Here is a 55,346-nt window from a genome sequence, read left to right on the forward strand (position 1 = left end):
GCTCTAATTCAAATTAATTAAGCGAATTGACTTCGCAAATGTTTTGCTTCAAATCATTATGATTGAAGACCCTACACATTTGATTCGTCGAAACTTTGTTCAGTTTTCAAAGGTCTACCTTAGTCAGTGGTAAGCGCTGACTAACAAATTTATTATATCAGATGCCGTCTTGAATGTCAACAACTATTTTTAACATTTTAATTAGCTGTTAATCTTTTTAACAAGCAGCTTTTATAATATATCATGTTGTCTCGTTTAAGTCAACAACTAATTTCAATCAATATTTGATAGAAATCATTGCCTCACAGACAACGTTAATTACTATACCTTGTTCTTAATACTATGTCAACAGAAATTCTAAAAAATGTTTTACTATCCCGTTTTAGTCATTATTAAGCTTTGGCAAAGCCTTTAAATTGCACTTCACAAAGTTAACGACGGTTGATAAACTTACTAGGTATTGTGAATTTTTAAAAGGAGCTAGTCAATGATTTCAACATTAATTGATTTTGTTTTACATATTGATACTCACCTTATTCAGATCGTAAATAATTTTGGTGATTCTACCTACCTGATTCTCTTTGCGATCATCTTTATTGAAACTGGTGCAGTGATTCTTCCATTTCTCCCTGGTGACTCACTACTATTTGCAGCAAGTGCTCTAGCAGCTAACGCACAATATCACCTTAATATTTGGATATTTGTTTTTGTTTTCCTTGTTGCTTGTCTTCTTGGTGATTCACTAAACTTCTACATTGGTCACCGAATTGGTAAAGGACTGTCTAACCATTCATTGTTTGGGAAGTTAATCGATAAAGATAGTCTTACGAAAGCTGAACAGTTCTTTGAAAAGCACGGAGCCCCGGCAATTATTCTTGCCCGCTACATGCCAATAATTAGAACATTTGCTCCATTTGCAGCAGCTGGTTCTGGATTCCCCTATCGGAAATTTATTCGTTACAGCATCATTGGCTGTCTTTCATGGGTAACTGTTTGCTGTGCAGCCGGTTACTTTTTTGGCAATCTTCCATTCGTTCAGGAACACTTCTCGGTAATTATTATTGCCATCATTGTTGTTACACTAATACCAGCAGTGGTCAGCTACCTAAAATCTAAATTTACCGCTAAATAATTTTTGCCGATTATAAAATCGCAAACAACTAAGAAGCACAATAGTAATTGCCAACCAAATGCCAAATAGTTTCAAAAAGAAAATCGGCGGCATCCCAATAATGATTGGGTCAGTCTCCGGATTAAAGATCCACTTATTATCACTAAATAATAAGTGATGGAACAAAATAAATGTTCTTTCAAAGTCAATTGCTGTTAACCCGCTAATTATTAACAATCCAAGACATAGATAATCAATAAGCGAAACCAACATTACCAGCTGGCTTCGCTTTTTTTCATGTTTGATTTTGCTAATAACTATTCCCCAACTAGCAAGGCATAGTCCTTCATTAACTATCAAGAAGCACCGTACCATTGAAAAATGCTCGATTGCATTATTACTAATTGGTAAATAACGAAAGGTTAATTGATTAACTATTGGGAACTGGAGGTAGGTTAACAGACGACGATAATCACTTATAATTTCTCCCCAGGTTATCCCGTTAACGGCAAACGGATGCAATAAACTAATCGAAATGTTTGTCGTAATAATTACCGCAATAGAAGCCGCTGCAAGAAAGTATACTAAAACCTCCAGGAGGCTCTTAAAGCCTATTTTCATCGCTCAACCTGCCAATCATCCAAACTATCAACCTGATGGGTCGGTTGAATGGCTTTCTTACTGACTTCTGATTTTGTAGATAAGCCTGAATATACTAACAAACTATCAATTCCAAAATTAATTGCCGCTTTAATATCCGTATTGTAGTTATCGCCAACCATCACAACCTGCTCTTTATTAAGGCCACTTTTTTTCAGTGCCATCGCCATTATAATTCTTTCCGGTTTACCAATCATGATTGGTTGCTTCTGGGTTGCATATTCTACTAATTTCACTAAGGAACCTGCTCCAGGAACCATCCCTCGCTGATTTGGCAAATTACTATCCGAGTTGGTTCCAACAAACGTTGCTCCTGCCCGAATTAGTAAAACGGCAGTTGCCAGCTTGTCATAGGTTACCTTTGAGTCTAATCCCACAACTACATAGTCTGGTGATACATCCGTAATGGTAAAGTGACGATTAATGAGTGCATTTCGTAGGCCACTTTCACCAACTACGTAAACCCGACGTTTCTCTCCTGCAATTTGATCTAAATAATCAGCAGTCGCGAGAGCAGTTGTATAAACGTTATCGCTGTTCACATGAATACCGTGGTTAGTAGTTAAGTTATCAGCGACGAATTCTGGTGACCTCGTACTGTTATTGGTTACAAATAGAATTTGCTTACCTGCCTCTTGAAGACGCTTAATAAATCTTGCCGCAGCCGGGATTCTCTTAGTCCCTTTATACATTGTCCCATCAAGATCGATAAAATATCCCTGATAATTATTTTTCATTTTGATTCCTCTTTACCCGTTGATGGATAATAAATTTTTGTTGGTGATTGCCCACTTTAACCCGTTTTGCTGATTGGTGACGACGCTTCCGTGGCTCTGGTTGATTAAGTTTCCGGCGTCGCTCCCTAATTGCCGGAGAATGTTCTCTTCGATGCCGCCGATTACGCCGTTTAGGCAGGCGAACATCACAGTTCCGAACGATAAAGTATGGACAGCCAAAATTACAATCTTCGTACAAGTAGTCTTCAATCGTCTCAACCCCCTGCTCAGGTCGAAATAACGGGTTATCTGGATCATAAAAGCCCTTCAAGCGTAACTGATCGTACCCCCAATCACCAACAATATAGTCATACTTATTTAGAATATTACTAAAACGATTAGCTAATTGCTCGCCATCAAATCCTTCACGATAATTTTTCAATAATTTATATTGATGACCATTGAGGAGAAAATCATTTTCAGATTGTTCCTCGTAATGATATAAATCGACCCGTTGCTCTTCACGTTGATCGATATACTCCTGAATTTTTGCGCGATTCATTTTTTCACCTCACTTCATTCTAAACTTAAAATTACTAATTATCATAATACCACGTTCTTAACGACGCTTGGCAAAGTCATCAGTCTTGCCATTAATCAGCTTTTCAATTTGACTAAAGCTAAGCGGTGCGCCAAATGGTACCTTTTCTGGCAATAAATAATCAAATTCTGGTGAATCAATCCCAACATTAATGTTTTCCTTCGCTGGAACTGCATAATGATGAATATGACCATGAAGATTAATAATTTGTGGTGCTATTCCCAACATCAATGGGTAATGGGTCAGATAGTATTGGCGATGATCGTATTTCAATAATACGCCAACATCATGAAAAGCGAACTTGGGCTTTCCGTTAAAAGAGTAGTTGTTTTTAGCCAGAAATTTAAATAACCCTCTGCTATCATGATTTCCTTTGATTAATACCAAATGACCATTTAACGAGTCAAGAATTTGAAAAACCTTTTCATATGCTTTGACCTGAGGCTTAGCAAAATAAACCGCAATATCGCCAAGATGATAAACAATATCGTTCTCGCCAACTCGTTCATTCCAGTTTTTAATAATCGATTGATCCATTTGATCAACCGTCAGAAAAGGTCGTGGTGCGAAATCATCAATTCCTAATAAATGCTCATCTAAGAAGTGAGTATCAGCCGTAACAAATTGCATTCTCTTCACCCCTTATTCAAATTTAAATAAAAATAAACCGATAGTCGGGGTTAAAGCTTCCCAAACTATCGGTTTTTATAATAAATTACTTGCTTTGCTTCTTCAAGCGTTCAATATCACGGACAATCATTAATTCTTCGTTAGTTGGAATTAGTAACGTCTTAATCTTAGCGTCCGGCGTCGAAAGATCCCGTTCAACACCATGACAATTATTCTTTTCTTGATCAATCTTGATTCCGAAGTATGCAAGCTTATCGGTAACCATCTTCCGAATTGGAACACTATTTTCACCAACACCGGCAGTGAAGACAATAGCATCTGCTCCACCCATTTCTGCAATGTAGGCACCGACATAACGAACAATCCGGTTTACATAAATATCAATGGTCAATTGAGCACGCTTATCACCCTTATCAGCTGCAGCAAGAATATCACGCATATCTGGAGAAATACCGGAAATTCCTTTAACCCCAGATTCATGGTTCAAAATATCAATCATTTCTGGTGCGGTCTTCCCCAACTTTTCTTGCATAAATTCAACCAAGGAAGGATCCACACCACCTGAACGGGTTGCCATTGTAATTCCCGCTAACGGTGAAAAGCCCATAGAAGTATCGTATGACTTGCCATCCTTAACAGCAGTAATTGAAGAACCTGCACCAATATGCATCGTAATCAACTTCAGATCCTCAAGTGGCTTGCCAAGCATTTCAGCAGCCCGTCCAGCAACGTAACGGTGACTAGTACCGTGAGCACCATACTTCCGTGCCCCATACTTTTCGTACCATTCATAAGGAACACTATAAAGAGTATTCTTCTTTGGCATATTTACGTGGAATGAAGTATCAAATACGGCAACTGCAAATGCATTTGGCAGTACCTTGCGAAATTCTTTAATTCCCACTAATTCAGCAGGATTATGTAATGGAGCATACTCAACTAAACTATCAATCTTGGCAATTACATCATCAGTGATTACTGCAGAATCTTTGAAGTATTCACCACCGGCAACAACCCGGTGACCAACAGCAGTAATCTCATCATAACTCTTAACAATCTTGAGACTGATCAATTGATCCAATAGATACTTGACAGCGGTACCGTGATCGGCAAAGGCTCGTTCTTCTTCATGCTTTTGACCATCACCATACTTAATTTTAGCATGTCCCATCTTTTCACCAATTCGTTCAATTGTTCCTTCAGAAACAACATTCTCACTTGGCATATCAAATAGCTTAAACTTTAGCGTTGAACTTCCGGCATTAACTGCAATTGTCTTTGACATATGATAACGCCCCTTTATTTTTTAATATTTGTTGCAACCCAATCATTAATTTCCTGCATAAAACGAGCAAAGTTTTTTTGATCCTTAAATGACGGAAATTCACCAAGGAGAACTTTAGCGGCTTGTTTACCGTTTCCTCCATGACGCTGCAATAGTAAAATCGCCTTTTGTGCAGCTGGGTTAGCAAATAATTCACCTGGCAAATTGACGAATCCTTGAAGATAGGCAACTGAATGAATCCACTTAACAAATCCCTCCGTTTCCTTCGTTTGAAATAAACTACTTGGAACAAGAAAAACGCCAAAACTACCTGGTTTTAAATAATTCATCGATTGTTCAATTAACAGGTGGTGGATATACGAATGCCCATCTTTTGCACGTGTTTGATAGTCCTTAGTATTATTATCAAGCGGGTAATAACCTATTGGCAAATCACTAACTGCTAAATCACACTGTGGAATATCCAAGGCACCAACAGAATCTTGATGGAATAAATCCACATTAGCATGCTGCAACGCAACATTCACACTAGCAACACTAAGCATCGAATCATCATTGTCAATCCCAAAGCCTTTAATGTTATCATGTTCGTCTTTATCAAGCTGGTTAATGACAGTCGTTAATAAATTAGCTGTCCCAACTGCGGGATCAAAAATTGTTTCAAGCCTTGTGTTTTGAGTTACCTTTTCAATCAAGAATGCCATCAAAAGGCCAATCGTGTCTGGCGTCATTTGGTGGTTTGCTTGGATTGCATCTTTTCGAATAACTTTCAAAAAGCTTAACTGAATTAATTGACGAATTGCCTCTGCTTTAACATTTTTAAGATCTAGTTGCTGGTAGATCTTTTTCAGTTTCTCTTGAGTCTCTTTATCAGGAACGCCATCCTCTACCCGAACAGTATTGTCATCAATAATATTCTCCGCATTCTCTAGCATTGCGTCTAAATAGGAACAATTTAATGCAGACTGTAAAAGCATCGTTCCTTGATCAAATAACTCAAATAATTTTTGAACTGATTGCTGTGACAGTGCAGGTCACCTCCATTACATTACAATCATCTTTAAGTTTAACGATTCTGTCTATTAAATTCAAGGTAACGCTTTACTAACGAACATTATTTAACTATTTAACCTAAAATAGGCCTATTTGTTCCTGAAATTGTGAACTTTTTCCTTTGTATAATCATCTGCTCTACTTAAGTTTTCTCTAATTTGATACTGTAGTTTTAACATTAATTCACGATTAACTGTTAATTGCTGTTTTTGATACTGAAATTCAAACACTACCACTCCAGTTGAAAACATCAATAAAATTAGACTAATTAATATTGCATAACCTGCCCTCATTTTGACGGTTTGTTTTTTCATAGAATTTCACTACTCCTAATATTGTTTGTCCATTTTTGCATTGTGCTTTTACTGCAACTCGTGAACCAGCTAACTCACTAAACATTACTGACCCCGGTTTTATATCATCGAAAAGGAGTAAATAGCCACCATGGTTTTCACGACTCAGGTATAACCGATCTGTTGCGTGTAATTCATAAGTTAATCCAGAATACCGGCTTGTTAACCATAATTTTTGTCGTTCAACTCGAGTAAGCATAAATTGATGATCAGCAGATTCCAACTCAGTTAAGCAAACATACCAGTCAAGAGGCTGAGCACTCGACTTAACAGTAGTCGATTTAATAACCCTTATCTGAAGTGAGACCAGGGTAGTAATCAGCGCCATAATAATCAATGCAATTAAGCATTCTAATAGAGTAAAGCCCTTTTCCCTTATCATTTTCTGACCTCTAGAATTGTTTGATCACCAAGAGATACTATTACCTTCTTTTCAGAAGCAACCGCACTAAGCTCATCACGTCTTATATAAGCCGGCCGGTGAGTTGTTATTAATTCATCAGTAGCCTCCTTCGCAATTCTATATGCTGCTAAATTAATGCATTGTTTTTTAGATTGGTACACCAGACACTGATGACAAATTAAGGTAAACGTGATCCCTAAGGAAACAATCATTAACGCAATTAAACTGTCTGCTAAGATAAATGCATGCTGCCTATTTTTCCTCAATCCGATACCCTCCCCAAGCCAACTGGATTCGCATTAAGTATGTCCGTCCATTAATTGATGATTGAAACTCCTGCGTTCGTGGCTTAGTATAGCCATTTTCGTGCATTTTAAAGTCAGCAAATTTTCTAACAAGGATGGTTTCCGGTATATCTAGCTTATCTTTAACCAGCTTTCGTTGTTCGCGCCAATCAAATTCTATTTGATAATTTACAGGGTCAAAAGTCACCATCGTTTCAGTATGTTTTGTTTTTGAGCGAACCTGGGCCGCTTGCCATGATTGACGAAAATCATTCCAAAATTCGTGTTCCGCTACAACTTGTCGACTACGCATTAAGTTAGGGAAAGAAAAGGTGATAATTACAACGGTTAATATCAAAACAATAATTGTTTCAAGCATGGTAAAAGCTTCTTTTTTCACCGCTTAATAACCTTTCCGTCCACAATTACAATGTGTTGCTCGTGAGCTTTCTTTACTTGGGCAGCTGTTAAGTATCTGGCATCTCTTAATTCTTCTAAACTGACATTCTCATTGCCCCCCCATCATTTGCGTACTCATCAACTTGGGTTTGCACAACTGAAACCATTGCATCGCGGTGAATCCTTTTTGCGCTTTTTCGCTGGGGCCGTTAAATTAGGTAAAACGATCAAAATTAACAAACTAATAATAAAAAGGACAATTGACATTTCAATAACGTTCTCTAAAACTATTCAAAAATAATTTTCTACATTAAATTAGGATTGTAAAATACAAAATAACCCGACACCTCAGAAGAAGTGCCGGGCTATTTGGTCCACTCAAACTTAACTTGTAATCAGTATAGCATATTATTGTCAGTACAATTTAACTTAAGTAAGGATGTTAACCTTTTGCCTTTTTGGGTAAAAAACGTAAAGTTTAGATTAACTCTTGATATATAGACATTCCTACATCAAAGTAACTAAACTACAATATTTCTTGCATCTTGCAACCAACGCAAAAAATCCCCAGCGACTATTGCAGATTTTGCAACAGTCGCTGGGGATTGACTAGTTTTATTCAAATTTTCCGTATGCTTCGTTTGTGTAGGCGTTCCGCACTGCTACATAACCATATTGACCATTGCCACGTGGTTGACGTACATAGACAAAGCCATTAGTCCGTGCCCAGGCGTCATACTTCACCACATCTCCAGCATGTAATACCGAGATTACTGAACTAGAAGGAGTAGCGCCCCAACGAAGGTGCAAGTCAGTATTAGCGGTAAACTTACCATTTTCAGCGTGCCAAGTTACCCCAAGAGAGTCTTGCCAAGTTGTCCCAGCGTATGATGGAACATTGGAAGTCTTTGTTTCGTTTTTCTGTGGTGCTGGTTGAGCGGTATGAGTAACAGATCCATCACCTTTAGCGATGGCTTGCCAGCCTTTGGCATCAACATAGAACAAGGAACGGTCTTCAGTGTTCCCCGTGAATTGCCAACCAGTAAGAGCTTTCCAAGGGGCAAAATTATAGCTAGATAAAAATGGTGGAACTGTCCAAGAATTGGTGTACCAAGGATAACCAGCACCCCATAATCCACATGTATCTGCACAATTAGCTACTTGCCATACCGCAGAAAATTGCACATAAATAATCGGCCAGACACCAGTTTGTCGGTGAACTTCATTAACGAATTGACGGCACCAATTAGTATTCATCCATGAAGCGTTTTGGCTAGATTCCCAATCCAAACCAAGAATAGCTTCGTGGATGTAGCCCTTAACATTCTTCAAGAAGTAATTAGCTTCTGAAATTGGGTCCCCACCGCTTGCATAGTGATATACACCTAGTAGCTTTCCAGCCTTTTTCGCTGCTTGATAGTCAATATCACAGAACGGGTTAACATAACCCGTCCCTTGCGTAGCCTTAATAATAACAGCGTCCGCATTATCATCCGTGGCGTACCAGCGAGGTGAACCTGAATAAACATCTACTACTTTTAATGGCATAAGATAACCTCCTTATTTTGCTTCAACAGGTTGGGTGTTATTTACGTTGTCTTGAACTTTTGGTTTGTCTTGCTTCGACTGTTCAAGATTTTTAAATACATACGGTTTCTCATTACTTGTAGGCGTTAATGGTGACTTTTCATAAGCTGATTGAACGGCTGATTCAATTGCTTTGACATCAACGTTAGTAAAGCCCTGCTTAGCAAGCGCATCTTGTACAATTGACGTTGCTTGGGCGAACTTAGCATCACCAGTAATGTTCTTACTTACTAAGGAGTTGACTGCCGTGATGGCAACCTGTTCAATGAAGCTCCACAGCTCTTTTGATTGAACGGTCTTAGCGTGAAGAACCTTTGTATGAATTAAGTTCTGGGTATACTTGAAGCCAAAATAAATAGCGGTCGAAACAACCGCTGTAATTACATATTCCGGAATTGCATTAATAATTTCATTCATCTTCGTTCCTCCAAACTAGTGATTCTTCGTTCATGATCTTTTAGTTCTTCATCATGTCGAATAAACTTCTTATCACCATTTTCCAATCGTGCTTCTGCCTTTGCCTGACGACGATTAAATTCAGTTAAATTGTCGTTAACGTCACTTAGTTTTCGTCTAATCGGGCCAAAAAGCTCAATATCAAGCTTCTTGATTACCCATCGAATAATCCCTACTATCACTATCAAAATTGCAGCTATCGATCCCCATTCGTCCCAACTTAAACTAAACAATGAATGAGGTGTAATCCAACCCATTTCATGCTCACCTCCAAATTTTAGGTACAAAAAAAGCGCCAACCGAAGTCAGCGCTAAAACTATTACTTGAACAGTTTATGAATTAGATGTTTAATGTGCTTGCTGGGCACAATCAATATTATCAGCCAAAAATGGCTCATGAGGTACACCCCCAATTGCACTTACAGTTTGAGATTGGTGGTCTCGAAGTGCTTAACTATTGTACCATAGAAAAACTATGTTATAATACTTATGTCAATATTATCAGCCGGAGTGCAAAACGACTTCAGTTGGTTACTTAAGTCGAACCGGTTGTGGGCGCTTAATAAGCGCCTTTTTTGTTTTAAACTTTTATCCAATTAATGGTACAATTAACTTGTCTTATTAAAGACACACCATTTATTGGCCCTTTGAGGTCGCATAGTTATCCTTCCCAAAGGTAACTACAACAAACATATAGAAAGTGCTAATTCTCCGATTCGGATTAGCGCTTTTTCTTTTTATAGCCGCCCATAATAAAAGCCCCGTTGTATTAACAGTGAGGCTTATTTATGTATTGTGTATTTCAAAGGCGACTATGTGTTAGCTAACTAGGCAACGTAATCAACGCCAGTCAGTTCCTTATACTGGGTTGCGCCAATCCCCATACCAACGTAAACCTTGTAATATTGTGGGTCATGGTTGCCCCAGTCGTTCCAAAACATCTTTACCATATCTAATGTACTCATCATAATTAATTATTCCCTTTCTTTAAGTCCGTAATAGTTGCTTGTTGCTTCATAATCATCTTTTGCATTTGCGTCAGGTTCGCCTGTTGTGCCATGACCGTCTTTTGCAACTGGGTAATATTGGCTTGTTGAACCATCAACAATTGTTGGCCCTCACTTGGTTTAATGTTAGCTTGTTGCTGGGCAATTGATGCCGCTACTTGTTGTTGGAATGTTGCATCATCCATTCCGCCAATCCACTCAGTACCATTGAACTTTTGATAGCTCTTAGTTGGATCTGGCGCTACCGTTGTTGTATATGGCGGTAAATTATTGGCATCAACGACTTCAATTTCAGCTAATAGATACCTGTAATGTTGATCATACATAAATGCTTTCATCCGATTTCACCTCCTATTGTTCAACTGTAAGGTTCAACAGTGTCCAGTTATCCCAACGACCACCTGCCCATGCTCGATAGCAAAGTACCGCACCAGCTCCAAAAATAAACTGGGCCTTTGTCTGATTTTTGCCCCCATATTGAACAATCCAGCCCCATTCAGCACCACCACGAATACGCTTAGGCCATGATGTTTCATTTGTTGAAATTGGTTTGTCTTGCCAGAAACCAAATGGATAGATTCCAGGCTCTAAGTTATCTATATTAGGATTATCGTTCCCAATAAAATTACCAATTTTCAGCGTCTTATTATTCAACGTGTCTAATTGATTGTCTTGACCAATATTCTCTTCAAGTAGTTTGTTAAAGTTTTCAGCAATCTTTTCTGCACCTAAGTCCATACCAGTAAAGATGCTTGCAATATCCTTTGCTGTTAATGCCATTAATTATCATTCCTCTCCTTTGTAATAAAGAGCCTTGTAGCCTTCAAAGACTCCAAAGCTCTTGTCTGGTAGTTGTTTCATTGTTAACCCGTCACTCATCAAGTTAAAGCTGTTAGTAATTTCAATCGTGCTTATCCCGTTAGCCGAGCTAACCACTTTTGCTGGGAGGATTTGCCGATTGCCACCACCGAACATGCCCTTCGGTTCTGTCCCAATTGGAACTAACCCTAATGCATATTCAAGGTAGACTAACGACACCGTTGTCCCAGCGGTTAAGCTAACTGGCACTTTAACTTGAATCCCCCCGAGTTTTAACCGCCAAGCTCGTCCTTGGACTTTCACGGAAGCCATTAAAGGACGTCACTGACAGATGAAGCGTAACGTTGGGCGTTAAGCCCGCCCAATGAAAGTGCTTCGTATTAGTAACCGTGCCAATTAATTGGTCGCCATTTCGGATTCGATACTGCATTCATCATCAGTCCCAACTTAAATCAAGCGAGTTTGGTGTTACGTTAGTTGCCGCTAAGTTGGTCACATTAACCAGCGCTTCGTAAACCGTTAAGCTAATCACATTAGAGACCTTTTCGCCAATTTTTGCGGTAATGGTTGCCGTACCAGGAGCAATTGCTTTGACGTTACCCGCACCATCAACCGTTGCCACTTGCGTATTTGATGAGGTCAATACTGCTGCCCCGTCGGTTTCATTAGCTGGGGTAATCGTAACGGTAACCTTAGCTGTTCCACCAACTTCAAGTGCTGTCTTATCAATTGCTAGAGTAATGCTTTGAACTGGAATAGCACTCGTCTTGACTGTGATCACGTTAGACTTAGCGCTTTCTCGCAAATTATTATAAGAACTAACAGCGAAGCGATAAGTTGTGTTAGCCGTTAACCCCGTAACGGTGTATTCTTTCTTGTTCTCAACTTCGGCAACCTTCTTCAGTTCACCGTCCGTTCCGACGCCTTGATAAATATAGTATTTCATTAACTAATCCCTCCATAGTAACCGTTGCGTGTGTTCATCAATGTAAACTGCTCGTAAGTCCGTTGGACTCGTTGGCTTTGAGAAGTAACCCGTATTCGGTGATAAGTACGAATTACCTTCTCCATCACCCGCTTGGGCCTTAGCGTCATCAATCGGCATTTCCAAGTCAACCTTGATCGTCCGGTTACCGTCAATAAGATACCAAGCACCGAACTTATAATGCGGTACGGCATCAAGATAGAAGTTCCGCGGAATCTTAACCTTGATTGTATTTGCATCCGGGTATTCCGCAATGCAATTAATCAGCTTAGTATTTGTCTGACCAAAGCCATGTGACGTTTTCCCTAAGCCATCCCGTTCGGTTCCGATGGCGTCTTCGTAGTACAGCACTGCCGGACGCAGTGGGTGTTCGCATTGATTATGCTTAATCTCAATTGTGTAGCCATACAGGAAATCTTCCAGACTATCCGCACTCAACAAGGATGAGTTCCGTTCCGCAACTAAGCCCATATCGGTATTAATGCTAATGACGTTCTGCTCATCCGGCGTTTCATCCTTATGCTTAACCCGAATATTCCAGTAAGCCCCGTGACCATCGTCGTAGTTGTCCCAACCATGCGTAATCGCAAGATCACCATCCATTAATGCTGTGTATTTCTGCATCGCATTAACGGTAGCAAAGTGGAATGGTCGGTCATGGAATTGGGCTTGTTTAAGAATCTCTTGAATCTGCTTCGCCATTGTTAGCAGCGAAGAATACTTCGCCATCAATCCCTCTTTAGGATCATCAACCGCATTAAGAGCATCTTGTAAGGATTGCTTATACTTAGCTAACCATTCCAAGAAGTCTTTCTTCGTACTATCGCCAAGTTCAGTTAACATCTTGTTAGTATCATCAACTAACTTTTTGATTTGTTGAGTATCAACATCCGCTTCTTTTTGAAGTTTCTTCAAAATATCGTTGAACTCATCAATAACCGACTTAGCATGTTTCCCCATGCGGGCGTAGAAGTTACTCCCCATGACTACTAATAGAATATTAACGGTTGATACAATTTTGCCGTCAGGACTAATAAAGCTAAAGTAAGCTTGTTCCCATTGACCGTCACATTGGAAAAGGTTCGCGTCAAAGTAAAGAGTAATCCGCCCGGTCTTAATCATATCAAGCTGTTGTGAATCGTCCATCTTCATATATGACCGAAAATCGTTGTGCTGAAAGTCGGTACCTTGAAACATAACCCGCCAACCAGTCATATCTTGCGGAAGTGAATTAGAATACACCCATAGCTTAATATAACTATCAACGTCACCAACACGTCCCTTGAACTTATCCCTAATATCAATCGTTTCATCTTGATCACGTAATAAGTCTACCGGAATATATTGATTTAATTTTGCTAATTGTGTTGCCACTATTTTTCACCTCCTCCTAGTTGGTTTAATGCTTCATCGCTCAATCCTAAAGTACCGGTCAGATTATTTTGTTTCTTATCTAAGCCGTCAATAGCATCACCGATAATTGTAAAGTTCTCAATTAACTGTTTACGCAATTCTTGACCGTCTAGCGACAAGTCATGAATGTGTAGTCTGTCCTTTATCGCCATCTGTATCTTCTCCTTCTTCCGTACTTAACTTTAATTTGCCATCGTCACCAGCAGTTAAGGTATAAACTTTCCCGTTAGGAGAGCGCAGTTGTAATCCATTAGTGGGTATGTCATCAGCCGTAACCGGCGGATTAATTTCGTGTGACTTACTACCACTATTACCATTACCACTATGAATAGCCGTTCTTGCAGCATCATTTCGGTTACTCCATTCATCGGGACCAAAAATCTTATTGCCAAATGTGATGGTATCGGTTTGAATGGTTGTCGGGTCCTTATATTGAGTAAAGCTCTGAATACGCACATTTACATCAATTCCAAAACGATCCCGCAACCAGCCATTGTTACCAATTGCAATTTCGTTATTAATTCCGCTCAGATTATTTTTGAAGCTTACCCAGTCCATTGTGTATTGAACATCTGGGTAATCGTGGAGTTGAGCCTTCATGGCATCTTTTAAGGCATTTTCATCTGTGATTGTGTCACTGGTAAACGGGTCCGCCCAGATTTTGCCCCACTTCTTGTCGTCTGCCATTGGACTATCATACTCGCCTTGACAGGTATATTGTGGTTGTTGGTCAGTCGTATCAGTTGTTGATGAATCATCAGAATCACCACTGCCTTGAACCTTAGCCGCCATTTGTGTATTTCTTACCCCAAAAGCAGGTGGCCACGCATTAATTGCCTGAATAACGGTCCCCCGTTCCGGGTTAGCTGCCATTTCAAGCGTGTTACTATCAAGAGCCAATGCAACATGGTAGGTTGAACCTCTCGCGCCCCAAAAGAGCATATCGCCCTCTTGATAAGGTGGACCAACTACTTGACCTTGATACTCTTCATAGGTGGTTGGCTGATGCATTGGAATACCGAAATGATTGTAGACATAAGCAACAAATCCCGAACAATCCCAGCCATTCGGCGAACTACCACCCCAAACGTAAGGTGTTCCGGCATACTGACGAGCAAATGAAGCTACTGCTCCACTACCACCACTAGAATCATCGCTACTAGTATCTTGCTCAATTTCTTTACCAGTACCTTTAATGGCTGTTTCAATCGTAGTGTAGTCTTCGTTAACCTGAATCTTTGAAGCGTTGACTTTATCAATGAAAACAAATGAATTATCTTTACCAATCTTGGTTGCTAAATGAATCGTGGTATTATCAAACCAGAACTCAATGCCAAAGGCTTCAGCAATTGAACTAAGCACATCATCACCATGTGCATTGCCTAAAGTGTCAGAACCAAAATCATGATCACTAACGTTACCGTCAATTGAATAACTGAACTTACTTCCTGATACTAAAAAATCACAGCAAACCTTTAATGATTGACTACCTGTGATTGTGTTATCTAAATATAAATCGTGTAAGTCGTGAGCAATATGAATGGTTGTCACGGCATACACTCGGTATTTATTCGTTGGTACGGGGTTAGAAGTAGCAATGCGGTATTGTTGACCTGTTGTCGGGTCAGTAATAATTGCCCGAGGAGCAATCATCTTTTCAGCTACTTCATTATCCTCGTTGGCAATAAAACTGAAGTTAAGTGTCGGATACGATTTTAACGTATCAGTAACGGCTACATCATAAGCATGTACTGCTGTTACATCCCCCGCTGGTGAGCGAATTGGTAAGCTAAGCACATCATCATCTCCCTAGTAATAAAACCGAGTATCAAACTTAATCGTGAAGTTACTAGCACCATCAAGGTGTAGTTTATTAACTCCCGTTGCAAAATCTAAGAAACCATGATTACCAGCATCATAATTTTGTGTACCGTTAACCGTTGGCATTACGCCCTCAATAGTTAACTTATCGTTAGCTGTGAGGGCGTTTTTATATTGAAATGATTGTCCCGTTGTCTGATTAGTCAGCGTAATACCATTTGAAGCGGTACCTTGAAACTCAATCTTAACTGGGTGCTCTTCTGCTGTGAGTTTGATAATCCCAGCATTAAGAAATTCAAAATCATTTTGGTTAGTAAAGGTATATTGCCATTCATTACGAAATAGCCCCATGCCTAAACCGATTCCTTTACCAGTACTCTTATCAAACTCTTGGGTGGTGTAAGAACTCTCAGCATATCCGGTCGGACAATCTAAGTTAATCTGCACGTTTGAAGCACGCCAGAATGAATTATCACGGCTAACACTAACTGGTTCAGCATAAACCTTCCAACGAATTTCTTTATTAGCCGTGTCATAGACATAGAACGATTCATGACTTTGGAGCATTCGATTAAGTTTCATTCGTTGCAGAAACAAGTCATTAGAATCAACTGCCAACACATTCAAAGTTAACGGGATAACTAGCTGTTGGGCTTGAACACTAGTCATTAAGGCTCCGTACTGCCCGACTTGTTGGTAGTTATAATTGTAGTTAGTCGTTGGTACATCAAATTTCTTCACCCGGAAACCAAGTTGATCCAGATCAAAGATAGTTCCATCGAGTTTTTGAAAAATTATTGTACTCACTAATAAACACCTCCCAGCGGTTGAGCACCTCCAACAGGAATAGCGCCACCCTTAGCTTGAATATTGACTTCATGGCTTCTGATTGCTCGCCAAGTTGCATAAGTAGCATGACCAATCGTCTTGCCATCAACATTCATGACCACGTTTAGATTACCGTCAATTTTTGCCGAACGGCTTGCAACAGAACTAGCAGTTCGCACTTGACTAGTTCCCTGATTGATAACCGGCACTAAATTATTAGCGCTATTCTTAGCTGATTCAATCAACTTGCTAAGCGTGCCAGCAAAGCCATTCGGGTTAATTTTTGCCCGTGCTTCGATAGCTTCGGCAATATGACCTTCTGAAGTGTCACGGGCTGGATTAACGGCTAATTCCGGTTCACCAGGAACTTCACCAAAAACGGAGAACTTATCAGCCCAACCACCGTTAGCATAGCCTTGTGGTGACCAACCACGACGTACGCCAATTGGCGCTAAGTCTGAACGCCATGTACTATCAGCTAAAACAGCCATGATTTGGTCAACTGCACTATGGATATTGCTGTGACCAGCCGGAAGATGACGTACTGCTGCACCCCAAGTTCCAAGCTTGAATTGGAATAATCCAATTGGTCGACCAGTACCATCATGATCATCAATTCCGCCACCTTGTGCTGGATTAACAGTTGATTCAACCATCGCTTGCCAATAAAGGCGTTCAATATCAGACGCTGAAAGTGACTGATGCATTAATGCAGCCGCAACTTGAGCAGCTTTAGCAAATGCCCCTTTCGACATCTTACCGCCACCACCTATGCTCTCCATGAACTTATCAGCCATTTTCTTAATATAATTGCTGATACCAGTCTTTATATACTCAAAAGAACCCCTGGTAGTACGTTTAACACCACCCATAGATGGTTGAGCATTAAGCATTTTATCAAGACCGGTCTTTTCTTTTAACCAATCCCAGATTTCACTAGCACCTTTACCGATAAGATCAAAAGCATCTTCAGCACTATCTTTTACATCATCAACAAAATCAGCAATCTTGGCACCGGTACCCTTAGCATATCCTGGTAGTTTCCCACCATTCATTGCCATTACAGCGGTTGATTGAGCGTGCGTAAGAATCGAAGTACCAGCAGATAGATACCGTAGTTCTGGGCCATCAGCACCAAGTATTTCATATCCTCGTGGAGTATGGGCAAGTTCAAAACCTTCTTCACCAACCAGTGCAAGTTGATTTTTCTTCAAGGCACCAGTACCAGTAGCGAACGCTGGAGCTGTTGGCACTCCCTTACTATTTTGTTGAAAGAACTTCAAGATGTTTTTAATAAATCCAAGAAACTTATTAAAAATGGCACTTACACCATTGAAGTTTGTCTTATATGTATTATTAACACCTTGCATTTCAGTCTCAGTTGCATTGATGTGACCAGTGGCTTCATCCATAGCAGACTTATTAACATCGTTTTTCTGCTCTTCAATTTCTTTGGAAACCTTTCTGTGCTGCTTTTCAGCCGCTTTCGTAACCTTGTCATATTGTTCATTGGCTGAGTTAATAGTGTCTGTCTTCTGCTTTCTAGCATCGGCTTCAATCCGTTTATAGGTTTTGCTGTTTTCACCATATTCTCTTTTAGCGGTTTTAGTAGTTTTGTTATACCTTTCTGTCGCTGCATTAATAATCGCATTCTTGGCTTTTTCGGCTGGACGAACAGCTGCTTTGTATTGCTTATCGGCGTCACGTTGAGTTTGCTTCAAATCTTGTTGACTTAACTTACCTTTTTTCTTGATTAAGTCATTATAGATTTTTTCTTGCTGACCAGCGTCCTTCTTTGCACTAGCACTAATTTTGCTATCAGCATTCATCTGATCTTGAACGAGTTGTTTTGAATAACGTTTGTTTTCCTTTTCTCGTTCACGAATTAGTGCGTCGTTATATTTCTTAGAATTAGTACCATATTTGCGGGCTATTTCTTGAAGCTTCTTAGTACCACCGTTTTCAATGTTTTCTAACTTTTTATAGTGATTGTTAGTATCCTTTTGCATGGCACTAAGTGTTTTTTGCTCTTGCTTTATGCGATCCTCATCAGCTTTTTTCTCAGCTTGTAGCTTCTTATTAGCCTGTTGTTGAGTAATAGCTCCTTCTTTAACCAGTTGTTCAAGATCCTTTTTAGAACGAGCTTCCTTGTCTGAATAATACTTTTTCAAAGACCGACTCATATCGCTATAAAGCTTGTCGGTCTTTTGCTTAGTATCAGCAATGCTCTTTGGGTCGACACTCATTTTAATAACAGTACGAGTAATCTTATTGAGATCCGGACGGATCGCCTTAGAGGTACCCTCTGTGTCAGCATCAACTTTAATCTTAGTATGAGCAACAATTGAGTGACCTTTTAGTGCTTTGTTAGCAGCATTCCCCGCTGTTTCTCCAATCTTTTTACCAAGCCATTCACCAGCCATTGCACCAACTGCTGTGCCGGCTGGTCCCATAAATGAACCGGCGAAAGCGCCCAGTGCTGTACCTGCTACTGAACCAGCAGAGCCACCAATTTTTTGACCGGTATTGTGATTTGACAGTAATTCAGTACCAACTCCAGCAGCAGCCGTTAGCAGAGGAACAGCTTTATTAGCTTTTAATACACCCAATGCACCACGAGCTGAGTTAAGGCGTGGCAACATCATTTTGCCAGCGTTTCGCTCAGCACTGGTTGGAGTTAGGTATTGTGGACCGGCAGAACCACCACCTAATGCATCAACCGCTTTTTGAGCAACACCAAACGACAAAACGGCATCCCTAGCCTTTGCCATCCACATGACAAATTCAGAGATCCGCTTTACGGCAAACCATGCCATCAATGCAACTGTAAAAGCTCTAACAGCTCCTTCGTGAGAAACTATTGCCTTAGTAAGGTTATCTAACAGGGTTAGAACATCTACCGTCTGTTTTCCATTTGTACCGACAAGGCCAAACATGGTACCAATAATTCGCAAGAAATCTCCGAATACTTGCCAAACCGTATCACCCATAATAGCAACTAATTTAATAAGATTACCCGTTAAATCAACGATAGTGTCCCTATGATTACCAATATAGGTTAATAGCTTAGCTGCACTGTCCATGACAGTACCGATTGCGTTACCTAGCAGTTTAGAGTAACGAGAAATCATTTCATTGGATAATAAGTCACGAATATCTTTTGACATCTGCTTGTTAGCCTTGAACGAGGTATTCATAACCTCACCCCAGAGAACAGACCAGCGTTGTTTGATATACATTTGCATACCAGTGAAAGAGGTCATCGCTTCTTCAGTTGAGTTCTTGTACTTATTACTTAAGTAGTCAAGAGCTTCTGTGAAGTCTTTAGCGGTTAATTTTCCTTGAGCAGACATCTCGTAAAGTTGTTTCATTGACTTACCGGTTGCCTTTTGCAAGGCTTCCCCAAACATCGGGAATCGGTTAATCATAACAGACATATCTTCAGCGTTAGCCTTACCACCAGCAACGATCTTGGCGAACTGTTCACCAGCTTCAGCTAACTGGTCATTGGTCATATGGAGCGTTGAACCTAAACGAATGAAGCCATTAGTCCAATCTTTAGTTTCCTTAACGCTTGAATGAACGTGATAGAACGATTGAGCCATTCGGTCAATGGTACTTGCTGCATAGATAGAGTGCTGGGCCATATCATTGATATAGTTAACCAGCACTTTACCATCTTTCGGTGCTTCGGTAGTTAATGCCGTCCAAACCGTCTTCATTCGGTCTTGTTCAACGTTGTATTCCATACCAGCACGGGCGGCTTCTTTTAATCCATTACCGATTGTATGGATACCGTTGATAGCCATACCACCAATAAAGGTGCCGGCAATCATATCTTTCAATCGACCAAAACTATTGGTAGTCTGCTTGGCTTCTTGTTGTAGCTGACGCATAGGGAGCGAAGCCCTGTCGTTTAACTTAGCTTCGGTAATAATCCTTGCTGGAACCTTTCTCAATAGTTCCTCGTAATTGATTACTTCACCACGTTGTGCCTGAGCAATCAATTCAGTACGTTGTCTTTTAGGAATTTTCCTTAAAAGCTGACCGAAATTCTCAATCCCTTGTTCTCGTGCTTCGGCTACTAACTTTGTCTTAACATCATGAGGAATAGTGCCAACCATTTTCTTGAAGCGTTCAATTTTACTATCAGCTTCGTTAGTGTCAGCAGTGATTTTTTGTTTTACCGGTTTAGTTGAATCTTCAATCTGTTCATGAGCATGTTTGGCCTGATTAACAGCCTTACCTAACGCATTACGCAGATTTTCTTCAGCTTTATCACCAGTATTTTTACCAACATTGTTCAGAGTATTGTCAATTTCTGATGCTTTTTGACCTAACTGTTCAGTATTCAGTTTCACATCAATATTGACTGTACCATCTGCTGCCATCTATATTCCTCCTTCCGTTAAGATTGCGCCCAAGCCTTAATAGTATTCATAAAGCCCGTGAATTGTTGTTCACGGGCTTCTTCAGTCTTATTCTCGTTAAGTTCGTAATATTGTTTTGCATTAAGTGCATCAGTTAGTTCTTGACCCTTTAATTCACCGGTATCTCGCATTCTAATTTGAATAATCCTACTCATATAGGTTTTATCATTCAAACCAGCAAATAATGCCTTGAACTCGTCCCAGTGCATTTTACCTTTCTCTTGAAGCAAGTTAATGCCATACTGTTCACGGAAACTAGCGTAAATGGCTTGTGCATCTTGAGTATACGAATAGTATTTTATGGCTGGTGTTGGGGTGCCTTGCATATCTGAGCTAGGTTCATCGTCATCATCGTTGCCATATGGTTGTTCTCGTAGATAATTACTAATCTGTTCAAAGGCAGAAACAGCGAAATCAGCGTCTTGTGGCTTAAAGCCAAAAAACATCTCAAAGGCAACTGACACCTTTTCCTCAGCGGTAAAATGTTCATCATCTAGTAACTGATAGAAACTGATCACCGTGTCAAAAGATAGGTCAAGTTTGTAAGCCTTGCCTTGATAATCAAACTCATTATTGAGACCAGTAGGATTACTTTTGCGATCCTCGCTTCTTGTTAGCGATAGCATGTTCACTCACCCGCTTCTTTTTGCCTGTGTATTGAGCAGTACGGGCTTCGTGCTTTTCACGTTGACGGGCTTCATTCGTTCCATCGAGCTTTTCTTTAGTCTCACGTAGAACTTTAATCGTCTTGAATAGTGCATACGATTGTTGATCGTAGTAATCATAGATAGACTTACCAGCACCCTTAATACCAAGTACATCATCTAGTGCTTCAAACACATTATTAAGTAATGCCATTTGCTGTTTTTCGAGGTAATCCTTTCGCTGGTCAATAGTCATTTCATCTTCAAACTTCTTTGAAGCATCTTGTTGCTTTTTGTAGAAATCTGAAATTTCTAGTTGCAAGTTGCGCAAAGCCCGATCCATTTCATCGTTAAATGTGACGTGATAAGTCTTGCCACCAATGATTACACTTCGTTTGAAATTAAACTTGAACTGCTTATCTAGATCCATATTGATTGCAGACATTTTATGTATCCTCCTATCGTCTCACTTTAACTCGTCTCTGTCATTACTTAATTACTACTTCTTAGCACTTGCTGGGACAAACTTAGGCTTACCGTTGAACACGGCTACAAAACTAAACGTTTGCTTAGCGCCTGGTTGACCACCAGCCGGGACAATATTAGTTAGAGTAACAATCCCGTAGACTTGTGAGCCATCTGCAAAGGTAACTCGCATTAAAGTCTTCAAGTTGTCACCGATTTCTAACATCTTAGAAGCAATGTAATCTTGTGCCTTATCACCATATACACGGTGACCTGCAACAGTGAATTGGTAACGCTTAGAGGTAACGTCTGAAGTACCGAAACCTTCACCGTCATAATATTCATCATTGGCGGTGGTGTCGTTTTCTGCTGGAGTTAAGTTGTTAATTCCGGCTGCTAAACGTGCCCAAGCTGCCTTAGTAATATCGTTAACGTTATCTAAACCATCGGTAGCAATTTCAATCTTATTTTGCCAGTTCAGTAAGAACTTACCGATATTAGTAGGTGCAGTGTCGTCACCTGCTAGAGAGTTGTTATTTGTTCCTGCTGGTTGTGGTTTAATACCAGTATTCGCACTTGCTGAACTTGCCAAGCTTGGTGTGCTTGTTGGAGTTGTATTTTCATCAGCCATAATTTATCCTTCTTTCTTATTTTTCAAAAGTATCAACCGTAATCTTAAAATCAAAAACATACATTACCGTCCCAGTGGTATCAGCCATTGTCGGGTGCGGAAATGAAGCAATCTCTAATGTTGAGAAAACAAAAGAGCGATCTTTTGAGATGACTCTAAAATCGTTATCGCCAAGTACGTTGGCAATCTGCCACAATACTTGATTAATTAATCCTTCATCACTACCTTGCATGATTACTTCCATGAGATATTGTTCAGTCTTATTGCCGGCATAATCACGCTCAATCACATTAGAACCCGGTAGCATTTGCAAACGAAGCTCTGGATCATGTTTACCGTCCAAATAGCCAAATAGACACTTGAGCGGTAAGCCTAGTGAATTGATTGAGTCTTTGACTCGCTCTTTTAAATCCATTAGTTTCCCTCCAATAAGCTCTTCTTAACCTTATTAGCCCAAACGTCACCATACAACGACTTAGCCCTTAAGTCCCAGCGCTTTGATGGAGAACGCCCCTCTGTTGGCGTATAGTTTTGGACTTGAGATACTTTACCAGTCTTACGGTTAGTAATTAACCCATAGAATTGAGCTTTAGCATACGGCACCGTGTAAAGAATTGACTTACCATCAAGGCTAATAGCTATTTGTTTTGCCAAATGCCCTTCCTTGTATGGAATAAATTGATCCATATCGGCTGCCACTTGATTTACAAGTATATATTGCGCTCGTTGTAATGACCGTCCGCTTAAAACATCAGCTAACTTCTTACCGTTGTAACTAACTCGTACACTCATCACAGCACCTCCAGTTCATACGAATACACCTTATTACTGTAAGGCTCTCGATTATCCACAATATTAGTAATCGTGTAATCTCGTCCCTCAAATTTAAGGTGAGTTCCGACCCAGTCCGGCGTAATCTTCGGTAGCGGATCAGAAATACCAGCAAACAAAAAGACAATCGCATTTGCTGTGATTGTCCGGCTGTTATTTGAACCTGAATAAATCGTCTGTGGTTGAACTAACACGTTATTAATTGCTTGCTCCACAGTCTTTTGCTTGCCGTAATCATCTTCTTCCCCCGTTGGTACTTGAAGCGCTATGGATTGATTGCATAATCGCTTACTTATTCTTGGCAGCATAATCATTCACCCCACGATAAAGCAATCCGTAACGGCCAAGCAATCGGTACGCTTCCTTACATACCCCGTTAATCGTTGTACTTACCGGATTAACTGACGGTGACAATGACAATCGACCAATTGAAACGCTCTTAAAATTATCGCCACCATCGTAGGAAGCGGTAATTCCGGTTTCAATAATGAAATCAATTTGTTCACAAATAGCAGCCTTATAGGCGTCTACCCTTTTCGCCCAATCGGTTTCAAAATCATGGTCATCATAGAAGTAATTAGTAACGGCATCAATTTGACGCTGTGCTTGCCTAACAAGTGAATTGAAATCATCATCGCCTTTGTCTTTGGCACTGATATACCCGAACTCAATATAATCACTTTTCTTTAAGCGTTGTTCTTGTGCCATTAGATCACCTTATTACTTGTTTGGTGTTGGACCAGGTGTAGGCGTTGCAGTGCTTGCCTTAGACAAGTTAGCAACAATACCGTCTTTCCGTGATTCACGGATAAATAAATCGTGGTACAAACGGTTTTGGTAAAGGTAGCCGTCCCCTTCAGTGTGTTCACCCGGTGCGAACAAGTAAACAGCGTTTTCCTTAACTACTTGAATGATTGAAGGCTTAGAAACAAACATAAAGTTAATGTTTTGAGCGTCTCCATTTGCCTTAAATCCATCTGAGAAGTCGTAATCAGACATGAAACGAGCACCGTCCCAGATTTCAATTAATTGGATTCCGTCAATTGAAGCAATCCGTGAATTAAGGGCAGTACCAGCCACGTTTTGGTTAGTAATTGTCCGGGTAAATTCAGTTGATTGTTCCAACTTGTTCATAGCGTCGCTAGACAAGAAACCAACAATGTTTTGTGGTCCGTACTTACGTAATGGCATAATAGCGTCCTTAATAGCGCCATATACATTGCTCTTAGTAAGCTTAGTAGTATCAACTTGACCAGCGTCTTGTGCGCCCTTAGCCATCTTAGCAAAACGGTAAGCGTCCAATTCTGGTTGTACGTGTTCGGTGATAAAGGTCTTTGAGATGTTAGCCATTGCCAATTCTTGGTTAGTTTCGTCAACATCTTGTTGGTCAATGAAGAACTCAATATCCCGGTCTTGACCCATTGTGTAGACCTTCTTGGAGTCTTCAATCGTTCCTTCATTGTAGCCCTTGCCACGTGTATGTGCCTTCAATCCTGAAGTGCTGATAGTCCGTAAGGTAAATGACTTACCACCAGCCACAAGGTTAACATCGGCGTTACCAATTGCCGTAGTCATTAATCCCTCAGTAATCTTTTGGTCCAGCATTGTGCCATCTTTTTCAACGTAATTAAATGTAGCCATTCAAAATCAATCCTTTCTTGCTACTTGTTCTTTAATCCTAGAGCTTGACGAACAGCGTCACGATCATCGCTACCACCGTCACCACCACTAGGATTGCCAGTAATCGTTGAATCACTAGTGTTTTTGGGCTGTTCTTCAAACAGGTAACTGTCGCTGTCTTTTAATCCTGTCAATTGATCATCCAAACCGGTAAGAGTACCATCGTCACCCATCTTGACCTTATCCATATCAATCAACGCTCGGACAGCCTTGCCGTTACGGGCATGAGAGCCAGCAATAGCAAGGTCAACAGCGCTATTCAATTTAAGGCTTGCAATTTTATCTTGTGACGCCTTTTGGGAATCATCGAACTCTTTACGTAAGTCTTTTAATTGACCTTGTAACTCTTCGTTATCCTTAGCGTCCTTTTGTAAGTCTTTTAGTTTCTGTGCATTGGTATTCAACTCATCTTTGTATTGATCACGTTCACCAGTAATCGTATTAATCTGGGAATGCAAATCATTAACTTCTGCTGAATGCATACCAAATACCTTAGTTACTTGTTCATCGGTTAAACCCATTTCTCGTAATTCATCACGTTTCATGCAACTTTCCTCCATTCGATATTTTTATACAGGGCAACGACCCTGATAAAAAGTGCATAACAAAAAAGCAGTTTTACGACATACTCAGGTCGAATGTTATTTTCTAATTTGTTATCTTTTCCAGCTTAATATCGCTAATTGCTTTTACTATCTCTGGTATAAGCTTCAAGTTTTCGGTAGTAGCCATTACCGGTAAATCAAAATCAACATGAAATTTCATTTTTCCAAAATTATTAGCGTCACCTTTGAACTCAACATTCCTAATTATTGGACTAATCAAATCCATCTTCTCTTCACCGTCATACGTTTCAAAGTGTTCTTCCATAAATATCACTCCGTTATTTTTTCTCTATTGTAATCACGGGTAAGAATTGGCACTTTATGATTTTCGTTCGTTTGCTTGATAAACTCTCGCATATTTGCCTGTCGTGCCCGTATCAGCGCTTTACACTTACTTACTTGCTCTTCATCGCCTAATTCTTTAGCAACTACTAGGCGGTGTTTAGCGTCTCTGATAGCCCGTTCACGTGCTCGTTGTTTCTGAACTATCTTCCCGTTCTTAATCGCCTGTTTGGGGTCATATTTTGGTTGATGGTTCACATTAACACCTGGAACAAACGGGAATAGTCGATGGTGACAGTTAATTCCCTGGGTTCCTGCTGGTGTTCCATAGCCGTGATTATAGATACTATCGTATTTATCGTTATAATCAGGGCTTTCAGGCGGAACGATATTAACCACGTGACCTTGAATCCAAGCGCAAGCCGGACGACTGTTAGGGTGGCTACTCATCAACGCTAAGTGCATATCAAAGTCCTTCATTCTGCTAAGCCGCAAATCATTGTAAGTCCGATTAACTGTCGTATTGATTACCATTCGAGAATAGCCCTCAATGCTCCAGTTATGACCAGCTTTATCAACAAGTCTTGTAGGCAATCCACGATCAACTGCACGATAGACCGCGCTTTCGACAGCTTTTTGGTGAGTCATTAGACCAGATACCGTTGCTAATGTTGATTCAGTCAATATCTGTCGATATACCCTTGTCGTTGCCGTAGCTCCGTAGTTACAGCTGATTAATGATTCGTTAATGTTATTGTTCAAATCAGTCCAAGTTTGGCTTACAACGGCTGTGAGGGCGTTTTGCGTATCACTAGATATTGGTTCTTTTCGTCCAGTGACATCCTGTAATTCGCCATCAACTTCATTGATTACTTGAATACCATGAAACTTAATCAAGTCCTTAATAGCGTCTTCACTTAAGCCATCAGCATGTGCCATTAGCTTCATAGTCTGATGATTAAGCTTCCCCATTTGAGCTAATTGCTTAGCTTGCCAAGTAACGACATCATCTTTACTAACGTGTTTGTAATCTCCAGCCTTTAACGTGTCAATAATTGTGTTAAATATCTGTGATTGCAGTTGTTCGTAAAGGTCGATGATTTTGTTACCGGCTTTTTGGAAATCATCATGTGCAGTCACAATTAATCAGCTCCTACATCATCATCGCCATCTGGTCCGCGTGTTTCTTCAGCAATGTTAGTCTGTTGGTCACGTTGTTCTTTGAGCGTTTCTTGATACCATTCTTCAGCTTCATCATCACTTAAGCCATAATTACGAATCAAGAACTGCTTTTTAGGCATTGCCATTGCAGCAGTCGCTTTTAAGTCTTCGTCAAGCTGCTTGTCCTTATCAACGAAAAGCCCATCATCAAAGTAGATACTAAATTCAGGGTCATTCTTAGCAACATCATACTTGAATAAGCCATTATAATCAGCCAATTCAAGAATGGAGGTACATAACTCCTTGATTGCCTTTTCAACCATTGTCAGGTAGCTTGAACGGGTCTGATAAGTCATTGAATTATCAGAAACAACTTCAGTAGCCGTTTTAAGACCGCTCTCATCGTAACTAAATGTACCTGCACTCAATCCAATTTGTACTTCAAACTTGCGCAAGGCGTAGTCCATCGCCGATTTAAGCTGTTCAATTCGCATGTCGCTAGTAACATCAGTAATCTTCAAGTCATCCCCATCAAATCCAATATAGGTAGGATCCTCGGGGTCAAAATACGGCTTGTGTACCTCGTCAATCTTAAGCATTTGTTCAGGTACAACAATCCGACGCTTACCATAACGAACCTCACGGCGCATGGCATCGTTAATCATGTTAATGTCCTTCAGTTCACCCCGTGCATTGTCAACAATACCAACGCCCAACGGGCTTTCTAAACTGATATTGTTAGCTCCCGGTGTATGAAAGTAAGCAAAAAGCGGACGGTACATCGGACCAAAACTAGTCTGGTCTTGTAAGTCCTCATATATCCGATTGAGTGGTACTCGGTAGCCAATTACCGACTTGTTATCTGAACGGTATAACTCGTTAGTGATTACGTAATTACCCTGTTCGTCCCATTGATGGAACTCTAACAGTGAATAGTAAATAACCGTATGATTTTCAATGCGCTGGGTCTTGGATACAATCGCACATTCAGGAATGTCATTAGTGTTGCTTCGTAGCGGGTAAAACTGATCAGCACGAATCCAAGCAATTTTTATCTTGCCGTTATCAACATACGGACGCATAGCAAAGCCACCGGCAACAATTCCTTTTTCAAGATTGGTTTCAAACTGATTGTAGAAGTCATTATCAGTAAAGACGCCATCAATATAATCATTAACGGATTCATCGCCAAAGCTGGCCTTAGCTTTTTCATTGAAAATAATTGAAGCTAATCGTCTAGCAGCCGTCTTGGTCATGTTAACTGTATGCGGTTTTCTTCGATGAATCGACTTACCAACGTGTTCAGTAATGCTGTCGTAGTCATTACGGTACATGCGAAAATCCTTAGCAATCCGCTTATACTCGCTAACGGGCATGTTAACCCGATTGTCGTCTGTCACGTCAATTAAACTGCCATTCATACCGATTTTTGCACCTGCCTTTCTAAATAGGTTTCGTATTCCTTCAAACACAACAACACCCCCTAGTATTTAAGTTCAAAGTCCCGCAAGTTATCTAAGACAAGATACTGAAACGCATCGCATGTGTGGTCATTTTCCTTGATTACACGTGGATTATCAGTCTGTAAAGTATCTTCGTCCCAACGATAATTGCGGGCTTGCTCAATAAAGATCTGATTTTCAGGAGTATTAAGATAATAAACCCGTCCAGTTGCCAACAAGTTCTGAACGTTGTCAATCATCTTTGTTTTCTCGGTCTTAGCTACATGGTGATAGTGTTGATTATATTGTTTGTACATTTCATGGTCTAAGGCAAAATCACTTGTAGCACTATCCGCTGATTGCTTGTAAAAGTGCCGTCCCCATTGTTCGATCCACTTGTTTTCTGCTTCGTGCAAGTCGTGAGCAATATCGGACGGTGCTTTTTTATGCGCTTTACCAGCCGGATCATAGTAATAAGTGTTTAACAAGATAATCCGCTTCTTACGGGTTAAAGCAACATTTAGCTCGGTCGTTGCCGATACCTGTTGCCCGCTATCTTGTCCGGTGTAAAGCTCCATAATATCGTCATCGTCCGGGAATGTTTCCAGTGGGTGGAATAAATCAGCGTTGTATACACTGTTACCCAATCCGATGACTTCGCCTAGGTACAACCAACGATAATAGTCGTAATCGTTTTTCTTATACCGCTCAATCAACTTCAACTGTTCTTTGTTGGTAAAGCCCCATTCATCATCAAGATAAGTTGACGTATCAACTAAGCAATCAGGATCCTGTCGTTCATCTTCCACCCATTCATTTACCCAGTCATACGGGCTTTTAAGTGGATTGTAAGAATAGTAAACAGTTACATGGTCAATGAACGGTGGCTTTTGCCGGATAAAGGTAGGGTTTGCTTGGTCAAAGACTTCACGCCCTTTGAAGTTAGCCGCTTCTTCATACCAAACAGCCATAACGTTACCAACGATGTTTGACTTAAGCTTCATCGGATCATCCCCACCGTAAAAGTAAAAGGTACTTCCCGTTCGCTTATGTACAATCCGCATTGGAGACTTGAAATATAGAAATTCATCAAACATATTAAGTTGAGTAAACGCCCATTCCATTTGCTTATAGACTGAATCGTGTAAGTAACTAGCATTTTCCCGAATCAATATGAAATTCACTTGATGATTAAGCTGAGTTTGCTTTTTTACCATCATGGCAAGCTTTAAGCTAATCACCGATGACTTAAACGAACCACGCCCACCATTGAGAATGATATAAGGCTTGTTAGTATTCCACATCTTGTAAAAATGCGGATTAATCATCTTTGACATCTTTATTTTCGGCATGTTCAATCGCTCCTATATCGTCAATAATGGTCGTTGATTCCTTTAATGCTCCGGCTTCACTGTTGCCTTCCAATGCCTTAGCTCGGGCATTGCTAATACGAGTATCGGCTTTAAGCTTTTCTACACGAGCAACAGCCAGTTTACGTTCTTCTGGTGATAGTTCACTGTCGTTATATTTATCTCGCCAATTATTTTTCAACCAGAAAATCATGGCGGTGGTATTACCATTTATAGCTTTTTGAAACAATTTCCGCTCAACAGCATAATTAGCCGAATCGTGACCTATTTTTAAAGCCTGTCTAATCTGTACAAATCGCTGTTTCCATTTATTCAGCGTGTTAACACTAATTCCCATATTTCCGGCTATTTGCTTATCAGTCAGACCGTTTCTTTTCCAGCCCTCAAGTAAAACCAGATTCTCACTCTCTAGCCACTTTTGGTATCTTCCCTTAGCCATTGCAAGTAATGCTCACCGCCTTTCACGCAAAAATAAAAAGACTAGCGGCTAACTAGTCCTCAATCAATTCAGCTTTCTTACCGGTGAAATCCTCCCACCGTTTAATAATGACATCAACATACTTCGGATCATATTCCATAACGCAAGCGTTACGTCCATCTTGCTCACAAGCCATGATAGTTGTGCCACTACCACCAAATAAATCTAGTACCACGTCACCCGACTTGGTACTGTTCTTAATCTGGTAGTCAAATAAGGCTACTGGCTTCATCGTTGGGTGTAAATCTGCACGTTGTGGTTTATCAAAATGCATAACAGTTGTTTGCTTCCGGTCAGAGTACCATGAATGACTACCGCCCTCGACCCATCCATATAAACAAGGTTCATGCTTCCATTGATAATCTTGACGACCCATAACCAAATTATTCTTTTCCCAGATTAGATTTTCACGAACACTTAATCCAGAATTATTAGCAGCATTAGTAAAATTAACCACTTCAGAGCTAGAGTACCAAATATAAAATGATGCTCCCTGCTTCAAATTATCCTCAGCAGCCTTGAACGCATCAAACAGGAACCTGTAAAACTTGTCGTCCTCCTGACGATCATTTTTAATTGTCATCTTAGATGATTGTTTTCCTTCATACCCAACGTTATATGGTGGATCCGTTAATAGCAGGTCACATTGCACCCCCCCCCACTAATTTTTTGACCATTTCGGGATTGGTACTATCGCCACACATTAAACGGTGTCGTCCTAGCTGGTAGATTTGACCTAATTTCGATTTAGGTTCTTCTGGAACTTCTTCATCAAAATCATCTTCTTGGACTTCTTCATCATCTTCGGGGATGTCTAAATCAAAGCCGAAGTCGCTCATATCAATGTCCGCAATATCTCCCAACTCATCGTCAAGCAGGCTCATATCCCAATCGGTTAATTCACCCGTCTTGTTATCAGCTAGTCGATAGGCTTTAACTTGTTCTGGAGAGAGGTTACTAGCAACTACAACCGGGATTTTATCCATCCCCAGCTTCTTGGCCGCTTTGTATCTGGTGTGACCCACAATGATTACATTATCTTTATCCACCACGATAGGTTGTTGCCAACCAAACTGCTTAATTGAGTTAGCCACTGCTTCAACCCCATCATCATTGTTACGTGGGTTATTAGGATAAGGTTTAACCTCATCAATCTTCATGCTTTGAACTTGCATTTTTCAGTCCCCTTTTCTTGATAAGAAATTGAAAGAATCCTGCTAACCAAAAGATAGCAATTACAATCCATGCTAATAGCAGAATTACTGCACCAGTTCCCCAATAAATAATTGCTGGACTAAACACTAACCACCATGACCAACTAATTGCTTTTGCTAGTTTTGCTCCGGTGAACATTGCTGTAAGAATTATCACTAGCCATTTCATTACGCTTTCTCGCCCTTTTCTTTTGCTTTCTATGCCGTTCAGTGTGGTTTAGCATGTACAACTCTGCACCACTGCTGACCGTGCCCCAATTCTTATAATGTTTCATTGCTAAGCTTCCCAGAAAATCCGTTCATTCAGGATATGCTTGTAAGTCTTCATGGCACTCTTTTGTGCCTTAAGCAGTTCTTGGTCATATTTATCCAAGTTATGAAAATCATCACTTTTCATGAATTTCTTTAATTTACTGATTTTCAATCCTAAATCATCACGTTCTTTAACTAATTTCAAATTATGCTCACTCATATTTTTCACTCCCAAATAAAGACGTCCTAAAATTCCATGATCAAAGAAATGCAGGCTATATGGTAAATACCATTTCTGCTTTGTAATATCGTAAAGAGCCTTTTTACATGCAATATCATAAGGATTACTTACAGGATTGCCTTTAATATCAAAGAACTGCATACTTGGAATATCCGCACCGCTGTATGTAAAAGTGTGATATGTTTTACCATTTTCAAGTTCGACGAAAAGAATTTCGCTGCCTGCCATATGTATTCCTCCAAACAAAAAAGCCAGCGCTAGGCTGACTCTGTTTAATAATTAATTTCTTTTGTGAAATCTACTAACGAATCGTAGTAGTTCTGATACTCTTGCTTATTTTTAGCATTCTGTATGCCATCAACGGCTTTCTTCAATGTTTCAAAATGGATAATCTTATTTCCACCCGAAAACTCGGCTATGTCATTTTCTTCTAACTGCAAATTTCTAAATTTTACAATGAATCCTCTAATTATTGAATTTTGAGCAATAGTTAGATCCTTTTCTAACTCTTCGTCATGTAAAGCCAATCTCTTCTTGGCTCTTAAAAGATTATGATAGACATCAATTTTTTGTACTGGTGTTAATCCTTGCCAAGAATTATCGTCATAACTTAGCGAAAGTAGCATAGCTTTTATTATATCCAAGCCTAGTTCTTTAACAGTAGCCGTATCTTCACTTAATTCTTTCATTTTCAATGAAACACCTCCACTGCCTATAAACAGTTCTCTAATATTTGAGTTGAATACAAATATTACTACAGCAATTGATAGCACACCAAAAATACCTTTAGTCTGCCAATTTTGTTTCCAAACATAATATTGTGGCACGAACAAGATAGCAATTATCAATAATTTTGCTAACCAGTTCAACCAGTTTTCTTTTATAAATTTCATATACATCACCGATAACATCATACAAAAAGCCCAGTCATTTGACTAGGCTTGGGTGATATATATGTGTGCCCGGCTTTCCACACCGGACACGCTCCAGCAAACGTTTTGCATTCACACCAATATATGATTATCAATATATTTTGTGTACTTGCTGAAGCTCGTAAGCAATTGAGTTGACGTGTCTAAAAATATAGTAGTTATTCTTAATGATTGCTTACTATGCCAAGAGCCGGAGTTGAACCGAGCTTCATGCATAATTGGAATAAAAATCACTATCATTAAGAACTCCCAATTAAGCTCTAACCGTAGAACGTTGGCTAGTTTTTGGTAAGTCGTTTCGGACTTACGACTAGGATTCCACACCTAATCGCCTCTGTTAAAATAACTCGCCCTGAATAGGGCAATGCTAGAGGATGGAGTCGAACCACCGCTGTGCGCAAGTAGGATGAATCGTAACTAAAAACTACCTGTGCCCTGCCGAGGACCATAGCACGAAGCACTGTTAAACATTAAAAGAGGAGGCTTAACATCTCCTTTAATTTATTGTGCTTCAACACGGGAACCAGGGCTTGAACCTGGATAAACGGCTTTGGGGGCCGCACGTCTAGCCAATTGACTTATCCCCGTAGGTAGTGCTTATAAGAAGGTCAAAGAACTTAGCACTACAAGACGAATAACGGGCGCCATTCCCACTAGGCATTACTGGACGCCATTCACATCATCTAAGTTGTTGCGTACTTTACTGAACTCGTGTAATGCTCCGAGTGTACGCTTCAATGCTGATGGACGGAATCGAACCGCCGTGTTACCAATTCAATGGAATACTTGCCAACCACTGGCCCACATCAGCGTAAACTTACGTAAGGAGTTGTCCCCCTTGCCGCAAGTATAATGTGCACTCGTTAAGCCGTTGAAGTTGAGTGCGAACTTCTTTCGTTGTAATTTCAACGTGGTTGCCGTGAGACTAGCAGAGCCGGCTATTCAGAACTGTAAATTTTTATTAAGGAGTAATAACCCAATTAGCACATAGATTCAAAGGGAATTCATCTCTAAAGCCAAACCGCTGTCATTATAGAATCGAGGTAAATTTGTAAAGTTGGTACATGCTAGTCTCAACGTGGATTATGGAACTTGCATCCATCTCCGGCTTGGTTACCGTTCCACACACTTAACAGAGAGAATCCTGAGTTGCTGGTAGTAACTCGTCTACTCCTCTGCCAGAGTCAATAAAGTCGTATTATTAAGCAGTTTAAGGACGTGAATGCTGAAGTCATTCGTGCTCGGGTCCAGGGTTTCATCGTGAACCTTTTTCAATTCTCGATGTTAATAGAATAACCCCGTTTTCCGTGTTGTGCCTGCACTCTTACTGCACAAAAACTGCACTCAAACTGCACTTTTACTGCACTTTTTCAAATACAAGCAACTCCTCAACTGGGTATATTTCGGCAAACTCAATAAAAGCAGTTGGCTTTAATTGCTTGTAATACCACCTTTCAGAATAAGGAATGTTATTAATGCAGTAAGTGTCATCTTCACCGTTAAGATACAGCCACCTAAGTATTTTCCGGCTCCACTTTGAACACTCATCAATTGTCTTGGGCGTGGCTGCCACCACTTGGCGACAATATACTCGATTAATTAATCGTTCTTCTGTTGCGTTTCCAACTGGTGTCCCTTTAGGCATCCCGCTAATTACTGGTGAACTCAATCCAGTTACATCACGGTGTGCTCTTCTTTTAGCTACCGGATAATCTACTTCAAAAAAATGCCTAACCTTCTTGATAGTTTTATCAACATTCAAGTCATTACCGAAAATTGTTAATTGCTCTAAATTATCCACGATGAACCCCCGTATCATTAGTGATATAATTAATTTGCTTTTATTTTTATACCAAACCGGGCGTTCCTATTCGGGGCGTCTTTTTATTTGCTTTCTTTTTCCTGCCTCTTTAATTTATGCTCTATCCGTTTCTTGTGTTTCCGACGTAAGCTCGATTTTTGTTTCTTTTTCTTTGATTTCATAAATCCTCCTAAAATCCGATTAAGTCGTGCACATCATAATCAATGCTCTTGTATACGTTGTAGTAGTCGTAGTAAGGTTCTCCATTCTTCCTTCGTCGAACATTACCGTGAATATCGTGTCGAGCATGAGCCTCTTGAATCCTCGGATTAGTAAAGCCAAATAATTTCATCTTGAAATCATGCTGACGAGGAACAACTACTTCAACTGGCAATCCAGTTCTTAGTGAGAACAGCTTAAAACGTAGCTTAGCGCTCGTATCAACTGCTCGTTGATTAATTCCCGTCTTCACATCGTAAACGTGCTCAACGGCTCCATCGTGGGAATATACAACGAAGTCCGGTGCGTACGTAATCCCACGCTGGTTATATCCACCAACCGGGAACTTATCGACTACCTTGTAGCTTGGGTGTACTTTGAACTTCTTTCCGCTGCTCTCGATAAACTGGATGAAGAAGTCACGTTCCTTAATCGAATCGAAGTCCCAGTCCTTGTAATGAACTTTCTTCCCAAAATGATTCACTTGCGTTTAATCCTTTCGTGCGTATCGTCAACCTTAATCGTAGTTACTACTCCCAGAACAAGCCACCAGCACCAACGATAACAATTGCTAGTAAGTCATATATGCTCATTCGCATCCCTCCAAATCTTGCACGGCATTGTCGTTTCACCGCCAAATCGCATTAATTCCAGATTTTCGATTGGATAGCAATATACATTCCACCAATCAGGGTTGTAACCCTGTCCTTTGAAATTTAAGATGGCGTTGTTCTCTTTCAAAACTCCCCTAAATTTTTTGACAGCTTCTTTCTTCGTGTTAGCAGCTACCATGTACTCTTCTACGCAATCATCAACGACATAATCCTTTGACTGAAACATATACAGGTACATTTTTACCATCCCTCTCTCATACGTCCTGCAATGAACGCCAGGACTATCGTTAATATCATCGGTATCAATACCCAGCCACCAACCAAGCTCATGGTTACCAGCACCGCAAGCGCTATGGTGAACCAGATGATGCCATACAACACACTATCCATTTTTCTTATCCTTTCTATTGGAATAATAGCTGTTAATTTCGTGAGCTAATGTTTTACCATCATCCAACAGTTTGTCTCTCATAACTCCTAGCAGCGTGGTAATTTTCCCTGAATCACGGTTTAATTGAAATACCGTCATAAGTCGTTCATGATCGGTAATTTCATCCCATCCCTTATTTCCCATAGGACTTACAATGTTTCTCAATAAATCATCAACTGTATTAGTTAATTCCTTTAATTCATATAAGTGTGCTCCGATGTTTTCAATGTTATTAATATTAAAGTTTTGTTTTTTCACTCGTCTATCCTCTACTCTCGAATGTCGTTAAGTTCTGAAAAATCAAGTCGATATGCCATGCTATGTGGCAACAGTCGACTAATAAGCTTCCCGTTGTATATAATCGTTAATTGATCTGGTGTATTATTGGTTGTGACGATTGTTGATTTTGCGACTCGGTTATTGTTGGTGTCATATCTTGCTGTTGCGACTTGCTCTAATGCTTGCTGAACATCTTTTTGAACAGGCTTGTCGCTATTGACACCACCCTCAGTACCCAGGTCATCTAAAACCAATACGTCAACACTTTGCATGGCGTCCAGAACCTTTTCTTTACGGTTCTGGGCGTCTTTGTATTTATAAGACTGCCAAAAAAGATGGATTAACTCCGTAGAAGACACAAACATGGTTGTCTTTCCATTAACACGTAAGTAATGCATCATTCCAAGTGCTAGCATTGTTTTACCTGTTCCCGGTGGTCCGTATAAAACTACTTTCTTCGGATGATTAACCATCGATTTAGCTAACTTAACTGCCGAATTTTTAAGGTTTTGTGCTAGTCTTGCATCTTGCTGCGTGGTTGGTTGCCATTTATCAAATGTAGTAGAAAGCTTCTTTTTGCCTTCCCAAAGGCATAAGCTATCAAACATGATGTACTTTGCACCGCCACCGGCAATTTGAATCTCTTTAGCTGTCCTAGTGCGATAGATTTCAGCCTGCATTTTACATAGTTCTGGATGATCGACGTCAACCCCATGTTCACGAAAAATATCAAGCATGTTAGGGCTTCGTAAAATATCACCAATTAATTGAAACGCCATTAGCTATCACCACTTTTCTTTCGGTCTTCTTCCTCTTCTTTTGCAAGCTCTTTAGCTAAAGCTTCTGCCTGAGTCATTCCTTCATCTTTAGTGGGAAGTTGATAAGCAGGAGTTGATTTAGTTTTCTGTTTTGAACCCTTATAACGTTGCTTTCCATATTTTTTTGATAGTACTTCGGCTTGTTCAATTGTTTTAACGTGATTATCTTCAAGTGATTTCAAAACTGTTTTGAGATAAGACCAATTAGGATGACTCGCTAACTCATTAGTTCGTTTGATGGCATAACAAACCAATTTGTTGCCGAGTCGATTAATGTAGTCAGTAAAGACGGGTAGATTTAATCCGCTGTTAACATTTATCCCGGCTAATTGTGCCAGACTAAATGCGTCTTCGACTGGTTGATCATCATCATTCTTATCTGGAGTAATATCTGTGTAGTATCTGGTATTGGCTTGCTCATTTTGAGCACTTCCATCTGTCCGTTTTGAACAGACCGTCTGCTCATTTTGAACAGATGCACTGCTCATTACTTGATCAAGTTTTCCAATATCAATCGAATACCATTTGGTATTATCAAAACCTGCCTTGTTAAAATTACCGGTAATGATCAATCCCTTCTTTATGCAACTATCAAGTGCTCTTCTTACTGTACTTTTGCTCCAAAAGGGAAAATTATCTTTTTGCCAGTTATCGTACGTGTTATAGATCCATAATCTGTCATTTATTTGTTTAGCACTTTTACCGTGAAGCCAGTAGTTAAGCTGCTGTAAGACAATAGATTCATTCAATCCAATAACAGAAGCTAATTTTTTATCGATTAAAATAGGGTGCTCATCATATAGCCATGCAGCTTTCATAGTAATCACCTCACTTAATCTTTTCTCGATCTAATCTTTTATTAAACAAATCAACATCAATACACCTTTTAGCTACGTATTGTTTTGAATTTTCCAAATAGTTGATTAATTCATTAGCCTCATTTATTGAAAATAATGTTCCGCCATTGCCAAATGCCATTTTATTTTCATGATCCATAATTATTAATCTCACATCGCCGTGATGGATCTTTTTTAATATTGCCATCTATCACACCTCAATTTCACTTGCGTGGGTAACAGCTACATAATTACTTTTATTTTCTTTCATTCTTACCAATTGATATACCTCTTACTTTCACAAGTGGTGCATGATATACTAACTATGTAATACTATTTGATATACTTATTTACTTTGAGCATTCGTTTTTGCGGAACGAGTGCTCTTTTTTTGTTGGGTGTGGCGTGATGGATTCTGCTAAGTCGTGAGCAATGAATGGTAGCCAGATCATAAACGTCCAACTCATCGCTACTTCCATCCCCTCGCGGTAGAAGATTGTCATTAGACAACCACAACCTGCATAGAAAAGTCCCTTAAGAAATTGCATTTATTTCACCTCTTATATTTAATTATTTACTTACAACACATTAGCTAATGACTAATGTAAAAGCGCTTAAAATAATTGCCAGTATTGATAAAAACGCACCAATCTCATTAGGTGAAAAAGACAGTGTCAACCCAACAATCCATATCAAAGCGGTAATTACAACTGCAACTATAAAATTAAGCAAACCAACATGTTGACTGGTCCAAAGCCACAACCTATCACGTAATTTCATATTCATCACATCACCCCCCCTCACGGTAATGGCTTATCCCAATCAATTACATCAATATGTTCTTCAATCCATTTCCTAGCAACTGGCAAATTAACTTTAATTGACCGCCCCCTTGCCAGGATGTGGATTGGTTGACCATTTCCTCGTTTTTGGGTAAGTGTCCAGGATGTACAACTGAATCCACGCTTTAGCTTTCTTCCCAGGTGTATATGGTCGTAGTTCTTCAATGTTTACCCAGTGTTCAACCACTGGTTTCTCTTTCTCAGTTATTAAATACGGCTTCAAGTATTCTGCAACTGCCTTTCTGTCCTCAGGCGGTGTCTCCTTAACGAGTTCAAGTAATGCACTCATCGGATTAGCTCCTTTCTTGGTTTATCGTTATCGCTTATTTACTTTTCTGATTTTTCAAAAAAAGCTTCAATTAGTCCTTCCCCATTTTGTCGCTGATGAAATTTCCCAATAATTTTCATTGCCTTTACAGCTGCAATCTCAACATTTGTGTTTAAGTATTCAAACATAAATTCGACACCATTAGGAATCTTATTATTTTGACCAATATTTTCACCAATCCAATCAACAACTGTGTAGTAATCTTTGAATCCCTCTTCTCGCCCTTTGAATTGCTTCTTTATTGGGAATATTTGCTCAAATTGTTGAGGCGTTAACTCCTCAATTAAATCCGCCAGAGTAAACAACCATCCTTTTTGCAATTTCCAACTTTGTTTATCGATAGTTGGTGACCAATATTTAATTAATTCATAGACTGCTTGCTGTGGTGTTTTAGTCATTGCCAACTCCTTTATTAAGCTCTTCAATATCCATCAGTAATTCCTGCTTAGGGTGCCATGTTTCAACAAACCTTAATCCATCATTGAAGCGCTTCGCAGGCAACTCGTTATATCGTGGAATATCAAAATAATGCTTAAATTCACTCCAAATAGCTGAGAACACTTTTCTTCCTAGTTGTTTATATGCTGGTGTATCTTTTCCGCCCAATGCCTTAATTACCGAAGTTTTACCCTTTTCATGAATCTTATATTCCTGCGTTCCATTAATTCGCATAGTATCTTCAAGACTGGTAACCCGCGTATCTAATTCATCAATTGACGTAACCATTTCGGCCATTAGTTGAGTTCTTTTCTTCTGTGCTACGTGACCCGTGCTCTTTCCTACAATCTCACTATTTCTAATCATTTTATAATCTCTCCTTCTAATGTATTTACAGTTCGACGACCCCCAGTAATTGACCGCTTATCATCAATCCATGACTGTAAATCATCTAATGCTTTATTCAGGCTTTCCAACGCTGCTTTACCAGAATCAAGAGCTGTTTCACGATCTTCCGATCCAATTTCATTAGTAATCAAAAAATTATGAATATTACTACGAAGTTTATAGACACTCACACGTCCTTGATTTTTCCAATGATTAGCTCTATGTTCTTGGTGTTCTGCATCCTCGTAATCTTTAAGTCTATTAGTGACCCTATCAAGTTCACCAGCTGCTTTACTGAATTTTTCTTCTAATTGCTTCTTTTCTTGCTTAAGTTGCTCATAGTCATCAGGTTCAACCTGCACCTCTTTAGTAACTGTCTTTGTAATTACTTTAGGAGCTGGTTGACTGTTTGAAGCTTTGCGGAGTTGATCGGTAAGTTCTACTTGTGTTTTGCGATTTTCTTCAAGTTCAGCCTGCTGGTCTGCTATTTGAGCATCTTTAGCAGACAATTCTTGCTCACGTTGCTTAAGCTTACGTTTAGTTTCACGAAGCTCCCGAACGGTCATGTCTTCAGGCTTCTTTGTTTTGCCGTTAGATAATTGCTGAGGCTTATCCCGCTCTTCTGGTGGCATGGTTGCGATAAGATAAAGAGCTTTTGCTCCCAAATGTGTGTACGTACCCACATTTGATTGAAGTTCTTCAACAATCTTGATGAAATGTGCTGCTTGAAAACGATCTATTTTTAAGGACTGGAGCCAATTAATAAATTGACCATGAGCTAAATCGTGTTCTTTAACCCATTTCAACCGACGTCCAATTTCAAAAATAGCTTGTCCACCAATTGACTGGTAAGTTTTGATTTCAGTAGTAATCTTGTCTAAATTATTGGATAACGGTTCTAATTCGTTCGTGATAATTGCTTCCTTTCATTTCCACTTCAAAATGCTTTGGTATAATTCTTCCTAGAAAGGAAGTAATAAAATTGAAATTAAAAACTGATAGTATTCGTATGGTTATGCTTGATTTAGAAAGCTGTTTAACATGGGATGGATCACAAACTAATATATGGTCTCCTAATGGTTTAGCAACTTTCGAAAGCTATAAATCCTTAGGACATGATGAATTCATTTACACAGTCTCCAAGCTTATTGAAGGAGGTTATATAAACGGGAATTTATGTCCCGCTAATAACACCATCGGAGATATATACGTTTACTCTATTACTTGGAAAGGTCACGAATTTCTGGATAACATTCGTGATCCAAAAGTTTGGAGTAAAACAAAAAGTATTACCGGTAAGTTTACTAGTGTATCTGTCAGTCTTGTTTCTAACATTGCTTCTCAAGTTATTGCAAAAATTGTTGAAGATACAATGGCACTTACAGTAGCTTCTTCAAGCTTCTTTTCCATAACCAGAACAACAAAATCATCAAAATCCATAGCAATGTTTGAGCACTCAAAAAGAACAGCGCTATTTTTGTTTTCCAGATTAAGAAAGCAATTACTGTAATTATTTCAAACACTTACTAAGTGTTAGCCAGATTAGTACAACCACACCCTCAGTTTTTTTCTTTGCCATCCTCATCACTTCCTTTTTGTTTTGTTATAATTAGGCCATCTTCTATGAAAAGAGGCAGATATTATGGATTCAGAACTATACGCAGACTTAGCTCCTACATATCAGCAACTATTGCTTGATGACATTGATGGAATCGTTGAAGGACTAACTACTGATAAAGCACATGCCAAACAGTTAGAGGTTCGTTTTAATCTGTTCAAAAAGAACTTTGATAGTTTCCAAAGTCTTTTTAGTGAAACCAGCACTGTTAGAGATCCTGGAAAATATAATGATTTCATCGCTGATATAAAAGCTTTTATTGCAATTGTAGAAACATTGAAAGCAAAGCAACGACTTACGGACGAAAACCGTCAACAGCTCGTTGAAGTAGCCCACGAATTCCAAGAGATGCGGTACTACTTGCGTTAACTTTCTTTGCAAAACACCCTTTAATAAACTCTCTGAATTCAATGGCAAGCATTGGCTGACCATTTCGGTCAAAATAATCTGAATATTCACGTGCTAATTTAATTACTTGTTGATAGGCGTTTGGCTTATGAGGATCTACTTTTGCAACCTCATGTGCTAAGAGCTTTTCTTCATTAGCGAATGCTTTCAGAAATTCTTCTGACGGTTTCATGACATCACTTCCTTTCATATTTAATTCCAAAGTCTTTAATCAACGTAATAATGAATTTATTAGCGGCTGGATTTTTCTTCCGACCAGCCAAGTAATCAGACACATCTTGCTTGTTCATGCCATACATAATTGCAAGCTGTGCACGAGAAATATCATGGTCAGCTAAGTAATTAATAATACGTTCACGTCCACTTAATGTTTCTGGCATCGCGTTGCCTCCTTTCTGATAAAATTAAAAACAGGTCAGTATAAAGGTGGTGAAAATATATGGATGTTGATATTTTTCAAAAGAATCGTCATGATCCATTAAGAGTTACTAAACTAGTTAAAATCGAGTTTTATTCTGTAGTAGAGGACGAAAAGCAAACAATTGAAAAAGACTTTTCATCATTCTCATTGAATGGCGTTGTATCAGAAGTAAGCTTTGTAGGTAAAACTGATACTGTTACTATTCGACCTGGAGTGATTGAATCCTTGCATTTCTTCCCACACGATGAATTTGATGATTTAGCGTAATTGACGTAATTCTTTTAGTAGCTGGCTTAAATCTTTAGGACTTAAGCTAGCTCTTTTTATTTTCATCAAATCCAAGATGTAATCGCGTAATGCTTTATAAAGTTCTAAGTCCATATAATTAACCTTCCTTTCTTATTCATTCCTCCGACCCACCCAGCGTAAGATGAAATGATAGAACTATTGACTACAATTAAACTTTATTGTAGACTTTAGACATAGTTAAATAAGCGTAATTTTAATGCAACTGTTATGTGATAATTCCTACATCAATGCAAATGCTGCATAATTTTACTACGTTATTTTTTCTATTAACTTAACTTACAGCAATAGTATATTAAACTTTATTATAGAAGTCAACATAATTCTACAATAAAGTTTAATGTGGATTGCTACATAATGGGAGAAATGCTTTCATGACTGTATTTGACAGAGTAAAAAAATTAGCTGAGAAACAAGGTATTTCAATTGTAGAATTAGAAGAAAAACTAAATTTTGGGAGAAATTCGTTATATTCTTGGAAGAAAAAAACACCTAATGGTGACCGTCTTGAAAAAGTAGCTGATTATTTTAATGTATCTACCGATTATCTCTTAGGTCGTACCGATACCCCTCAATTTACTCGTAAAGACGAACGAGATGTCCAAAAGATCCTTACTGATATGACTGAGGGGCTTAGCAATGATTCTTCTCTAGCTTATATGAAGAATGGCGGAGAAGAGATTGACGAAGAAGATGCCGAATTACTGCGTGCTTCTCTTGAAAATGTCATTCGTCAGTCAAAACTAATCGCAAAACAGAAATTTACACCAAAAAAGTATAGAAAGAATAATGATTAATGGGGTGACCGTTTATGCTAAGAGAACGCATTAAGCGAAAAGCTCATAAAGTTGTCTATTCTACTGGGACTCGTGATCCAATTAAAATATGCGAAGCAAAAAATATTCCTGTGTATTATGATGATCTCGGGAAACAAATCATGGCTTACCATACCGTGATAAAAAGAATACCCGCTATCGTACTTTCAACACGAAATAGCGAGTTTGAAAATACTTATTCTTGTGGTCACGAGCTTGGTCACCACTTCTGCCGACACAAAGGAAATGCCGAACACCTTGATAGAAAGAACCTTCGTTTCTCTTCTATCGGAGACGAAGCGGAAGCTAATGAGTTCATGGTTGATTTGATGCTTGATGGCATTAACAAACATGATTTTGAAACCAAAGAGCAACTGCTCAAGGCTTGTGGCATTCCACTGTGGGCTGAGAGATACGTAGAACTTTAACATTACGTCCAATATACTGATCGACGTTAAAAGCTGTCGGGAGGAATTTATATTATGCCACACTGGTTATGGATACTTTGCTTTTGGTTAGCAATCATTCTTATCGTTATGTTCCTTGCATTACCTTTTACTGTAGAAGGAAGAGAAAGAATAAAATACAACAAAGCTAAGTATGTATTTGCTCTATTGGTATGATTTGGTATAGCTTGCTATATTTATCAAGATCAATTTCATCACACGAATTCAGAACCGCAAACTGAGCAAGTCACTAACTCAATAGGAAGCAAAATTGATAAGTCCGAAGCAAAAGAAGAAGCAGATGGCGCTTATTATGTAGATAAAGATGAAGATAACCTTAGATACTTTATCAATAACGATAACAAGATTACTGCCATTAAATACGTTTATGGTGCTAACCCCAATAATGTTACTGACGTTATGAATAAGCTATCTACTGATGTGTTCCAGGACTCTGATTTGAAATACACAAAAGATAAAACCGACAGTGATGACTTTTTGCCTGAAGGAAACTCATTTAACGTTTACTCACCTAAGAGTAGAAAATGGTATCACGTTTCTATGCAACGGGTTTCTAATGATAAGGATGCTAAAGTGTCATCATTTAGCGTATGGTCCGGCAAAGACGATAACGCTGACGATTATTAAACGAGTGTTTGGGAGTAATCAAAATGAAAAAGATAGGCCTAATTTGTGCTGTCACTCTAACGGGGATGAGCTTAGCAGCATGTGGTAATCAATCATCAAAGGAATCTAGTTCGTCTAGCAAGGCAAGCAGTAGCAAAGTGGTCAAAAAACATAAAACTAAACAGAGTACTTCTTCTAAAAAATCATCATCCACTTCATCGAATGCTAAAACAAGTAGCCACCAAAATCAGCAGACTAGTCAGACACAAACAAGTAACAACGGTGGGCAACAATTAACACAAGGAGAGATAAATAGACAGCGTGGATATGATCCCAATGGTGCTCCTCTATTGCCTGGTCAAGACCATGCAGCTGGATCTAATCCAGATGGTTCACCGGACGCTTGGGTAGAATGGCAGCTTGATTGGCAACAAAAGAGTGGTGGGCAATACTATCCAGATGGTACCCCTACACCCGGTAGCCAGCGAACTCCCGAAGAAAATGAATCAATTGAAAACGATTATTAATCATAACTAAAAACATCCCACCCGAAGAGGATGGGACGAAAGGATGTGTATGGATGAAAAATAAAATAGATGAACTATTAAACAACGGTTGGTTTGTTGTCCCATTAATAACTGCACTCGTAATGCTCATGCATTTATTAATATCACATGATTTTATAACTGTCCTATTAACAATAGTTATCATAGCGACTTGCCTAGATATTGCCTTTGGTTCTTCATCAAAAGAATTTAAAAATGAAAGCTTTCTGGTCAAACTATCAATTGTTATCAATAAATTACTAAACGATGCTGGTGTTGCAATAATATTTTTTATTTTAGGATTAATGGCAAAATAAAATATTTCAATAAATATGGCAGATAACGATATACTAAAATATCTAAAGCCCAACGTATATATAAATTAACTAGTTCCTTTTTTTGAGGTAAAAATAATGACAAAAGAAATTAAAGTAGTAGCAATTCCAGATGATACAAGAATAATTATTAATTACGGATATGATGATGATGTAAACAGAGATGATTTACCATTTGGTAGTGAGCTAAAATACGCAAAAATTGGTCAAAAAATTGTTGTGGAGTCTAAAGGTATGGAACTCACTGATCCCGACACAAATGAACCGTTGGGTAGTTATAATCCTCCAATTGATTATTTAGAGATTACCGATGTCCGCGACAAATATTCAATTGCGAGAAAAAAAGTAACAAAAGATCTTAACAATTCTAGTATTCCTCCTCTTATTAAGGAAGCTTCATCACCACAATTTGAAAGCCTAAATGTGAATAGTTCGGAAATAAAGAACATTAAACCTAATTCAACTATTTCTGTTGGAGATATTGTTGAGTTTGTTGATTAATGATTTGACTAATTTTACACTGTACAGTATGATAAAGATATCTGAAATGGGTTACCTTGATGTGACTTGCGAAAAAGAGCTTTCCCGCTGTACAGTGGGGAGGCTCTTTTTGCATGGTTAAAAATTTTAAACATCCTTATAAAACATTTGATGAGCAAATAGCAATTTTAAAAAGCCGTGGTATAGAAATAAACGATTACGAGTTTGCTAAAAATGCTTTGATGACATTTCCATACTACTCTATCGTCAATGGCTATAAAGACATATTCTTAAAACAAAAAGAACCTGATATATATCGTAAAGGAACTTCTTTTGAAATGTTATATCAGGTTCATTGGATAGACATTCAAGTCAGTAATATTATTTTTAAATATTCATTAGCTGTAGAAGAAAGATTAAAGGCTCTCGTTTCAAACATAGTAGCTCAAAATTTCTCCATTGAAGAAGAAAAATATTTAGATAAAAGAAATTATAGTAAATCTAAATCACAACGTGGAAAAATTAATGATTTTATGCAAGCAATTGAAGATGCTAAACAGAGTAGTAAAATTGCTCGACATTATATAAACGAAGAAGGCAATTTACCACCTTGGATAGCAGCAGAAGTAATTAGCTTTGGCTCTATGGTAAATTGGTACTCTGCCTTGTCTATTAACGAAAAGAAGTCAGTTGTAAGTCTTTTTCTTTCAAGAATGACTAAACAGGGTGTTGTAAGCACTGATGATAAATTACAATTTTGTAAGATTTGTTTAGAACAGGTTTATAGGTTTAGAAATCTTTCTGCTCACGGTAATAGAACCTTTAAGTTGCAACTTAGTGAAACTGATACACAAAAAATACGTTTTCTAGAAAATTTTTCGATTTTATTTCTCTATAAAGCAGAAAAAGAAATCACTTTACCCCGGAATGGCCTTTTCTCAGTTATAGTTAGCATTATGGTTCTTCTTGACGATCAATATCTTATATCTACCATGATTGATGAATTAAAATTAGTTGTCGATACTTATGGTAATAAAACTCTTTTTAATGGTAAAAGTATTTATGACTTATTTGAGGTTGATAAGAACTTTATCATAAGATTAAAAAGATTTATGAATATGAAGTTTCCAACTAACAACTAAAACCACTTTCAATTCTAAGCCAAAAATTGAGAGTGACTTCTATCACAGATCGAAAAAAGCCCTGCTAGTGCGGCAACACTAACAAGACTATGGGTTGAATTATATGGATAACAGATTCAACCCTTTCATTATACCAAAAATGGAGGGATATACTATGGCAACGTATTTTAAACGTGGTAAAACCTGGTCTACAAAAGTCCGCTGGTACGATAGTGACGGTAAACGTCATTCCAAGTCCAAGTCGGGCTTTTCTACTAAAATCCTTGCTAAGCAATGGGCAGTCGACCAAGAAAGCAAATTAAACAAAGGCGTGCAAATCGCTAAAGAAATTAGTCTGGTCGATTATTACAACAACTGGGTTAACACCTATAAGAAAGATAAACTATCAGCAATTACACTTGACCGTTACAAATATACTGGTGAAGCGCTCGAAGACTTCTTTCATGATGACAAGATAAAATCAATTACCCGAGTGAAGTATCAAGAATTTATCAATCAATATGGTTCTACTCACGCCCCTACTACCGTCAAAAAAGTTAATTCAATTATTCGGGCATGTGTTAAGTCGGCTATCTTAGATGATTACTTATATAAAGATTTCACTCAACGAGTAGAGCTGACTGCTAATAAAGATAAAGTCGTAAAAGTAGACTATTTGAATCTTAAAGAAATTCACCAATTACTAACCGCTGCGACTGATAAGATTGAACATCGCCCTGGCTTTACTAGTCGTTTTATGATTGTCACCGCTATTTACACCGGTATGCGACTAGCTGAGATTCAAGCTTTAACCTGGAATGACATTGATTGGTTACACCAGACAATAAACATCAACAAATCGTGGGATATGAAAACTCATGATTTCAAACCAACGAAGACTGAATCAAGTAATCGAAAAATTAAAGTTAATCCTGAGTTATTACACTACTTAAAAATACTCCAGGATAATCGACAATCAAATTTAGTGTTTATAAATCAGTACAAAAGCATCCCCACAAGTAATGCAGTTAATAAAACGCTCAGGAGCCTATTAGAGAGCTTAAACATTGATCGACGTAACTTTCATTTTCATTCACTTAGGCACAGCCATGTGGCGCTCCTGTTGGCAAATGGGATAGATCTATATGCAATCAGCAAAAGATTAGGTCACAGTAATATCTCAATAACTGCCAACACTTATGCATACCTGATTGATGAGTACCAAAGTAAAACTGATAAGCAAATTATCACTGCTCTATCAAGGATTTAAATGGGACCCATTTGGGACCCAAAGTCATTATTTCTTATGTTTTTCCATGATTTCTTTAAAATTAAAAAATCACCGCTAGTCCTTTAATATCAATGGTTAACGGTGATTTTCCTTTTCTTCATTATTCTTCAATTTTCTTTAAAAATGCCCCAAACAGGATTCGAACCTGTACATGGAAACCCATACAACGACCTGAACGTTGCGCGTCTGCCAATTCCGCCACTGGGGCATCGTTATTAATGAAATAACAACAATTTTATTATACTGGAATTTTATTGAATTACAAGTCCTATTTATCTTTAATGAATTGGATCATTGTCCCATAACCAGTTAAAACCAAGAACTTCGGGGCAACCTGAACGTTAGCTACATTAGTATTAAAACGAACGCCAACAATTCCATCAGCTTCCTTCTCGGTTGCCCGTTCACGCAATTTCTGCTGAACTTCGCTAAATAGCTGATCCATGGATTCAAATGAATCAATTGCATCGCTTGGCAACATTAAATGAGCCGTCGCATCAACAACGCCTAAAACTTTATGTGCTTGTGGATAATCTTCTGTTGAAAGAAACATTTCACTCACCTCCTTATTTATTATACCAAATTAACAAAAAGGCTTTAACGTTCAGTCAGTCTAAACGTTAAAGCCTCGTCTGTATTTATGAGGGGGGGTCCAACCTATTAGTTTCTGTTAGCCGCTTCCTCATAATATCTACGGAAGGAATCTTGCCACTTTGCACTGAACTTTATTACTAAATACAAACTTTTGATTCTAATCTTCCGCAAAGTCGCTTTTATTCGTTACCGTTCAAATAGTGCACCCTGGTAACCACAATTTAAATCAAGATCTTTCCGGTTACTCTTACGTTGCTTCTAGTCTACTCCTTAACTTCCTTCGACTCTATTGGAACGGGAGACGTAATGTTTTTAACATTATCTCTTTATCCTTCCTCACCAATAATATACCGCCTTTAGTAACCGCTTTCAAGGATTAATTAAATACTTGTGATAGCATTAATAACATCGCAATTAAATTGTTTAAACCGTGCAGTAGCATCGAGTTACGAATGTCCTCACTTTTTCGGTAAACATACGCTAATGTCATCCCCAGCATACAATACAAGAGAAAGCTAATAATATTCGTGCTAATATGCCCAGCGGAAAAAACGATCCCAGATAAGATTACCTTTGGCCAGAAAGTATTTGGTTTAAAGAAAAGGTTCATTAATACTCCACGAAAAATCAGTTCTTCCGCTATCGGAGTCAAAATCACCGCTGAAATTGCAAATACAACTGTTACTAATGGATTATGTCCCAAAATCGTCATCAGGCTCTGATTATTCGCTGTTTCTGTCTGGTGGTAAATTAAAACATTCAGCACACCAAGAATAAATTCCCCTACTAAAATAAACAGGTACCCACCAAGAATTAATTTCCAGTTGATTTTCTTTTTAATCGGTAACTGGTTATAACGGTGGTACGTTTTTCGGGACCAAACGATAATAAAGCAAAACAGCAGAAGAAAAAGAAAAACTAATCCAATAGTCTTAACGGTCACCCTATTACTTCGATTAGCGATTTGCATTGCAATCGATGGTAACTCAATACATAAGAAAAGAGCTGCCATTAAACAGCAACGTTTAATAAGAGAAAAAAATTTACTCATTTTTGCTGCCCCTTCTTTTGTTCTTGAAGGCGCTTTTGCTTTCGTTGCTGGTAACTCCATTTTGCGGTTACCCTCGTTACCATTAAGTTAGCAACTACAAATCCCAAAATCCATAAAATATACATCGACCAACCAGAAATTACTTTGCTAATCGTTAATGCTACTAAAATTGCAAAAATAATTAATGGGGGTAATACTACTTTTAAAATTAATTCCGCTTTCACTCTTTAATCCTCCATCGTCTTGTCCAAAAATTACCTCTCAGTTACATAGCACTTTAATCCTGGTGAAAAACATCTTCCAAGATTTGCTTGGTTGTTGCCATTTGTGTTCCACGAGAACGGACATAATCGATCTGTGAAATAAGAATATCATAACTCCACATTGAAGACAGATCTTTCTCGTTAAAATAGTGAAGATTTAACGTAATCTCATTTAAATCGTGGATCATTCCCGAAAAGTCATCCATTCCTTGGTATTGTTTTGTTCCAATAACAACAGGTAATTGGTTATCAGCAGAATCTTTTAATACGTTCATGAGAATATTTCCGCTTGTTATTTCTGGACGCTCATCAAGAAACTGTTGAACCTGCCAAATATCGAAATAATGATGTTCATGGGCTACCTTAGTTTTTTCGGAAACAGTTGTTAGGTAGTCTGTTTGATCATTGACAGTAATAATGCTATCAAGACGAATTGCAATTAAGCCGTTAATTTTTCCATCCCAATCAATACTGATCATCAAGCAAAAATAATTATCAATGCCCACTACAAAGCCAACATTAAAATAATCATCATCTTTAATATTATGTACTTCAATCAATTTTCCCTGTTGTTTAGCAATGGTTAATTGAATTTTAATATCTTGCCTATTTGATTCTCTCAAATATTTGCCTCCTAATTGTCGTTTGATTAATCAAATAAAAATTTACAAAAAATAGTCTACCAAGAGTCATCAAGAAAATTCAATTCTTAAGTAGGTATAAACCGATAAGTGACTATCTCCCTCATACAAAATATATCAAAAATTAAATAGGAATCCACAATATTTTGTAGTAAGATAGTGCTTGTGTTTAAAATTATAGTAAAGAGGGGCCATTATGGTGATAATTACTGCAGGAATGATTGGGGTCGGCAAAACTACCTTAACTGGTAAGATTGCAGAACATTTAAATACAAAGGCTTACTATGAGCCGGTTGGTGAAAATCCAGTATTACCACTTTATTATGCAAATCCAAAACAATACGGATTCTTATTGCAAATCTACTTTCTTAACAAACGATTTTCAATGATCAAACAAGCATTATCCGATGATAACAATGTTTTAGATCGTTCCATTTATGAAGACGCATTATTTACTCGTGAGAATAATGCAGAAGGAAACATTAGCGATACAGAATTAGAGGTCTACCTTAAACTATTAGATAACATGATGGCTGATCTTAATCGGTTACCAAAAAAAGCGCCTGACTTAATGGTTTATTCTGAAACAGATTTTGAAACAATTCTTTATCGCATTAAGAAACGCGGTCGGGACTATGAACAAATCGATAAGAATCCCGAATTAAAAGATTATTATTACAAAATGTGGAATGCCTATAAGGATTGGTATCATGATTACGATGCCAGCCCAAAAATGAAAATCGATCTGGAAAAGTACGATCTAGAAGATCCACAAAATGTTAAAACTGTCCTTAGTTTGATTGATGATCGATTAAAAGATATTCGTAACTAATAAAAAATTTAACAATCAATACTAGTAGTAGCTTAGCTAACGTTGATCCATTCAATGAATCAACTTGGGCTAAGCTATTTTTTATTTAATGTTTACTAGAATAATGAATAACATCCTGTAAATAATCGTGCTTATGATTAATTTGAGCTAAGAATGGTTGGTCATGAATAAAATTTCGACCATTTTCTAAATGACGTAAATACATTTCTTTGTATGGTAAATCTGCATTCAAAGTGCGTTCCCGTTCAGCTTGACGATCCCACTCTACTCTCCGGTAATCAAGATCAGCGATCCCTTCATCATCAATTGTAAGCAATAAATACCGAGCACGAAGATTATTCTGATGAACATTCCAGCCATCATAAGGTTCGCCAACAGAACCAGGATTGAGAATCAACTGTTCTTGACTAGTATATCGATATAATTGGTGATGTACATGGGCATAAATTCCAACATCATAATATCCAGGCAAAGGCATAATCTGATCCATTTGTTGCTGATCGTTAGTTGGAAACAGGCCTTGTCCGGCATTACTTTTAGGAAGATTGTGACTTAAAGTAATATGCAATGCACCAACCTGCGTATCAGCCGTTATCGGCCATCTCTTGATTTGATTAATAATTCTAGAGCCAACCTGACTACCAATATATTCGCCAACTCGTGAAATCATAATTTTAGTCTCATCATCGTAAGAATGCTGACCATAATAAGCTTGCACTAAATCATCATCCCAGTTTCCTCGAAGACAAATTGATGGATTTAATGATTTTAATATTCTCCAAATATCTGTTGCTCCTGGTCCTGGCATGAATAGATCTCCTAGAAACCAGCATTCATTTACATCCTGCTTGCTAATATCATTTTGAACTGCTTTTAGAGCCGTATAATTACCATGGATATCTGCAATGATTGCAATTCGTCGTTCCATACTGATCATCACTTTTCAATTTATTATTACAATTTCAGTATAGTTAATTCAGATTTAGATTCAATTCAGTAAATTTAACTAAAATTTTTAGACAATCGTTTGCACAAATAGTAAACCAGAAGAGAACTTATGAATGTTTTAATATAATTTAATAGCTAAATTGACAGCGCTTTCTTTATTTTCTATTCTAAGGCTGACCCATTTAAATATAAGTGAGTTAATTCATTTGAAAGAAGGGTTAGCCATGGTTAATTGGTTACTGCCAAGTGCACCAGCTGACAAATTAATCCCGAAAGAGCAAAGACACAGTGCTTTTATTAAGTACCGGACCAGAATTTTAGTTAGCACTATTCTAGCTTATGCAAGCTACTACATCATCAAATCAAACTTTACTCTTTCATCACCATATCTGACAAAAGACGTTGGTTTAACGACTGCCGATATTGGACTTGTTTTATCAGCTCTTGCAATTTCATACGGAATTGGTAAATTTTTTATGGGGTTACTTGCCGATCGCCTAAATCCCCGTTATTTTGTTGGTGTAGGCTTAATCTTATCTGCAATTTTTAATACTTTTTTCGGCTACACACGCAATTTATGGGTAATGGTTTTATTGATGATTGGGGTCGGTGTAACTCAGGGAATCGGCGCTCCCTGCTGCCAAAAATCATTAGCAACATGGTTTGATGAGCACCAACTCGGCACAGCAACAAGTACATGGAACATTTCACATAATATTGGTTCGGGAACTGCTTCATTAATTGTTGCCGGAACTGTTGGCGCTTTTGGAGCAGCGAATATTCATAACATTTTCTTAATTCCCTCATTAATTTCCATTGTAATGGCATTAATTGTAATGGCATTAGGTGTTGATACACCTGAATCAGTCGGTCTACCAAAAGTTAATAAAAACAAAGAAAAGAATATTAAACATAAAACCTCATGGGGTGCTTTCCGAGACAACATTATGAAGAACCCGATTGTTTGGGCGCTTTGTATCATGAATGCTTTCTCGTACATCTTACGTTACGGAATTGAAAATTGGATTCCTATTTATCTTTCAACCTCTAAGGGGTTCTCTTCAGTTGCAACTAACTCAGCATTTACCATTTTCGAATATACCGCAATTCCTGGAACAATTCTTCTAGGATTGTTATCAGACAAAGTCTTAAATGGTCGTCGTGTTCCAATAATGTTGGTTACTTCAACCATTATTCTAATTTTAATTCCCTTCTATGCCCTATCTCAAAGTATTGTAATCGTTAATATTATCTTAGGAATTTTAGGGATTTGTATTTATGGTCAGCAAGTCTTAATTGGAATCGTAATTATGGACGCGCTGCCAGTAGAATCAGTCGCCTCAGGGATTGGTTTGTCTGGGTTCTTCGGCTATGCTTTTGGTGAAGTCATTGCTTCATATGGAATTGGTTCCGTTGTTGGTAAAACCAGCTGGAATGCCGGATTTGGGATCGTAGCTGTTTCCTCAATTATCTGTATTATCTTTTTCATTTTCCTTTTAAAGAAGTACCATAATACGTTATGATATCCCATCTAATATTGAGGTCGGAAAATAACCCGACCTCTTCATTGTTTTAAAGGCAATACTCAGCCATTTGACCAGCCACTAATTAAGCCCTATGTTGAGAGCCAAGTAACGAGAATAAGCTAATTCTCGCTCCTCTCTTTTTTCTAACTCACAAGAAGCTTCTTTAGACCAGTAAGTGCTCCAGCTGATGCGGCACCACCAATAACCGAGATAACTGGTGAAAACTTTTTATGTTTTGGAATCGTCCGTTGGTGAGAATTCCTTAAATGAGTTTTTTGAGGCATTCTTAATTGCTTGCTATTCATAGTTTGTGTTTGATCGTTCCCGTCTTTTTTCGGTTCATCATACTTTGTCAGCCGATAACTATCAATAATTTGATTTAATTTCTTATCATAATCAGGATCTGTCGCATAACGACCAACAAGTGCATGGGTTGCTTCACGGTAGCTTTGCGTAACCGAACGATGTACTTCTCTATATAAGGGTTATAAGGGTTGCTGGAGCGTCTTAGCATAGTCTTGTAAGGATTGCTTGTTACTAATATACGAACGAAAAATGTCCTGAACCTGTGTTGATTGAGAGCCAATAAATTCTGTTGTTGGCTTTAACACACCATGCCCATTATACTTCCCTTTCACACCAAACAAATTATGGTGCGGTGCTAAACTAAGCTCGCTCGTTCCCCAACTACTCTCTAATGCAGCTTGTGCAATGATAATGGATGGGTATAGATCATAGTCTTTACCAATTTGTTGTGCATCATCAGCAATCTGATTAATAAAATACGCTTGATTTGGTAATGGCTGCTTTGGTAAATACTTTTTCTGATCAATTAGTTGGTCAGGGAGGGTATTTTCTTTTACTCCTGTTTTTTCCTGAACCTGTGCTTTTGCCTTTTCAATTCCTCGTTGGTAAGCAGCTTGTTCTACATGATCACTAAATGCACGGGTCCTTCCCTCTTCCTGATCTGCTACTCCTAACTGAAATGCCTGACAATATTTCTGTGTTGCATTATGG

General features: G+C 38.6%; 75 protein-coding genes, 3 tRNA genes and 2 pseudogenes (1 of these 80 running past the window's edge). 14 read left to right on the top strand and 66 right to left on the bottom strand.

Annotated features, from left to right (window positions below; translation table 11 throughout):
* Positions 1–490: 490 nt before the first annotated feature.
* Entirely contained in the window at positions 491–1,132 is a 642-nt protein-coding gene (locus HUK45_RS04565; RefSeq protein WP_191911389.1) for a VTT domain-containing protein, read from the top strand.
* Here HUK45_RS04565 and HUK45_RS04570 read toward each other — a convergent pair.
* The 55 genes and pseudogenes from HUK45_RS04570 to HUK45_RS04835 all read right to left on the bottom strand — a co-directional run bounded on the left by HUK45_RS04570 (position 1,106) and on the right by HUK45_RS04835 (position 40,867).
* Positions 1,106–1,732 carry a TIGR01906 family membrane protein gene (locus tag HUK45_RS04570; RefSeq protein ID WP_191911294.1) on the bottom strand — a complete coding sequence of 209 codons (627 nt, stop codon included), beginning with the start codon at positions 1,730–1,732 and terminating at the stop codon, positions 1,106–1,108. The genes HUK45_RS04565 and HUK45_RS04570 overlap by 27 nt on opposite strands.
* A complete protein-coding gene (locus HUK45_RS04575) occupies positions 1,729–2,508 on the bottom strand; it encodes a TIGR01457 family HAD-type hydrolase (RefSeq protein ID WP_191911295.1) in 780 nt (259 codons plus the stop codon). Before HUK45_RS04575 ends, HUK45_RS04570 begins: the two co-directional genes overlap by 4 nt.
* Positions 2,498–3,049, bottom strand: a complete 552-nt coding sequence (locus HUK45_RS04580) for a YutD family protein (protein WP_191911296.1) — start codon at positions 3,047–3,049, stop codon at positions 2,498–2,500. The genes HUK45_RS04575 and HUK45_RS04580 overlap by 11 nt, the downstream gene beginning before the upstream one ends.
* Positions 3,050–3,106: 57 nt before the next feature.
* Positions 3,107–3,718 (bottom strand): metallophosphoesterase, encoded by a 612-nt coding sequence (locus HUK45_RS04585; protein ID WP_191911297.1) that lies wholly within the window; start codon positions 3,716–3,718, stop codon positions 3,107–3,109.
* 85 nt (positions 3,719–3,803) lie between these two features.
* A complete protein-coding gene (locus HUK45_RS04590) occupies positions 3,804–5,003 on the bottom strand; it encodes an acetate/propionate family kinase (protein WP_191911298.1) in 1,200 nt (399 codons plus the stop codon).
* A 14-nt stretch (positions 5,004–5,017) separates the two neighbouring features.
* The gene (locus HUK45_RS04595; RefSeq protein WP_328797159.1) at positions 5,018–6,031 is read right to left on the bottom strand and encodes a class I SAM-dependent methyltransferase; all 1,014 of its coding nucleotides are present in this window, start codon (positions 6,029–6,031) and stop codon (positions 5,018–5,020) included.
* Positions 6,032–6,320: 289 nt separating this feature from the next.
* Entirely contained in the window at positions 6,321–6,791 is a 471-nt protein-coding gene (locus tag HUK45_RS04600) for a prepilin-type N-terminal cleavage/methylation domain-containing protein (protein WP_191911299.1), read from the bottom strand.
* The gene (locus HUK45_RS04605) at positions 6,788–7,078 is read right to left on the bottom strand and encodes a type II secretion system protein (protein ID WP_191911300.1); all 291 of its coding nucleotides are present in this window, start codon (positions 7,076–7,078) and stop codon (positions 6,788–6,790) included. Before HUK45_RS04605 ends, HUK45_RS04600 begins: the two co-directional genes overlap by 4 nt.
* The gene (locus HUK45_RS04610) at positions 7,065–7,496 is read right to left on the bottom strand and encodes a type II secretion system protein (protein WP_191911301.1); all 432 of its coding nucleotides are present in this window, start codon (positions 7,494–7,496) and stop codon (positions 7,065–7,067) included. Before HUK45_RS04610 ends, HUK45_RS04605 begins: the two co-directional genes overlap by 14 nt.
* Positions 7,493–7,762 (bottom strand): annotated as a pseudogene (locus HUK45_RS09535) (competence protein ComGC). Before HUK45_RS09535 ends, HUK45_RS04610 begins: the two are co-directional and overlap by 4 nt.
* 348 nt (positions 7,763–8,110) lie before the next feature.
* A complete protein-coding gene (locus HUK45_RS04615) occupies positions 8,111–9,043 on the bottom strand; it encodes a GH25 family lysozyme (RefSeq protein ID WP_191911302.1) in 933 nt (310 codons plus the stop codon).
* Between the two features lie 12 nt (positions 9,044–9,055).
* Positions 9,056–9,499: a hypothetical protein gene (locus tag HUK45_RS04620; RefSeq protein ID WP_191911303.1), complete on the bottom strand. Its 444-nt coding sequence runs from the start codon at positions 9,497–9,499 to the stop codon at positions 9,056–9,058.
* Positions 9,496–9,795, bottom strand: a complete 300-nt coding sequence (locus HUK45_RS04625) for a hypothetical protein (RefSeq protein WP_102168910.1) — start codon at positions 9,793–9,795, stop codon at positions 9,496–9,498. The genes HUK45_RS04620 and HUK45_RS04625 overlap by 4 nt, the downstream gene beginning before the upstream one ends.
* A 570-nt stretch (positions 9,796–10,365) precedes the next feature.
* Positions 10,366–10,506 (bottom strand): XkdX family protein, encoded by a 141-nt coding sequence (locus HUK45_RS04630; protein ID WP_191911304.1) that lies wholly within the window; start codon positions 10,504–10,506, stop codon positions 10,366–10,368.
* Positions 10,507–10,508: 2 nt separating this feature from the next.
* Positions 10,509–10,883 carry a hypothetical protein gene (locus HUK45_RS04635; protein WP_191911305.1) on the bottom strand — a complete coding sequence of 125 codons (375 nt, stop codon included), beginning with the start codon at positions 10,881–10,883 and terminating at the stop codon, positions 10,509–10,511.
* A 13-nt stretch (positions 10,884–10,896) separates the two neighbouring features.
* The gene (locus HUK45_RS04640; protein ID WP_191911306.1) at positions 10,897–11,325 is read right to left on the bottom strand and encodes a hypothetical protein; all 429 of its coding nucleotides are present in this window, start codon (positions 11,323–11,325) and stop codon (positions 10,897–10,899) included.
* A 6-nt stretch (positions 11,326–11,331) separates the two neighbouring features.
* Entirely contained in the window at positions 11,332–11,676 is a 345-nt protein-coding gene (locus HUK45_RS04645) for a fibronectin type III domain-containing protein (RefSeq protein ID WP_235972003.1), read from the bottom strand.
* A 124-nt stretch (positions 11,677–11,800) separates the two neighbouring features.
* On the bottom strand, positions 11,801–12,310 hold the full coding sequence (locus HUK45_RS04650) for an Ig-like domain-containing protein (protein WP_191911307.1): 510 nt from the start codon (positions 12,308–12,310) through the stop codon (positions 11,801–11,803).
* Between the two features lie 3 nt (positions 12,311–12,313).
* Positions 12,314–13,723: a BppU family phage baseplate upper protein gene (locus HUK45_RS04655; protein ID WP_191911308.1), complete on the bottom strand. Its 1,410-nt coding sequence runs from the start codon at positions 13,721–13,723 to the stop codon at positions 12,314–12,316.
* Entirely contained in the window at positions 13,723–13,914 is a 192-nt protein-coding gene (locus HUK45_RS04660; protein WP_102168127.1) for a hypothetical protein, read from the bottom strand. Before HUK45_RS04660 ends, HUK45_RS04655 begins: the two co-directional genes overlap by 1 nt.
* Entirely contained in the window at positions 13,883–15,559 is a 1,677-nt protein-coding gene (locus tag HUK45_RS04665; RefSeq protein WP_191911309.1) for a phage tail protein, read from the bottom strand. Before HUK45_RS04665 ends, HUK45_RS04660 begins: the two co-directional genes overlap by 32 nt.
* Before the next feature lie 12 nt (positions 15,560–15,571).
* On the bottom strand, positions 15,572–16,390 hold the full coding sequence (locus HUK45_RS04670) for a phage tail domain-containing protein (protein WP_191911310.1): 819 nt from the start codon (positions 16,388–16,390) through the stop codon (positions 15,572–15,574).
* Positions 16,390–20,802: a tape measure protein gene (locus tag HUK45_RS04675; protein WP_191911311.1), complete on the bottom strand. Its 4,413-nt coding sequence runs from the start codon at positions 20,800–20,802 to the stop codon at positions 16,390–16,392. Before HUK45_RS04675 ends, HUK45_RS04670 begins: the two co-directional genes overlap by 1 nt.
* Before the next feature lie 17 nt (positions 20,803–20,819).
* On the bottom strand, positions 20,820–21,467 hold the full coding sequence (locus tag HUK45_RS04680; RefSeq protein ID WP_191911312.1) for a Gp15 family bacteriophage protein: 648 nt from the start codon (positions 21,465–21,467) through the stop codon (positions 20,820–20,822).
* Positions 21,430–21,930, bottom strand: coding sequence for a hypothetical protein (locus HUK45_RS04685; protein WP_191911313.1), 501 nt, complete (start codon positions 21,928–21,930; stop codon positions 21,430–21,432). The genes HUK45_RS04680 and HUK45_RS04685 overlap by 38 nt, the downstream gene beginning before the upstream one ends.
* Positions 21,931–21,984: 54 nt before the next feature.
* Positions 21,985–22,581, bottom strand: coding sequence for a phage tail tube protein (locus HUK45_RS04690; RefSeq protein WP_328797158.1), 597 nt, complete (start codon positions 22,579–22,581; stop codon positions 21,985–21,987).
* 16 nt (positions 22,582–22,597) lie between these two features.
* The gene (locus HUK45_RS04695; protein WP_191911314.1) at positions 22,598–22,996 is read right to left on the bottom strand and encodes a minor capsid protein; all 399 of its coding nucleotides are present in this window, start codon (positions 22,994–22,996) and stop codon (positions 22,598–22,600) included.
* Positions 22,996–23,373, bottom strand: coding sequence for a minor capsid protein (locus HUK45_RS04700; RefSeq protein ID WP_191911315.1), 378 nt, complete (start codon positions 23,371–23,373; stop codon positions 22,996–22,998). The genes HUK45_RS04695 and HUK45_RS04700 overlap by 1 nt, the downstream gene beginning before the upstream one ends.
* Positions 23,373–23,720: a putative minor capsid protein gene (locus HUK45_RS04705; protein ID WP_191911316.1), complete on the bottom strand. Its 348-nt coding sequence runs from the start codon at positions 23,718–23,720 to the stop codon at positions 23,373–23,375. The genes HUK45_RS04700 and HUK45_RS04705 overlap by 1 nt, the downstream gene beginning before the upstream one ends.
* Positions 23,701–24,120, bottom strand: a complete 420-nt coding sequence (locus HUK45_RS04710) for a head-tail connector protein (protein WP_191911317.1) — start codon at positions 24,118–24,120, stop codon at positions 23,701–23,703. Before HUK45_RS04710 ends, HUK45_RS04705 begins: the two co-directional genes overlap by 20 nt.
* 12 nt (positions 24,121–24,132) lie before the next feature.
* A complete protein-coding gene (locus HUK45_RS04715; RefSeq protein WP_191911318.1) occupies positions 24,133–25,053 on the bottom strand; it encodes a hypothetical protein in 921 nt (306 codons plus the stop codon).
* Positions 25,054–25,073: 20 nt separating this feature from the next.
* The gene (locus tag HUK45_RS04720) at positions 25,074–25,637 is read right to left on the bottom strand and encodes a phage scaffolding protein (protein WP_191911319.1); all 564 of its coding nucleotides are present in this window, start codon (positions 25,635–25,637) and stop codon (positions 25,074–25,076) included.
* A 103-nt stretch (positions 25,638–25,740) separates the two neighbouring features.
* Positions 25,741–25,962: a hypothetical protein gene (locus HUK45_RS04725; protein WP_102168115.1), complete on the bottom strand. Its 222-nt coding sequence runs from the start codon at positions 25,960–25,962 to the stop codon at positions 25,741–25,743.
* A 5-nt stretch (positions 25,963–25,967) separates the two neighbouring features.
* On the bottom strand, positions 25,968–27,119 hold the full coding sequence (locus tag HUK45_RS04730) for a phage minor capsid protein (protein WP_191911320.1): 1,152 nt from the start codon (positions 27,117–27,119) through the stop codon (positions 25,968–25,970).
* Between the two features lie 2 nt (positions 27,120–27,121).
* Complete coding sequence (locus HUK45_RS04735) at positions 27,122–28,612, bottom strand: phage portal protein (RefSeq protein WP_191911321.1); 1,491 nt, start codon at positions 28,610–28,612, stop codon at positions 27,122–27,124.
* A gap of 11 nt (positions 28,613–28,623) precedes the next feature.
* Positions 28,624–29,934, bottom strand: a complete 1,311-nt coding sequence (locus tag HUK45_RS04740) for a PBSX family phage terminase large subunit (protein WP_191911322.1) — start codon at positions 29,932–29,934, stop codon at positions 28,624–28,626.
* Positions 29,903–30,391, bottom strand: coding sequence for a helix-turn-helix domain-containing protein (locus tag HUK45_RS04745; protein ID WP_191911323.1), 489 nt, complete (start codon positions 30,389–30,391; stop codon positions 29,903–29,905). Before HUK45_RS04745 ends, HUK45_RS04740 begins: the two co-directional genes overlap by 32 nt.
* Before the next feature lie 52 nt (positions 30,392–30,443).
* A pseudogene (locus HUK45_RS04750) lies at positions 30,444–31,605 on the bottom strand (DNA modification methylase).
* Entirely contained in the window at positions 31,580–31,813 is a 234-nt protein-coding gene (locus HUK45_RS04755) for a hypothetical protein (protein WP_191911324.1), read from the bottom strand. Before HUK45_RS04755 ends, HUK45_RS04750 begins: the two are co-directional and overlap by 26 nt.
* A 108-nt stretch (positions 31,814–31,921) precedes the next feature.
* Positions 31,922–32,365: a crAss001_48 related protein gene (locus HUK45_RS04760; protein WP_191911325.1), complete on the bottom strand. Its 444-nt coding sequence runs from the start codon at positions 32,363–32,365 to the stop codon at positions 31,922–31,924.
* Between the two features lie 44 nt (positions 32,366–32,409).
* Complete coding sequence (locus HUK45_RS04765; protein WP_191911326.1) at positions 32,410–33,039, bottom strand: hypothetical protein; 630 nt, start codon at positions 33,037–33,039, stop codon at positions 32,410–32,412.
* A gap of 545 nt (positions 33,040–33,584) precedes the next feature.
* A tRNA-Trp gene (locus tag HUK45_RS04770) sits at positions 33,585–33,657 on the bottom strand.
* A gap of 150 nt (positions 33,658–33,807) precedes the next feature.
* Positions 33,808–33,880 (bottom strand) — tRNA-Asn (locus HUK45_RS04775).
* Positions 33,881–34,426: 546 nt separating this feature from the next.
* Positions 34,427–34,870 (bottom strand): ArpU family phage packaging/lysis transcriptional regulator, encoded by a 444-nt coding sequence (locus tag HUK45_RS04780; RefSeq protein ID WP_191911327.1) that lies wholly within the window; start codon positions 34,868–34,870, stop codon positions 34,427–34,429.
* A gap of 190 nt (positions 34,871–35,060) precedes the next feature.
* Positions 35,061–35,573, bottom strand: coding sequence for a DUF1064 domain-containing protein (locus tag HUK45_RS04785; protein ID WP_191911328.1), 513 nt, complete (start codon positions 35,571–35,573; stop codon positions 35,061–35,063).
* 512 nt (positions 35,574–36,085) lie between these two features.
* Positions 36,086–36,391, bottom strand: coding sequence for a hypothetical protein (locus HUK45_RS04790; protein ID WP_191911329.1), 306 nt, complete (start codon positions 36,389–36,391; stop codon positions 36,086–36,088).
* A gap of 11 nt (positions 36,392–36,402) precedes the next feature.
* Positions 36,403–37,191 carry an ATP-binding protein gene (locus tag HUK45_RS04795; protein ID WP_191911330.1) on the bottom strand — a complete coding sequence of 263 codons (789 nt, stop codon included), beginning with the start codon at positions 37,189–37,191 and terminating at the stop codon, positions 36,403–36,405.
* Positions 37,191–38,048, bottom strand: coding sequence for a DnaD domain protein (locus tag HUK45_RS04800; protein ID WP_191911331.1), 858 nt, complete (start codon positions 38,046–38,048; stop codon positions 37,191–37,193). The genes HUK45_RS04795 and HUK45_RS04800 overlap by 1 nt, the downstream gene beginning before the upstream one ends.
* Positions 38,049–38,058: 10 nt before the next feature.
* On the bottom strand, positions 38,059–38,274 hold the full coding sequence (locus tag HUK45_RS04805) for a hypothetical protein (RefSeq protein ID WP_191911332.1): 216 nt from the start codon (positions 38,272–38,274) through the stop codon (positions 38,059–38,061).
* 142 nt (positions 38,275–38,416) lie between these two features.
* On the bottom strand, positions 38,417–38,614 hold the full coding sequence (locus HUK45_RS04810; RefSeq protein WP_191911333.1) for a hypothetical protein: 198 nt from the start codon (positions 38,612–38,614) through the stop codon (positions 38,417–38,419).
* 40 nt (positions 38,615–38,654) lie between these two features.
* Positions 38,655–38,855: a hypothetical protein gene (locus tag HUK45_RS04815; protein ID WP_191911334.1), complete on the bottom strand. Its 201-nt coding sequence runs from the start codon at positions 38,853–38,855 to the stop codon at positions 38,655–38,657.
* 87 nt (positions 38,856–38,942) lie between these two features.
* Entirely contained in the window at positions 38,943–39,197 is a 255-nt protein-coding gene (locus tag HUK45_RS04820; protein WP_191911335.1) for a hypothetical protein, read from the bottom strand.
* Positions 39,198–39,235: 38 nt separating this feature from the next.
* Positions 39,236–39,634, bottom strand: coding sequence for a hypothetical protein (locus tag HUK45_RS04825; protein ID WP_191911336.1), 399 nt, complete (start codon positions 39,632–39,634; stop codon positions 39,236–39,238).
* The gene (locus HUK45_RS04830) at positions 39,627–40,040 is read right to left on the bottom strand and encodes an ORF6C domain-containing protein (protein WP_191911337.1); all 414 of its coding nucleotides are present in this window, start codon (positions 40,038–40,040) and stop codon (positions 39,627–39,629) included. Before HUK45_RS04830 ends, HUK45_RS04825 begins: the two co-directional genes overlap by 8 nt.
* The gene (locus HUK45_RS04835; RefSeq protein ID WP_191911338.1) at positions 40,037–40,867 is read right to left on the bottom strand and encodes an AAA family ATPase; all 831 of its coding nucleotides are present in this window, start codon (positions 40,865–40,867) and stop codon (positions 40,037–40,039) included. Before HUK45_RS04835 ends, HUK45_RS04830 begins: the two co-directional genes overlap by 4 nt.
* Positions 40,868–41,043: 176 nt before the next feature.
* Between HUK45_RS04835 and HUK45_RS04840 the strand changes: the two genes are divergently transcribed.
* Both HUK45_RS04840 and HUK45_RS04845 read left to right on the top strand, forming a co-directional pair.
* The gene (locus HUK45_RS04840; protein ID WP_191911339.1) at positions 41,044–41,571 is read left to right on the top strand and encodes a DUF2513 domain-containing protein; all 528 of its coding nucleotides are present in this window, start codon (positions 41,044–41,046) and stop codon (positions 41,569–41,571) included.
* A 132-nt stretch (positions 41,572–41,703) separates the two neighbouring features.
* Entirely contained in the window at positions 41,704–42,048 is a 345-nt protein-coding gene (locus HUK45_RS04845) for a hypothetical protein (protein WP_191911340.1), read from the top strand.
* Here HUK45_RS04845 and HUK45_RS04850 read toward each other — a convergent pair.
* A complete protein-coding gene (locus HUK45_RS04850) occupies positions 41,975–42,259 on the bottom strand; it encodes a hypothetical protein (protein ID WP_191911341.1) in 285 nt (94 codons plus the stop codon). The genes HUK45_RS04845 and HUK45_RS04850 overlap by 74 nt on opposite strands.
* A 4-nt stretch (positions 42,260–42,263) precedes the next feature.
* Positions 42,264–42,467 (bottom strand): XRE family transcriptional regulator, encoded by a 204-nt coding sequence (locus tag HUK45_RS04855; RefSeq protein WP_191911342.1) that lies wholly within the window; start codon positions 42,465–42,467, stop codon positions 42,264–42,266.
* A gap of 59 nt (positions 42,468–42,526) precedes the next feature.
* Between HUK45_RS04855 and HUK45_RS04860 the strand changes: the two genes are divergently transcribed.
* Positions 42,527–42,775: a hypothetical protein gene (locus HUK45_RS04860; protein WP_191911343.1), complete on the top strand. Its 249-nt coding sequence runs from the start codon at positions 42,527–42,529 to the stop codon at positions 42,773–42,775.
* Here the strand turns inward: HUK45_RS04860 and HUK45_RS09700 are convergent.
* Complete coding sequence (locus HUK45_RS09700) at positions 42,767–42,889, bottom strand: hypothetical protein (protein ID WP_268890010.1); 123 nt, start codon at positions 42,887–42,889, stop codon at positions 42,767–42,769. The two genes, HUK45_RS04860 and HUK45_RS09700, sit on opposite strands and share 9 nt — an antisense overlap.
* 299 nt (positions 42,890–43,188) lie before the next feature.
* On the opposite strand from HUK45_RS09700, the gene HUK45_RS04865 reads away from it, so the two are divergent.
* From HUK45_RS04865 to HUK45_RS04900, 8 genes are all read left to right on the top strand, one after another.
* Positions 43,189–43,611, top strand: coding sequence for a helix-turn-helix domain-containing protein (locus HUK45_RS04865; protein ID WP_191911344.1), 423 nt, complete (start codon positions 43,189–43,191; stop codon positions 43,609–43,611).
* A gap of 14 nt (positions 43,612–43,625) precedes the next feature.
* Positions 43,626–44,057 carry an ImmA/IrrE family metallo-endopeptidase gene (locus HUK45_RS04870; RefSeq protein WP_191911345.1) on the top strand — a complete coding sequence of 144 codons (432 nt, stop codon included), beginning with the start codon at positions 43,626–43,628 and terminating at the stop codon, positions 44,055–44,057.
* A 477-nt stretch (positions 44,058–44,534) separates the two neighbouring features.
* Positions 44,535–44,723, top strand: coding sequence for a hypothetical protein (locus tag HUK45_RS04875; RefSeq protein ID WP_191911346.1), 189 nt, complete (start codon positions 44,535–44,537; stop codon positions 44,721–44,723).
* Positions 44,724–44,746: 23 nt separating this feature from the next.
* Positions 44,747–45,229 (top strand): hypothetical protein, encoded by a 483-nt coding sequence (locus tag HUK45_RS04880; RefSeq protein ID WP_191911347.1) that lies wholly within the window; start codon positions 44,747–44,749, stop codon positions 45,227–45,229.
* A gap of 53 nt (positions 45,230–45,282) precedes the next feature.
* Entirely contained in the window at positions 45,283–45,564 is a 282-nt protein-coding gene (locus HUK45_RS04885) for a hypothetical protein (protein ID WP_191911348.1), read from the top strand.
* A 96-nt stretch (positions 45,565–45,660) separates the two neighbouring features.
* Entirely contained in the window at positions 45,661–46,083 is a 423-nt protein-coding gene (locus HUK45_RS04890) for a hypothetical protein (RefSeq protein ID WP_191911349.1), read from the top strand.
* Between the two features lie 113 nt (positions 46,084–46,196).
* Entirely contained in the window at positions 46,197–47,204 is a 1,008-nt protein-coding gene (locus HUK45_RS04895) for an Abi family protein (protein ID WP_191911350.1), read from the top strand.
* 154 nt (positions 47,205–47,358) lie between these two features.
* A complete protein-coding gene (locus HUK45_RS04900) occupies positions 47,359–48,453 on the top strand; it encodes a tyrosine-type recombinase/integrase (RefSeq protein WP_191911351.1) in 1,095 nt (364 codons plus the stop codon).
* Positions 48,454–48,598: 145 nt separating this feature from the next.
* Here HUK45_RS04900 and HUK45_RS04905 read toward each other — a convergent pair.
* From HUK45_RS04905 to HUK45_RS04925, 5 genes are all read right to left on the bottom strand, one after another.
* A tRNA-Leu gene (locus HUK45_RS04905) sits at positions 48,599–48,682 on the bottom strand.
* A gap of 60 nt (positions 48,683–48,742) precedes the next feature.
* Positions 48,743–49,027, bottom strand: a complete 285-nt coding sequence (locus HUK45_RS04910) for a YbjQ family protein (RefSeq protein WP_191911352.1) — start codon at positions 49,025–49,027, stop codon at positions 48,743–48,745.
* Between the two features lie 417 nt (positions 49,028–49,444).
* Positions 49,445–50,119, bottom strand: coding sequence for a CPBP family intramembrane glutamic endopeptidase (locus tag HUK45_RS04915; protein ID WP_191911353.1), 675 nt, complete (start codon positions 50,117–50,119; stop codon positions 49,445–49,447).
* Positions 50,116–50,343 carry a hypothetical protein gene (locus HUK45_RS04920; RefSeq protein ID WP_191911354.1) on the bottom strand — a complete coding sequence of 76 codons (228 nt, stop codon included), beginning with the start codon at positions 50,341–50,343 and terminating at the stop codon, positions 50,116–50,118. The genes HUK45_RS04915 and HUK45_RS04920 overlap by 4 nt, the downstream gene beginning before the upstream one ends.
* Positions 50,344–50,396: 53 nt before the next feature.
* Complete coding sequence (locus HUK45_RS04925; protein ID WP_191911355.1) at positions 50,397–51,005, bottom strand: hypothetical protein; 609 nt, start codon at positions 51,003–51,005, stop codon at positions 50,397–50,399.
* 214 nt (positions 51,006–51,219) lie between these two features.
* Here HUK45_RS04925 and HUK45_RS04930 point away from each other — a divergent pair, with 214 nt between their 5' ends.
* The gene (locus HUK45_RS04930) at positions 51,220–51,855 is read left to right on the top strand and encodes a deoxynucleoside kinase (RefSeq protein WP_191911356.1); all 636 of its coding nucleotides are present in this window, start codon (positions 51,220–51,222) and stop codon (positions 51,853–51,855) included.
* A gap of 85 nt (positions 51,856–51,940) precedes the next feature.
* On the opposite strand, the gene HUK45_RS04935 is transcribed toward HUK45_RS04930, so the two are convergent.
* Positions 51,941–52,783 carry a metallophosphoesterase family protein gene (locus HUK45_RS04935; RefSeq protein WP_191911357.1) on the bottom strand — a complete coding sequence of 281 codons (843 nt, stop codon included), beginning with the start codon at positions 52,781–52,783 and terminating at the stop codon, positions 51,941–51,943.
* 244 nt (positions 52,784–53,027) lie between these two features.
* Between HUK45_RS04935 and HUK45_RS04940 the strand changes: the two genes are divergently transcribed.
* Positions 53,028–54,326, top strand: coding sequence for an MFS transporter (locus HUK45_RS04940; protein WP_191911358.1), 1,299 nt, complete (start codon positions 53,028–53,030; stop codon positions 54,324–54,326).
* Positions 54,327–54,472: 146 nt separating this feature from the next.
* Here HUK45_RS04940 and HUK45_RS04945 read toward each other — a convergent pair whose 3' ends face one another.
* Together HUK45_RS04945 and HUK45_RS04950 are read right to left on the bottom strand one after the other, a co-directional pair.
* Positions 54,473–54,613: a hypothetical protein gene (locus HUK45_RS04945; RefSeq protein WP_191911359.1), complete on the bottom strand. Its 141-nt coding sequence runs from the start codon at positions 54,611–54,613 to the stop codon at positions 54,473–54,475.
* A 201-nt stretch (positions 54,614–54,814) separates the two neighbouring features.
* Positions 54,815–55,346 carry the 3' portion of a glycoside hydrolase family 73 protein gene (locus HUK45_RS04950; RefSeq protein ID WP_191911360.1) on the bottom strand. Its footprint extends 191 nt past the window's final position, so only the last 532 of its 723 coding nucleotides appear in the window; its start codon lies off the right edge, out of view; its stop codon occupies positions 54,815–54,817.

The sequence above is a fragment of the Limosilactobacillus urinaemulieris genome (assembly GCF_014838745.1).
In the GTDB taxonomy this organism is placed as follows: domain Bacteria; phylum Bacillota; class Bacilli; order Lactobacillales; family Lactobacillaceae; genus Limosilactobacillus; species Limosilactobacillus urinaemulieris.

Excerpts from the sequence above, each read along its gene's own strand:
- HUK45_RS04690 (WP_328797158.1), bottom strand. The coding sequence starts at position 22,581 with ATGGCTGATGAAAATACAACTCCAACAAGCACACCAAGCTTGGCAAGT.
- HUK45_RS04855 (WP_191911342.1), bottom strand. The coding sequence starts at position 42,467 with ATGCCAGAAACATTAAGTGGACGTGAACGTATTATTAATTACTTAGCT.
- HUK45_RS04620 (WP_191911303.1), bottom strand. The coding sequence starts at position 9,499 with ATGAATGAAATTATTAATGCAATTCCGGAATATGTAATTACAGCGGTT.
- HUK45_RS04940 (WP_191911358.1), top strand. The coding sequence starts at position 53,028 with ATGGTTAATTGGTTACTGCCAAGTGCACCAGCTGACAAATTAATCCCG.
- HUK45_RS04910 (WP_191911352.1), bottom strand. The coding sequence starts at position 49,027 with ATGTTTCTTTCAACAGAAGATTATCCACAAGCACATAAAGTTTTAGGC.
- HUK45_RS04740 (WP_191911322.1), bottom strand. The coding sequence starts at position 29,934 with ATGCCGAAAATAAAGATGTCAAAGATGATTAATCCGCATTTTTACAAG.
- HUK45_RS04805 (WP_191911332.1), bottom strand. The coding sequence starts at position 38,274 with ATGGCAATATTAAAAAAGATCCATCACGGCGATGTGAGATTAATAATT.
- HUK45_RS04685 (WP_191911313.1), bottom strand. The coding sequence starts at position 21,930 with ATGTCTGCAATCAATATGGATCTAGATAAGCAGTTCAAGTTTAATTTC.
- HUK45_RS04725 (WP_102168115.1), bottom strand. The coding sequence starts at position 25,962 with ATGGAAGAACACTTTGAAACGTATGACGGTGAAGAGAAGATGGATTTG.
- HUK45_RS04935 (WP_191911357.1), bottom strand. The coding sequence starts at position 52,783 with ATGGAACGACGAATTGCAATCATTGCAGATATCCATGGTAATTATACG.
- HUK45_RS04675 (WP_191911311.1), bottom strand. The coding sequence starts at position 20,802 with ATGGCAGCAGATGGTACAGTCAATATTGATGTGAAACTGAATACTGAA.
- HUK45_RS04630 (WP_191911304.1), bottom strand. The coding sequence starts at position 10,506 with ATGATGAGTACATTAGATATGGTAAAGATGTTTTGGAACGACTGGGGC.
- HUK45_RS04890 (WP_191911349.1), top strand. The coding sequence starts at position 45,661 with ATGACAAAAGAAATTAAAGTAGTAGCAATTCCAGATGATACAAGAATA.
- HUK45_RS04810 (WP_191911333.1), bottom strand. The coding sequence starts at position 38,614 with ATGCAATTTCTTAAGGGACTTTTCTATGCAGGTTGTGGTTGTCTAATG.
- HUK45_RS04580 (WP_191911296.1), bottom strand. The coding sequence starts at position 3,049 with ATGAATCGCGCAAAAATTCAGGAGTATATCGATCAACGTGAAGAGCAA.
- HUK45_RS04850 (WP_191911341.1), bottom strand. The coding sequence starts at position 42,259 with ATGAAACCGTCAGAAGAATTTCTGAAAGCATTCGCTAATGAAGAAAAG.
- HUK45_RS04915 (WP_191911353.1), bottom strand. The coding sequence starts at position 50,119 with ATGAGTAAATTTTTTTCTCTTATTAAACGTTGCTGTTTAATGGCAGCT.
- HUK45_RS04650 (WP_191911307.1), bottom strand. The coding sequence starts at position 12,310 with ATGAAATACTATATTTATCAAGGCGTCGGAACGGACGGTGAACTGAAG.
- HUK45_RS04865 (WP_191911344.1), top strand. The coding sequence starts at position 43,189 with ATGACTGTATTTGACAGAGTAAAAAAATTAGCTGAGAAACAAGGTATT.
- HUK45_RS04705 (WP_191911316.1), bottom strand. The coding sequence starts at position 23,720 with ATGCTGCCAAGAATAAGTAAGCGATTATGCAATCAATCCATAGCGCTT.
- HUK45_RS04880 (WP_191911347.1), top strand. The coding sequence starts at position 44,747 with ATGAAAAAGATAGGCCTAATTTGTGCTGTCACTCTAACGGGGATGAGC.
- HUK45_RS04930 (WP_191911356.1), top strand. The coding sequence starts at position 51,220 with ATGGTGATAATTACTGCAGGAATGATTGGGGTCGGCAAAACTACCTTA.
- HUK45_RS04825 (WP_191911336.1), bottom strand. The coding sequence starts at position 39,634 with ATGACTAAAACACCACAGCAAGCAGTCTATGAATTAATTAAATATTGG.
- HUK45_RS04745 (WP_191911323.1), bottom strand. The coding sequence starts at position 30,391 with ATGGCTAAGGGAAGATACCAAAAGTGGCTAGAGAGTGAGAATCTGGTT.
- HUK45_RS04660 (WP_102168127.1), bottom strand. The coding sequence starts at position 13,914 with ATGGCGATAAAGGACAGACTACACATTCATGACTTGTCGCTAGACGGT.
- HUK45_RS04615 (WP_191911302.1), bottom strand. The coding sequence starts at position 9,043 with ATGCCATTAAAAGTAGTAGATGTTTATTCAGGTTCACCTCGCTGGTAC.
- HUK45_RS04640 (WP_191911306.1), bottom strand. The coding sequence starts at position 11,325 with ATGGCATTAACAGCAAAGGATATTGCAAGCATCTTTACTGGTATGGAC.
- HUK45_RS04895 (WP_191911350.1), top strand. The coding sequence starts at position 46,197 with ATGGTTAAAAATTTTAAACATCCTTATAAAACATTTGATGAGCAAATA.
- HUK45_RS04885 (WP_191911348.1), top strand. The coding sequence starts at position 45,283 with ATGAAAAATAAAATAGATGAACTATTAAACAACGGTTGGTTTGTTGTC.
- HUK45_RS04585 (WP_191911297.1), bottom strand. The coding sequence starts at position 3,718 with ATGCAATTTGTTACGGCTGATACTCACTTCTTAGATGAGCATTTATTA.
- HUK45_RS04590 (WP_191911298.1), bottom strand. The coding sequence starts at position 5,003 with ATGTCAAAGACAATTGCAGTTAATGCCGGAAGTTCAACGCTAAAGTTT.
- HUK45_RS04720 (WP_191911319.1), bottom strand. The coding sequence starts at position 25,637 with ATGAAACGTGATGAATTACGAGAAATGGGTTTAACCGATGAACAAGTA.
- HUK45_RS04800 (WP_191911331.1), bottom strand. The coding sequence starts at position 38,048 with ATGAAAGCTGCATGGCTATATGATGAGCACCCTATTTTAATCGATAAA.
- HUK45_RS04625 (WP_102168910.1), bottom strand. The coding sequence starts at position 9,795 with ATGGGTTGGATTACACCTCATTCATTGTTTAGTTTAAGTTGGGACGAA.
- HUK45_RS04575 (WP_191911295.1), bottom strand. The coding sequence starts at position 2,508 with ATGAAAAATAATTATCAGGGATATTTTATCGATCTTGATGGGACAATG.
- HUK45_RS09700 (WP_268890010.1), bottom strand. The coding sequence starts at position 42,889 with ATGGACTTAGAACTTTATAAAGCATTACGCGATTACATCTTGGATTTG.
- HUK45_RS04820 (WP_191911335.1), bottom strand. The coding sequence starts at position 39,197 with ATGAGTGCATTACTTGAACTCGTTAAGGAGACACCGCCTGAGGACAGA.
- HUK45_RS04715 (WP_191911318.1), bottom strand. The coding sequence starts at position 25,053 with ATGGCTACATTTAATTACGTTGAAAAAGATGGCACAATGCTGGACCAA.
- HUK45_RS04860 (WP_191911343.1), top strand. The coding sequence starts at position 42,527 with ATGGATGTTGATATTTTTCAAAAGAATCGTCATGATCCATTAAGAGTT.
- HUK45_RS04570 (WP_191911294.1), bottom strand. The coding sequence starts at position 1,732 with ATGAAAATAGGCTTTAAGAGCCTCCTGGAGGTTTTAGTATACTTTCTT.
- HUK45_RS04600 (WP_191911299.1), bottom strand. The coding sequence starts at position 6,791 with ATGATAAGGGAAAAGGGCTTTACTCTATTAGAATGCTTAATTGCATTG.
- HUK45_RS04710 (WP_191911317.1), bottom strand. The coding sequence starts at position 24,120 with ATGGCACAAGAACAACGCTTAAAGAAAAGTGATTATATTGAGTTCGGG.
- HUK45_RS04870 (WP_191911345.1), top strand. The coding sequence starts at position 43,626 with ATGCTAAGAGAACGCATTAAGCGAAAAGCTCATAAAGTTGTCTATTCT.
- HUK45_RS04795 (WP_191911330.1), bottom strand. The coding sequence starts at position 37,191 with ATGGCGTTTCAATTAATTGGTGATATTTTACGAAGCCCTAACATGCTT.
- HUK45_RS04635 (WP_191911305.1), bottom strand. The coding sequence starts at position 10,883 with ATGAAAGCATTTATGTATGATCAACATTACAGGTATCTATTAGCTGAA.
- HUK45_RS04945 (WP_191911359.1), bottom strand. The coding sequence starts at position 54,613 with ATGCCTCAAAAAACTCATTTAAGGAATTCTCACCAACGGACGATTCCA.
- HUK45_RS04760 (WP_191911325.1), bottom strand. The coding sequence starts at position 32,365 with ATGGCAGGCAGCGAAATTCTTTTCGTCGAACTTGAAAATGGTAAAACA.
- HUK45_RS04755 (WP_191911324.1), bottom strand. The coding sequence starts at position 31,813 with ATGAAATGGCTAGTGATAATTCTTACAGCAATGTTCACCGGAGCAAAA.
- HUK45_RS04830 (WP_191911337.1), bottom strand. The coding sequence starts at position 40,040 with ATGATTAGAAATAGTGAGATTGTAGGAAAGAGCACGGGTCACGTAGCA.
- HUK45_RS04645 (WP_235972003.1), bottom strand. The coding sequence starts at position 11,676 with ATGGCTTCCGTGAAAGTCCAAGGACGAGCTTGGCGGTTAAAACTCGGG.
- HUK45_RS04680 (WP_191911312.1), bottom strand. The coding sequence starts at position 21,467 with ATGCTATCGCTAACAAGAAGCGAGGATCGCAAAAGTAATCCTACTGGT.
- HUK45_RS04695 (WP_191911314.1), bottom strand. The coding sequence starts at position 22,996 with ATGGATTTAAAAGAGCGAGTCAAAGACTCAATCAATTCACTAGGCTTA.
- HUK45_RS04700 (WP_191911315.1), bottom strand. The coding sequence starts at position 23,373 with ATGAGTGTACGAGTTAGTTACAACGGTAAGAAGTTAGCTGATGTTTTA.
- HUK45_RS04900 (WP_191911351.1), top strand. The coding sequence starts at position 47,359 with ATGGCAACGTATTTTAAACGTGGTAAAACCTGGTCTACAAAAGTCCGC.
- HUK45_RS04845 (WP_191911340.1), top strand. The coding sequence starts at position 41,704 with ATGGATTCAGAACTATACGCAGACTTAGCTCCTACATATCAGCAACTA.